This window comes from Bradyrhizobium sp. 6(2017), assembly GCF_011058295.2.
Lineage (GTDB): Bacteria > Pseudomonadota > Alphaproteobacteria > Rhizobiales > Xanthobacteraceae > Bradyrhizobium > Bradyrhizobium septentrionale.
Window position 1 is genome coordinate 3,191,539 of the sequence record NZ_CP049289.2, and the last position, 57,671, is coordinate 3,249,209.

Annotated in this window: 49 protein-coding genes (1 of these 49 running past the window's edge); 33 read left to right on the forward strand and 16 right to left on the reverse strand. The window is 64.8% G+C overall.

Features of this window, described 5'->3' with window-relative positions:
• Together G6P99_RS14945 and G6P99_RS14950 are read right to left on the reverse strand one after the other, a co-directional pair.
• Positions 1-422 carry the beginning of an ABC transporter substrate-binding protein gene (locus G6P99_RS14945; RefSeq protein ID WP_029078172.1) on the reverse strand. Its footprint begins 832 nt before the window's first position, so only the first 422 of its 1,254 coding nucleotides appear in the window; its start codon is at positions 420-422; its stop codon lies off the left edge, out of view.
• Between the two features lie 301 nt (positions 423-723).
• On the reverse strand, positions 724-1,791 hold the full coding sequence (locus tag G6P99_RS14950) for a glycosyltransferase family 4 protein (RefSeq protein WP_029078171.1): 1,068 nt from the start codon (positions 1,789-1,791) through the stop codon (positions 724-726).
• A gap of 316 nt (positions 1,792-2,107) precedes the next feature.
• On the opposite strand from G6P99_RS14950, the gene G6P99_RS14955 reads away from it, so the two are divergent.
• The 5 genes from G6P99_RS14955 to G6P99_RS14975 all read left to right on the forward strand — a co-directional run bounded on the left by G6P99_RS14955 (position 2,108) and on the right by G6P99_RS14975 (position 9,893).
• Positions 2,108-3,871 (forward strand): ABC transporter ATP-binding protein, encoded by a 1,764-nt coding sequence (locus G6P99_RS14955; RefSeq protein WP_165128645.1) that lies wholly within the window; start codon positions 2,108-2,110, stop codon positions 3,869-3,871.
• Positions 3,872-3,952: 81 nt separating this feature from the next.
• The gene (locus tag G6P99_RS14960; RefSeq protein WP_029078169.1) at positions 3,953-6,154 is read left to right on the forward strand and encodes an amylo-alpha-1,6-glucosidase; all 2,202 of its coding nucleotides are present in this window, start codon (positions 3,953-3,955) and stop codon (positions 6,152-6,154) included.
• 48 nt (positions 6,155-6,202) lie between these two features.
• The gene (locus G6P99_RS14965) at positions 6,203-6,715 is read left to right on the forward strand and encodes a PRC-barrel domain-containing protein (protein WP_029078168.1); all 513 of its coding nucleotides are present in this window, start codon (positions 6,203-6,205) and stop codon (positions 6,713-6,715) included.
• A gap of 88 nt (positions 6,716-6,803) precedes the next feature.
• A complete protein-coding gene (locus tag G6P99_RS14970; protein WP_165128647.1) occupies positions 6,804-8,042 on the forward strand; it encodes an MFS transporter in 1,239 nt (412 codons plus the stop codon).
• Between the two features lie 222 nt (positions 8,043-8,264).
• Positions 8,265-9,893: a L,D-transpeptidase gene (locus G6P99_RS14975; protein WP_165128649.1), complete on the forward strand. Its 1,629-nt coding sequence runs from the start codon at positions 8,265-8,267 to the stop codon at positions 9,891-9,893.
• A gap of 107 nt (positions 9,894-10,000) precedes the next feature.
• Here the strand turns inward: G6P99_RS14975 and G6P99_RS14980 are convergent, their stop codons facing one another.
• Complete coding sequence (locus tag G6P99_RS14980) at positions 10,001-11,059, reverse strand: class I SAM-dependent methyltransferase (RefSeq protein ID WP_035975996.1); 1,059 nt, start codon at positions 11,057-11,059, stop codon at positions 10,001-10,003.
• Between the two features lie 181 nt (positions 11,060-11,240).
• A complete protein-coding gene (gene glgA / locus G6P99_RS14985; protein WP_035976088.1) occupies positions 11,241-12,668 on the reverse strand; it encodes a glycogen synthase GlgA in 1,428 nt (475 codons plus the stop codon).
• Between the two features lie 208 nt (positions 12,669-12,876).
• Between glgA and G6P99_RS14990 the strand changes: the two genes are divergently transcribed.
• The 8 genes from G6P99_RS14990 to G6P99_RS15025 all read left to right on the forward strand — a co-directional run bounded on the left by G6P99_RS14990 (position 12,877) and on the right by G6P99_RS15025 (position 21,943).
• Positions 12,877-14,052 (forward strand): CaiB/BaiF CoA transferase family protein, encoded by a 1,176-nt coding sequence (locus tag G6P99_RS14990; protein ID WP_198031099.1) that lies wholly within the window; start codon positions 12,877-12,879, stop codon positions 14,050-14,052.
• A 236-nt stretch (positions 14,053-14,288) separates the two neighbouring features.
• Positions 14,289-15,830: an ABC transporter substrate-binding protein gene (locus tag G6P99_RS14995; protein ID WP_029078163.1), complete on the forward strand. Its 1,542-nt coding sequence runs from the start codon at positions 14,289-14,291 to the stop codon at positions 15,828-15,830.
• 6 nt (positions 15,831-15,836) lie between these two features.
• The gene (locus G6P99_RS15000; protein ID WP_165128651.1) at positions 15,837-16,787 is read left to right on the forward strand and encodes an ABC transporter permease; all 951 of its coding nucleotides are present in this window, start codon (positions 15,837-15,839) and stop codon (positions 16,785-16,787) included.
• Positions 16,774-17,643 carry an ABC transporter permease gene (locus G6P99_RS15005; protein WP_029078161.1) on the forward strand — a complete coding sequence of 290 codons (870 nt, stop codon included), beginning with the start codon at positions 16,774-16,776 and terminating at the stop codon, positions 17,641-17,643. The genes G6P99_RS15000 and G6P99_RS15005 overlap by 14 nt, the downstream gene beginning before the upstream one ends.
• Positions 17,640-18,626 (forward strand): ABC transporter ATP-binding protein, encoded by a 987-nt coding sequence (locus tag G6P99_RS15010; protein WP_029078160.1) that lies wholly within the window; start codon positions 17,640-17,642, stop codon positions 18,624-18,626. Before G6P99_RS15005 ends, G6P99_RS15010 begins: the two co-directional genes overlap by 4 nt.
• A complete protein-coding gene (locus G6P99_RS15015; protein ID WP_029078159.1) occupies positions 18,623-19,591 on the forward strand; it encodes an ABC transporter ATP-binding protein in 969 nt (322 codons plus the stop codon). Before G6P99_RS15010 ends, G6P99_RS15015 begins: the two co-directional genes overlap by 4 nt.
• Before the next feature lie 84 nt (positions 19,592-19,675).
• The gene (locus G6P99_RS15020) at positions 19,676-20,746 is read left to right on the forward strand and encodes an alcohol dehydrogenase (protein ID WP_029078158.1); all 1,071 of its coding nucleotides are present in this window, start codon (positions 19,676-19,678) and stop codon (positions 20,744-20,746) included.
• A 114-nt stretch (positions 20,747-20,860) separates the two neighbouring features.
• Complete coding sequence (locus G6P99_RS15025) at positions 20,861-21,943, forward strand: isocitrate/isopropylmalate dehydrogenase family protein (RefSeq protein WP_029078157.1); 1,083 nt, start codon at positions 20,861-20,863, stop codon at positions 21,941-21,943.
• A gap of 39 nt (positions 21,944-21,982) precedes the next feature.
• Here the strand turns inward: G6P99_RS15025 and G6P99_RS15030 are convergent, their stop codons facing one another.
• Complete coding sequence (locus G6P99_RS15030; RefSeq protein WP_051345964.1) at positions 21,983-22,315, reverse strand: hypothetical protein; 333 nt, start codon at positions 22,313-22,315, stop codon at positions 21,983-21,985.
• A 523-nt stretch (positions 22,316-22,838) separates the two neighbouring features.
• Positions 22,839-23,234, reverse strand: coding sequence for a helix-turn-helix domain-containing protein (locus G6P99_RS15035; protein ID WP_016844123.1), 396 nt, complete (start codon positions 23,232-23,234; stop codon positions 22,839-22,841).
• Positions 23,235-23,874: 640 nt separating this feature from the next.
• On the opposite strand from G6P99_RS15035, the gene G6P99_RS15040 reads away from it, so the two are divergent.
• Positions 23,875-24,129 (forward strand): hypothetical protein, encoded by a 255-nt coding sequence (locus tag G6P99_RS15040; RefSeq protein ID WP_084518272.1) that lies wholly within the window; start codon positions 23,875-23,877, stop codon positions 24,127-24,129.
• Positions 24,130-24,174: 45 nt separating this feature from the next.
• Here the strand turns inward: G6P99_RS15040 and G6P99_RS15045 are convergent, their stop codons facing one another.
• The 3 genes from G6P99_RS15045 to G6P99_RS15055 all read right to left on the reverse strand — a co-directional run bounded on the left by G6P99_RS15045 (position 24,175) and on the right by G6P99_RS15055 (position 28,543).
• The gene (locus tag G6P99_RS15045) at positions 24,175-25,494 is read right to left on the reverse strand and encodes a dicarboxylate/amino acid:cation symporter (protein ID WP_029078155.1); all 1,320 of its coding nucleotides are present in this window, start codon (positions 25,492-25,494) and stop codon (positions 24,175-24,177) included.
• An 88-nt stretch (positions 25,495-25,582) separates the two neighbouring features.
• Positions 25,583-27,091: a sensor histidine kinase gene (locus tag G6P99_RS15050; RefSeq protein WP_029078154.1), complete on the reverse strand. Its 1,509-nt coding sequence runs from the start codon at positions 27,089-27,091 to the stop codon at positions 25,583-25,585.
• 177 nt (positions 27,092-27,268) lie between these two features.
• Positions 27,269-28,543: a serine hydrolase domain-containing protein gene (locus G6P99_RS15055; protein ID WP_029078153.1), complete on the reverse strand. Its 1,275-nt coding sequence runs from the start codon at positions 28,541-28,543 to the stop codon at positions 27,269-27,271.
• Between the two features lie 144 nt (positions 28,544-28,687).
• Between G6P99_RS15055 and G6P99_RS15060 the strand changes: the two genes are divergently transcribed.
• The 6 genes from G6P99_RS15060 (at position 28,688) to G6P99_RS15085 (ending at position 34,664) form a co-directional block, all read left to right on the forward strand.
• Positions 28,688-29,602, forward strand: coding sequence for a dioxygenase (locus G6P99_RS15060; RefSeq protein WP_165128653.1), 915 nt, complete (start codon positions 28,688-28,690; stop codon positions 29,600-29,602).
• 345 nt (positions 29,603-29,947) lie between these two features.
• A complete protein-coding gene (locus tag G6P99_RS15065) occupies positions 29,948-31,264 on the forward strand; it encodes a CmpA/NrtA family ABC transporter substrate-binding protein (RefSeq protein WP_165128655.1) in 1,317 nt (438 codons plus the stop codon).
• 64 nt (positions 31,265-31,328) lie between these two features.
• Complete coding sequence (gene ntrB, locus G6P99_RS15070; protein WP_029078150.1) at positions 31,329-32,231, forward strand: nitrate ABC transporter permease; 903 nt, start codon at positions 31,329-31,331, stop codon at positions 32,229-32,231.
• Positions 32,232-32,242: 11 nt separating this feature from the next.
• Positions 32,243-33,037, forward strand: a complete 795-nt coding sequence (locus tag G6P99_RS15075; protein WP_029078149.1) for an ABC transporter ATP-binding protein — start codon at positions 32,243-32,245, stop codon at positions 33,035-33,037.
• A gap of 102 nt (positions 33,038-33,139) precedes the next feature.
• Entirely contained in the window at positions 33,140-33,562 is a 423-nt protein-coding gene (locus tag G6P99_RS15080) for a globin family protein (RefSeq protein ID WP_029078148.1), read from the forward strand.
• A 202-nt stretch (positions 33,563-33,764) separates the two neighbouring features.
• Entirely contained in the window at positions 33,765-34,664 is a 900-nt protein-coding gene (locus tag G6P99_RS15085) for an SMP-30/gluconolactonase/LRE family protein (protein WP_029078147.1), read from the forward strand.
• 14 nt (positions 34,665-34,678) lie between these two features.
• Here the strand turns inward: G6P99_RS15085 and G6P99_RS15090 are convergent, their stop codons facing one another.
• Positions 34,679-35,878: a 3-hydroxybenzoate 6-monooxygenase gene (locus G6P99_RS15090; RefSeq protein ID WP_165128657.1), complete on the reverse strand. Its 1,200-nt coding sequence runs from the start codon at positions 35,876-35,878 to the stop codon at positions 34,679-34,681.
• Between the two features lie 21 nt (positions 35,879-35,899).
• A complete protein-coding gene (locus G6P99_RS15095) occupies positions 35,900-36,451 on the reverse strand; it encodes a MarR family winged helix-turn-helix transcriptional regulator (protein WP_051345962.1) in 552 nt (183 codons plus the stop codon).
• A gap of 184 nt (positions 36,452-36,635) precedes the next feature.
• Here G6P99_RS15095 and G6P99_RS15100 point away from each other — a divergent pair, with 184 nt between their 5' ends.
• From G6P99_RS15100 to G6P99_RS15115, 4 genes are read left to right on the forward strand one after another with little or no spacing between them, the layout of a single operon-like run.
• Positions 36,636-37,610, forward strand: a complete 975-nt coding sequence (locus G6P99_RS15100) for an amidohydrolase family protein (protein WP_029078145.1) — start codon at positions 36,636-36,638, stop codon at positions 37,608-37,610.
• Between the two features lie 58 nt (positions 37,611-37,668).
• The gene (locus tag G6P99_RS15105) at positions 37,669-37,983 is read left to right on the forward strand and encodes an MFS transporter (RefSeq protein ID WP_051345961.1); all 315 of its coding nucleotides are present in this window, start codon (positions 37,669-37,671) and stop codon (positions 37,981-37,983) included.
• Positions 37,984-38,021: 38 nt separating this feature from the next.
• The gene (locus G6P99_RS15110) at positions 38,022-39,026 is read left to right on the forward strand and encodes an MFS transporter (RefSeq protein ID WP_245284514.1); all 1,005 of its coding nucleotides are present in this window, start codon (positions 38,022-38,024) and stop codon (positions 39,024-39,026) included.
• A gap of 56 nt (positions 39,027-39,082) precedes the next feature.
• A complete protein-coding gene (locus G6P99_RS15115) occupies positions 39,083-39,535 on the forward strand; it encodes a DoxX family protein (RefSeq protein ID WP_051345959.1) in 453 nt (150 codons plus the stop codon).
• Between the two features lie 60 nt (positions 39,536-39,595).
• On the opposite strand, the gene G6P99_RS15120 is transcribed toward G6P99_RS15115, so the two are convergent.
• Positions 39,596-40,681 carry a substrate-binding domain-containing protein gene (locus G6P99_RS15120; RefSeq protein WP_029078143.1) on the reverse strand — a complete coding sequence of 362 codons (1,086 nt, stop codon included), beginning with the start codon at positions 40,679-40,681 and terminating at the stop codon, positions 39,596-39,598.
• 117 nt (positions 40,682-40,798) lie between these two features.
• Here G6P99_RS15120 and G6P99_RS15125 point away from each other — a divergent pair, with 117 nt between their 5' ends.
• From G6P99_RS15125 to G6P99_RS15160, 8 genes are all read left to right on the forward strand, one after another.
• On the forward strand, positions 40,799-42,283 hold the full coding sequence (locus G6P99_RS15125; protein ID WP_029078142.1) for an aldehyde dehydrogenase family protein: 1,485 nt from the start codon (positions 40,799-40,801) through the stop codon (positions 42,281-42,283).
• Positions 42,284-42,556: 273 nt separating this feature from the next.
• A complete protein-coding gene (locus G6P99_RS15130; RefSeq protein WP_029078141.1) occupies positions 42,557-43,396 on the forward strand; it encodes an aldo/keto reductase in 840 nt (279 codons plus the stop codon).
• 255 nt (positions 43,397-43,651) lie between these two features.
• Positions 43,652-44,605: a DMT family transporter gene (locus tag G6P99_RS15135; protein WP_051345958.1), complete on the forward strand. Its 954-nt coding sequence runs from the start codon at positions 43,652-43,654 to the stop codon at positions 44,603-44,605.
• Between the two features lie 190 nt (positions 44,606-44,795).
• Positions 44,796-48,632 carry an autotransporter domain-containing protein gene (locus G6P99_RS15140; RefSeq protein ID WP_245284501.1) on the forward strand — a complete coding sequence of 1,279 codons (3,837 nt, stop codon included), beginning with the start codon at positions 44,796-44,798 and terminating at the stop codon, positions 48,630-48,632.
• A gap of 90 nt (positions 48,633-48,722) precedes the next feature.
• A complete protein-coding gene (locus G6P99_RS15145) occupies positions 48,723-49,805 on the forward strand; it encodes a zinc-binding dehydrogenase (RefSeq protein ID WP_029078138.1) in 1,083 nt (360 codons plus the stop codon).
• Between the two features lie 227 nt (positions 49,806-50,032).
• A complete protein-coding gene (locus G6P99_RS15150; RefSeq protein ID WP_165128659.1) occupies positions 50,033-50,791 on the forward strand; it encodes an SDR family NAD(P)-dependent oxidoreductase in 759 nt (252 codons plus the stop codon).
• Between the two features lie 4 nt (positions 50,792-50,795).
• Positions 50,796-52,055: an NAD(P)/FAD-dependent oxidoreductase gene (locus G6P99_RS15155; protein WP_165128661.1), complete on the forward strand. Its 1,260-nt coding sequence runs from the start codon at positions 50,796-50,798 to the stop codon at positions 52,053-52,055.
• A gap of 110 nt (positions 52,056-52,165) precedes the next feature.
• The gene (locus tag G6P99_RS15160) at positions 52,166-52,834 is read left to right on the forward strand and encodes an amino acid ABC transporter permease (protein ID WP_029078136.1); all 669 of its coding nucleotides are present in this window, start codon (positions 52,166-52,168) and stop codon (positions 52,832-52,834) included.
• Positions 52,835-53,026: 192 nt separating this feature from the next.
• On the opposite strand, the gene G6P99_RS15165 is transcribed toward G6P99_RS15160, so the two are convergent.
• The 3 genes from G6P99_RS15165 to ppk2 all read right to left on the reverse strand — a co-directional run bounded on the left by G6P99_RS15165 (position 53,027) and on the right by ppk2 (position 55,506).
• Complete coding sequence (locus G6P99_RS15165; protein WP_029078135.1) at positions 53,027-53,905, reverse strand: transporter substrate-binding domain-containing protein; 879 nt, start codon at positions 53,903-53,905, stop codon at positions 53,027-53,029.
• 173 nt (positions 53,906-54,078) lie between these two features.
• Positions 54,079-54,501, reverse strand: coding sequence for a DUF6294 family protein (locus G6P99_RS15170; protein ID WP_029078134.1), 423 nt, complete (start codon positions 54,499-54,501; stop codon positions 54,079-54,081).
• 141 nt (positions 54,502-54,642) lie between these two features.
• Positions 54,643-55,506, reverse strand: coding sequence for a polyphosphate kinase 2 (gene ppk2, locus G6P99_RS15175; RefSeq protein WP_051345996.1), 864 nt, complete (start codon positions 55,504-55,506; stop codon positions 54,643-54,645).
• A 241-nt stretch (positions 55,507-55,747) separates the two neighbouring features.
• Here ppk2 and G6P99_RS15180 point away from each other — a divergent pair, with 241 nt between their 5' ends.
• Positions 55,748-56,920, forward strand: coding sequence for a fumarylacetoacetate hydrolase family protein (locus G6P99_RS15180; protein ID WP_029078132.1), 1,173 nt, complete (start codon positions 55,748-55,750; stop codon positions 56,918-56,920).
• Between the two features lie 470 nt (positions 56,921-57,390).
• On the opposite strand, the gene G6P99_RS15185 is transcribed toward G6P99_RS15180, so the two are convergent.
• Positions 57,391-57,633, reverse strand: a complete 243-nt coding sequence (locus G6P99_RS15185; protein ID WP_165128663.1) for a hypothetical protein — start codon at positions 57,631-57,633, stop codon at positions 57,391-57,393.
• Positions 57,634-57,671 lie beyond the last annotated feature (38 nt).

Here is a 57,671-nt window from a genome sequence, read left to right on the forward strand (position 1 = left end):
CTCGCGATCAAGGTCAGCGCGCTGGCGTAGCAGCCATGGATCGCCGACAGCTTGTTGCCTGATATCAGGCGGTCGGTCTCGGTGCGCGTCACCGTGGTGTCGCTCTGCACGTCCGAGACGATCAGGTTGAGCTTGGCGCCGCCGAGCGACTTGATGCCGCCGGCCTCGTTGACCATGTCGACCGCAAGCTTGGCCGCGGCGACGCAGCCAGTGCCGATCTGCGCCATGCTGCCGGTGGTCGGATAGAGCGCGCCGATATTGATCGGGTCGGCGGCCCAGCCCCGCAGTGGAACGGCGCCGAACGCGCCGGCAGCGAGCACGCCGCCGGTTTTGACCAGGAATTTGCGGCGGTTCAGCTTGTTCTGCGAGGCTTTGGCCGGCGCGGCATTATTAATGGCCGACGGCTTGCGGTCCCCTGTCATGGCGTTCCCCCTGCGCGACCGCGGCACGGTTGCCCCGTCCGCTCGCTTATTATTTTTTGCTCAAGCAGGAAGCATAAGAGCACGTAATTCGGCAATCGCAAAGGCGATATCGGCCAAGCGCATGGGGAAAGCTGTCACGACTGGTGCGTTGCAGCAATCGCGCGGCGCGCGCAGTCGGATGGCGTCGCTGCGTGGGAGTTGCTGCCGGTTACGACGGTATTATTGACAATCGAATGACCCGACGGACCGGCACGGTGGTGCCGGCCGGCCCGCCGGATCATTCGATCGGCCGCTGCAACTCCTACTCCGCGCTCGACACCAGCTTGAAGCGCGGCTTGGCTTCCGTCAGGCCGCGATAGGCGGCGAGATAGTCCAGCGCCATCCGGCGCGCGGTGAAGCGGGTCTCGAACTGCTTGCGGATCGCGTCGCGATTGAGCGTCGCAAGGCGGCCGACGGAGGAGATAGCGCTGATCTCGTCCTCGACGATGAAGCCGGTCAGGCCATCCTCGATGATCTCGGGCACCGAGCCGCGGTTATAGGCGATGACCGGCGTGCCGCAGGCCATGGCTTCGATCATCACGAGGCCGAACGGCTCGGGCCAATCGATCGGAACCAGGAGCCCGATCGCGCCGCTGAGAAAATCCGGTTTCTCGCGGTCGCTGATCTCGCCGATGAACTCGACCAGCGGATTGCTCGTGATCAAAGGCTTGATCAGCTCGTCATAATATTCCTGGTCGGCGCGATCGACCTTGGCCGCGATCTTTAGCGGAATGCCGCAGCGGGTTGCGATCTTGATCGCGCGATCGACTCCTTTCTCCGGCGCGATGCGCCCGAGCACGGCGAGATAGGATGGCTTGACCGGTTGCGGCGTCAGCAAATTTTCGGGCAGGCCGTGATGGATGGTGCGCACCCAATGCGCCTGCGGCACCGGCCGCCGCTGCGCGTTGGAGATCGAGATCACCGGGATCTTGGAGAAGGTGTTGAAGACGGGCTGGTGTTCCGGCAGGTCGAGCCGGCCGTGCAGCGTGGTGACAAACGGCGTCGGCTGCCGCGCGAACAACGACCACGGGTAATAGTCGAGATGGAAGTGCAGGAAGTCGAATTCATCGTCGTCGGCTTTCTGCCGCACGCGTTCCAGCATCACCATGTGCAGCGCATTGGGATCGCGGACGGAGCCGTCGAGGCGCAGTGCCTTCGGCCAGGTCGCATCGAGCTTCGCGGAGGTCTGTGAATCGCCACTGGCGAACAACGTCACGTCATGTCCAAGTGTTACAAGTTCTTCGGTCAGCCAGTGCACGACCCGTTCGGTGCCGCCGTAGAGTTTCGGGGGAACAGCCTCCGTCAGCGGGGCAACCTGCGCGATGCGCATTTCTCCGTCTCCTGTTTTGTAGTGGGATGAACCAGACCCCTCAGCCCTGTGATGGCACTGACATGCCGAAGACGGGAACGTTCTCGCACGTGCGAGGTTCCTTATGGGTGGGTGAATTCCCGCTTCTTTCTTCCATCACACTGTGGTCTTGCTGATGCCATCACGCTCCAACACGTTTTTGCCGACGCCAGCGTTGCAAAATTGTCGCGCAGTGATGGCTGCATCAAGGAATCCCGCCGCTGCTCTTCACGTCATCGTGCACGAGAGTTTCGACTAAAAATTTCTCGTTCACCCTCAACAGGTTTTGCAGGACGTCATGGACCATCTGTCAGGCTATGCGCATCGCCCCTTTCCCTTCGTGCTGCGCTATCTGCGCCGAAGGCTCCCGTCGCATGTCGTCATTCTGTCGGCGGTCGTTGCGGCGGTTGCCTGCTCGGTAGGCACGCAATACGGCGTGAAGAATCTGGTCGACGCCTTGTCGGCGGGGCCGTCGGCCGCGAATGGCGTATGGCTGGCATTCGCTCTGCTCATGTCGCTGATCGCCGCCGACAACTTCATGTGGCGGATCGCGAGCTGGACCGCGAGCTACACCTTTGTCAGCGTCACCGGCGACCTTCGCCGCGACATGTTCCGCCATCTCACCGGCCACGCGCCGAGCTATTTCACGGACCGGCTGCCGGGCATGCTGACGAGCCGGATCACGGCGACGTCGAACGCGGTGTTCACGGTCGAGAACATGTTCGTATGGAACGTGTTGCCGCCTTGCATCGCGACCTTCGCGGCGATCACCCTGGTTGGAACCGTCAGCGTGACAATGTCAGCGGTGCTGATCCTGATCGCGGGAACCATGGTGGCGATCATGTTCCGCTTGGCGGCCGCCGGCAGGCCGCTACATGACGACTTCGCCAACAGGGCCGCCGCCGTCGACGGCGAAATGGTCGATGTCATCAACAATTTGCCGCTGGTGCGTGCGTTCTGCGGCCTCGGCTACGAGCACGACCGCTTCGACGCGACCGTCAATCGGGAACTCGTCGCGCGCGGCCGTTCCCTGCGCTATCTCGAGAAGCTTCGCCTTTTTCACGCCGGCGTGACCGTGATCCTGACGATCGCGATGCTGGCTTGGGCTCTCTCGCTCTGGCAGCAGGGCGCGGCGACCACCGGCGACGTCGTGCTGGTCTGTACGCTCGGCATCTCGATCCTCAGCGCCACCCGCGATCTCGCCGTTGCGCTGGTCGACGTCACCCAGCATGTCGCCCGTCTCACCGAGGCGCTGGCGACGCTGCTGCAGCCGCACGAGCTGAAGGACCATCCAGAAGCCGAGGCGCTGGTGAAGAGCGGCGCGGCGATCGCCTTCAACAACGTCGGGTTCCGCTATCCGGGCGGCCTTCAGGTGTTCGAGCGCTTCAGCCTGCGGATCCAGCCCGGCCAGCGCGTCGGCCTGGTCGGCCAGTCCGGCGGCGGCAAGTCAACATTGTTTACCCTTCTGCAGCGCTTCTACGACGTCGAGCAGGGCAACATCACGGTCGACGGCCAGGACATCTCCCGCGTCACCCAGCAGAGCCTGCGCGCGGCGATCTCGGTGGTGCCGCAGGACATCTCATTGTTCCATCGTTCCATCATGGAGAACATCCGCTATGGCCGGCCGGATGCCACAGACGACGAGGTGCTGCGGGCGGCGATCGCGGCGCGCTGCGATTTCATCGAAACCTTGCCCGAGGGCATGAACACCATCGTCGGCGATCGCGGCGTCAAGGTCTCCGGCGGCCAGCGCCAGCGGATCGCGATCGCGCGCGCCTTCCTGAAGGACGCGCCGATCCTGCTGCTCGACGAAGCCACCGCGGCGCTCGATGCGGATTCCGAGGAGGCGATCCGCGAGGCGTTGTCGCGGCTGATGCGCGGGCGTACGGTGGTGGCGATCGCGCACCGCCTCGCGACGCTGCGCAGCTTCGACCGCGTGCTCGTGCTGCAGGGCGGCCGCATCGTCGAGGACGGTCCGCCCGATATCCTCGTGAAGGGAAGGGGCCCCTACCGCGACCTGGTCGCGCGCGAAATGGGCCGCCTCTCCACCAGCGCGGCCTGACCCCGCGTCATCAGGCCTGTTGCGTTCCGGTGCGTTCGTTCGAGTCAGGAAAACGGCCAATCAAAGTCGCCAGAGGTTCAGATGGCAGCTGACGTCGTTACGCAGATCATCACTGCTCGCATCACTGAGCACGTCGCCGAATCGCCGTTCTACATTCCGATGACCGGGCCCGCGGCGCGGCCGCGGCGCTCGCTCAAGCATGACGACACCTTCATCGTGCTCGACAGCCATGGCGATATCGGCGCATCGGCCGGCGGGCCGGACGGCCTGTTCAACGCCGACACGCGCTACCTCGCGCGGCTGGAAATGGTGCTGGAGAACGTGCAGCCGCTGCTGCTCGGCTCCAACATGCGCGACGACAATTCGGCGCTGACGGTCGACCTCACCAATTCCGATGTCTATCGTGACGACCGTCTGACCCTGCAGAAGGACACGCTGCACATCGTGCGCTCGATCTTCCTGTGGCGCGGCACCGCCTATCAGCGCATCGGCTTGCAAAATCACGGCGAGCATGCCGCGAGCTTCGATCTCACGCTGCTGTTCGACAATGATTTCGCCGATCTGTTCGAGGTGCGTGGCGAGCGCCGGCCGCGGCGTGGCATCGGCTCGAGCAAGCTATTGGGCCCGACCGACGTCGTGCTCGAATATTGCGGCCTCGACGAACAGTCGCGGATCACCGCGCTGCATTTCGATCCGCGGCCGACGCGGCTGTCGGTCAATGCGGCAACCTACCATTTCGAGCTCGAGCCCGGGCACGTCACCTCGCTGTTCGTCGCGGTCTCCTGCAACAAGCCGATCATGCAGAAGCCGGTGCCGTTCTTCCGCGGGCTGCTGGCGCACCGCCGCGAGATGCGAATTTCGTCGGCCGGCGCGGCCAGCATCGAGACCTCGAACAACATCTTCAACGAGGTGCTGTGCCAGGCGATGGCCGACCTCAACATGCTGATGACAGAGACGCCGCAGGGCCGTTACCCCTATGCCGGCATTCCCTGGTATTCGACGACATTCGGCCGCGACGGGCTGATCACCGCGCTGCAGATGCTGTGGCTCGATCCGCGGATCGCCAAGGGCGTGCTGAAGCGGCTCGCGCTGTTTCAGGCCAAGACGGTCGATCCGCTGGCCGATGCCGCGCCGGGCAAGATCCTGCACGAGATGCGCGGCGGCGAGATGGCCGCGCTTCGCGAGGTGCCGTTCGCGCATTATTACGGCAGCGTCGATTCGACCCCGCTGTTCGTGCTGCTCGCCGGGCTCTACCTGGAGCGCACCGGCGATATGGAGACGCTGCGCGAGCTGTGGCCGGCGGTCGAGGCCGGCTTGCAATGGATCGACGGCCCGGGTGATCCCGACCGCGACGGTTTCGTCGAATACCAGCGCGCGACCGAGGATGGCTTGCGGAACCAGGGCTGGAAGGATTCCTTCGACGCCATCTTCCATGCCGACGGAACGCTCGCCGAAGGCAATATCGCGCTGGCGGAAGTGCAGGGCTATGTGTTCGCGGGCAAGCAGCTTGCCGCGCGCGCGGCGCGCAAGCTCGGCTTTGTGGACAAGGCCGCAAATCTGGAAGCCGAGGCCGAGCGGCTGCGCGAGCGCTTCGAAGAGGCGTTCTGGTGCGAGGAGCTCGGTACCTATGCGCTTGCGCTCGACGGCGCCAAGCGGCAATGCAAGGTGCGCACGTCCAATGCCGGACAAACCTTGTTTTCCGGCATGGTGCGCGAGGACCGCGCGCGACGGGTCGCGGCCGATTTGATGAGCCAGAAATTCTTCTCGGGCTGGGGCATCCGCACCGTTGCCGCGGGCGAAGCGCGCTACAATCCGATGTCCTATCACGACGGTTCGATCTGGCCGCATGACAATGCGCTGATCGCGCTCGGATTTGCCCGCTACGGCCTCAAGCATTCGGTCGCGCATCTGTTCAAGGGCCTGTTCGACGCCGCGAGCTATATGGAGCTGCGGCGGCTGCCGGAGCTGTTCTGCGGCTTCCGCCGCGAGCGCCGGCGCGGCCCGGTGCTTTATCCCGTCGCCTGCGCGCCGCAGGCCTGGGCGAGCGCGACGCCGTTCACGCTGCTGGAGGCGGCGCTAGGAATCGAGTTCGACACCACACGCGGCGAGATCCGCCTGCGCGATCCGCGACTGCCGGAATTCCTCAACGACGTGGTGCTGCGCAACCTCAGGCTTGGCGCTTCCAGCGTCGATCTGAGGCTGCGCCGCCACGGCGACGAAGTGTCACTCGAAGTGTTGCGCACGCGCGGCCAGATCCAGGTGTCGATCGTGCTGACGCATTGAGCGTCGTCGCACGGCACGCGCGCGCCAGGATATCGTGGGGAGAGCTACATGCGTCCGAGGTTCATGGTTATGCTGGTCGCAGCCGCGCTGCTGACATTCGCTGGTGTCCGCGCCGCCGACGATGAGACGCCGACGGCAGCCCAGGCGCCGCCAGCGGCTCCTGTCGTACCGAAGGAGCAGGCCAAAGAGCCGTCGAAGGAGCCTTCGCCGCCGCCATCGGTGACCGTGATCGGCGCGCGCGATGCGCACGGCATTCTCGGGCGCGATGTGCGCAGCTCCGCCAATGAGGACATGGGCCGCATCGTCGACGTCATCGTCGACCGCGACGGCAAGGTCCGCGCCGCCGTGATCGATTTCGGCGGGTTCCTCGGCGTCGGCAGCCGCAAGATCGTGGTCGATTGGAACGCCCTGCGTTTCGCCGGCGTTTCCAGCAAGAGCGACAGCATCACGCTGGACCTGAACAAGCAGCAGGTGAGCGCTGCGCCGGAATACAAGGAAGATACGCCGCTGATCGTGCTGGGCGCGGCCGGCAGTCTCCATCCATGGGATTACGAACATTAGGGGGCTCGAGCTGGTCGCGCGTCCGAACTCTTCCTTCGAGACGGTTGGCGACGGTCGTGGCGAGCGATCAGCCGGCGGCACCAAAATTGTGCCGCGTGTCCCCGATCAGCCCAGTCCTGAGGAATCGCGCACGCCGTCGCGCGAAAGCCAGCGCGGGCTCGACTGGTTCATCTTCTTTCTGGCCGACGTGCAGACCGGCTTCGGCCCGTTCATCGCCGTCTATCTGACGACGCAGAAATGGACCCAGGTCGAGATCGGCTTCGTGCTTTCGATCGGCGGTATCATCGGCCTGCTTGGCCAGATGCCCGGTGGAGCGATCGTCGATGCGGCGCGCTCGGAGCGGGTGGTGGCCGGCTGTGCGGTGGCCGCGATCGGCGCCAGCGCGCTCGCCTATGCGCTTTGGCCGATCTTTCCCGTGGTGACGCTCGCCGCGACATTGCACGCGCTCGCAAGCTGCGTGCTCGGTCCGGCGATCGCCGCGATCAGCCTCGGGCTGGTCGGACCGCTTGCGATCGGCGAGCGGCTCGGCCGCAACGCGCGCTTCGCCTCGCTCGGCAGCGGCTCGGCCGCGGCGCTGATGGGCGCCTGCGGCTATTTCCTGTCGAGCCGCTCGGTGTTCCTCGTCACCTTCATCCTGGTGATCCCGACCCTGTTGTCGCTGGTGCGGATCCGCGAGCGCGAGATCGACATCGCCCAGGCCCATGGTGAGGTGAAGCGCGAGGTTCCGGACAAGCGCGCCACCAGCGTCGTCGGCCTGGTGCGGCAGCGGTCGCTGCTGATCTTTGCCGGCGCGATGATGCTGTTCCAGCTCGCCAATGCCGCGATGCTGCCGCTGATGGCCGGCGTGGTCACCACGCGGTCGAGCCAATGGGCGCCGGTCCTGATCGCCGCCTGCATCATTGTGCCGCAGGCGATCGTCGCGTTGTGCTCGCCCTCGGTCGGCCGCAAGGCCCAGGCCTGGGGCCGCCGGCCGCTGCTCCTGATCGCGTTCGCCTCGCTGGTGATCCGCGGCCTGCTGTTCGCGACCGTGCGCGATCCCTATCTGCTGGTTGCGGTGCAGATCTTCGACGGCATCACCGCGGCGATCTTCAGCGTGATGGTGCCGCTGATCGTGGCCGACGTCGCGTTCGGCAGCGGCCATTTCAACCTGGCGCAGGGCATTGTCGGTACCGCGGTCGGCATCGGCGCCTCGCTCAGCACGGTGCTGGCGGGCTATGTCAGCGACAAGCTCGGCAGCAGCACGGCCTTCATGGGCCTCGCCGGCGTCGCCGCGCTCGGGCTGTTCGTGATCTGGCTGGTGATGCCGGAGACGCGGCGGACGGCATGACGGGTGCGCGGCCGCGGCGCCATGGGCCGCTACCTTCCAGACAAGGGATACCGGCGACGATGGGGCGGTTTGGCCGTGCCGCACCCTTCCTCATGCACGCGCTGTCATATATGAGTGATTTGCTGCTGGAACGAGCCGATGCTCCCCCGGATTAATCAATCCAAAATCGCGATCTGGTACGGATCGACGCAGCGCGAGCAGGCATTTCGACCGAGGAATGGCATGGTAAATCGAACGACGACGGCGCAGACCACCGGAGCGATGCGGCGTTGGGGGCATCCCGCCTTTGTGACCTTTGCGACGATGGTCACATTTGCGGCACTGACCGGCGGCGCCGCCGCGAAGCAGCAGCGTCCCGAGCCAACCGTCGAGGCGACGGCGCCACGCACCGCGGGCGAGCCGATCATGGCGATCGTGTCGATCAAGGCCCAGAAGGTCACGTTCTACGACGCCGACGGCTGGATCTACCGCGCGCCGGTGTCGAGCGGCGTCAAGGGACGCGAGACGCCGGCCGGCGTCTTTGCGCTTCTCGAGAAGGACAAGGACCACCACTCGACGCTCTATGACGACGCCTGGATGCCGAACATGCAGCGCATCACCTGGAACGGCGTCGCGCTGCATGGCGGGCCGCTGCCGGGATATGCGGCCTCGCATGGCTGCGTGCGGATGCCCTACGACTTTGCCGAGAAGCTGTTCGACAAGACGCGGATCGGGATGCGGGTGATCATCGCGCCGAACGATCCGGCGCCGGTCGATTTTACCCACCCGGCGCTGTTCGTGCCGAATGCGCAGGCCATCGCGGCTGCTCCGGCGCGCGCCCAGACGCTTGCTCGCGAGGCCGCGGATGCCGCCAAGGCGGCCGACGAAGCCAAGAAGGCCTCCACAGCCGCGACCAAGGAAGCCGCGCTGTTCACGCCTGCGTCACTGCGCAAGCTGGAAAAGGCCAAGACCCGTGCCGACGCCGAGCTGGCGTTCGCCGACAAGACGCTCGCCAATGCCAAGACCGACCAGACTAGGGCGCGCGCCGAGGATCTGAAGCAGAAGGCCGCCGTCAGGGCCGCGGAAGCGACCACGCAGTTCGAAGCGGCCCAGGGCGACGCCAAGCCGAAGCTCGACGCCGCGGCAGCCGCAAAGGACGCCGCCAAGGCGGCCGAGACCAAGAAGGCCGACACCGCGAAGGCGGCGACCGAGGCGAAGCTCGCGCTCGAGCCGGTCTCGGTCTACATCAGCCGCGCGACGCAGAAGCTCTACGTCCGCCGCAACACCCACAAGCCGTGGGCTGATGGCGGCGAGGTGTTCGATTCAAGCATCGAGGTTCCCGTCACGATCCGCGATCCGGACAAGCCGATCGGCACGCATATCTTCACGGCGATGGCGCGTAACGACACCGGCCTGCGTTGGACCGAGGTGACGATCGACGAGGGCGACAACGCCAAGGACGCGCTCGACCGCATCACCATCCCGCAGGACGTGCTGGATCGCATTGCGCCGACCGTGGTGGCACGCTCGTCCATCATCGTCTCGGACGAGCCGCTGAGCAGCGAGACCAACTACCGCACCGAATTCGTCGCCGTGCTGAGCAACCAGCCGCAGGGCGGTTTCATCACGCGCAAGCCTACCCGGCCCATGGCGCCCGACGACATGGTTGCGAGCAATGAGGACGGTTTCGGCTTCTTCTATCAGCGCAGCTGGAATCCCCAATCCGGCACCCAGTACGGCGTGCCCCAGTACGGCAGCCGCCAATACAGCAATCCGCAGTACAGCAATCCTCAGATTTATGGCAACCCTCAAGCCGCCAATCCGCGCCGGCGCGGCGGCCAGCCCTATTGGCAATCGCAGCAGGACTGGTAGCAGGGCGCTGCCGGCGTAGGACGCCAGCCGAGGAATCCGACTAACCCTGTGTGCATTGGACGGCGGCGTGATGCCGCCGTCCAACTGCGCAGTGCGGTTGCCTTGCGTTACGGGCGAGCTTCCAGGATCAGGTTGAACGGCGTTTCCGCCGCGCGGCGGAAGCGGGAGAAGCCGCCCTGGCGCGCCACCTCACGCAGTCTTGCCTCTCCGGCCTGTGCGCCGAGCGCAAGCCCGACTTCCTGATCGAGCGAGGCAGGAGTGCAGATCATCGTCGAGGCGGCATAGTAGACCCGTCCGATCGGATTGAGGTTGTCCTCCAGCCGGTCGTTGGCGAAGGGCTCGATCAGCAGGCAGGTGCCGTCATTTGCGAGGGTGGAGCGGGTGTGCTTGAGGGCGCCGACCGGATCACCCATGTCGTGCAGGCAGTCGAAGAAGCAGACCAGGTCATACCCCTTGGCCGGGAATGTCTTGGCGGAATGCGTTTCGAAATGGACGCGGTCCGACAATCCCGCCTCCTTCGCCGAGGCCCGTGCCGTCTGGATCGAGCCGTCGTGATAGTCGAAGCCGTAGAAGGTGGACTTCGGAAACGCCTCCGCCATCAACCGCGTCGAGACGCCGTGGCCGCAGCCGACGTCGGCGACGACGGCGCCTTTCTTCAGCTTGTCGACGACGCCCTCGAGCGCCGGCAGCCATTCCTGGACCAGATAGTGCTTGTAGCTGGTGCGGAAGAAGCGGGCGGTGCCGCAGAACAGGCACTCGCTGCGCTTGTTCCAGCCGACACCCTTGCCGGTCTTGAACGCGTCGGTAATTTTCGGCTCGTCGAGGAAGGTCGCGCCGACCAGGCTTCCGACGGCGCCGAGGAACACCGGGCTCTCCTCGTCGGCGAGCGCGAGCGCCTGCTCGGGCAGCATCGAGAATTTTCCGGACGCCTTGTCGTATTCGATGTAGCCCGAGGCGGCCTGCGCCGAGAGCCATTCCTGAACGTAGCGCTCGGCGGTTCCGGTTGCCTTGGCCAGCGCCGCGGCATTCATTGGTCCGCCCTGCGCAAGAGCCTTGTAGAGCCCGAGCTTGTCTCCCAGCAGCATCAGCGAGGCGTTCATCGCCGCGCCGACATCGCCGATCATCTTTCCCATGAATAAATTGAGGCGCTCCTCGTTGACGTCCATGATGTTCCTCCATCGCAATCGCGTTTGGCCAAAAGTCCATCATTCGCAATTTCACGCATGCGTCGTCGTACAGCCATGGGGCGACGCGATCGCATGAAAGGTTCGGCGCAATGAAGCGATTGTTACTGGGCTGCTGGGATCCCAGATGGGCTCGATGTCACAAGCCTGCGAGGCGGGCGGCCTACGCCGCCGCCCGCAGCATGACCAGCCTCTTGTATAGCGCGCTGTAGCAGGCGGCCGACAGGTCCCAGCTGTAGGACTTGGCCATCGCGCTGGAGCGCATGGCGTTGAGGCGGTCCTTGGCGCGGTAGGCGTCGAAGGCACGTCTGACCCCGCCGAGGAAGGATTCCGCCGACGGCTGCGGGAACAGGAAGCCAGTCTCGCCGTCGGCGATGGTTTCGGCAAGGCCGCCGGTCTGGTGGCCGATCGGCAGCGAGCCGAAGCGCTGCGCATACATCTGGCTGAGGCCGCAGGGCTCGAAGCGCGACGGCATCAGGGTGAAATCGCTGCCGGCGAAGATCCGGCGCGCCTGCGCGTCGTTGAAGCCGATGATGACGCCGATCGCGTCCGGCCGGCGCCGGTGTGCGGCGACCAGCGCGTCCTCGAGGGCGGGCTCTCCACTGCCGGTGACGACGATTTGACCGCCATCCCGGATGATCTGATCGGCGGCCGACAGCACGAGGTCGACACCCTTCTGATGCACGAGGCGCGCAACCAGGCCGAAGATCGGTCCGCGCGAGACCGCAAGCCCGAATTGCCGCCGCACATAGTCGGCGTTGGCCTGCTTGCCCTTCCAGTCGCCGGCGCCGAACGGCTGCGCGAGCTGCGCGCAATGACGCGGGTCCCAGCTCTCGTCGATGCCGTTCAGGATGCCGGTCAGCTGGTCGGCGTCGGAGCGGAGGCGCAGCACGCCCTCCAGCCCGCAGCCGAGCTCCGCGGTCGTGATCTCCTTCGCATAGGTCGCGCTGACGGTGGTCAAATGCGAGGCGTAGACGAGGCCGCCCTTGAGGAAAGACAGCTGGTCGTAGAATTCCAGCCCGTCGATGTGGAAGGAGCTTTCCGGTGCACCGATCCGCCGCAGCGAGTCCCTCGGAAACAGGCCCTGATAGGCGAGATTGTGGATGGTCAGGATCGACGGAATCCGCAGCTGACGCCATGCGAGGTAGGCCGGTGTGAGCGCGGCCTGCCAGTCGTTGGCGTGAACGAGGTCGGCTGCCCAATTCTTGTCCAGCGTTCCGGCCGCAAGTTCGGCAGCGGCGGAGGCAAAGCGGCCGAAGCGGATGTCGTTGTCCGGCCAGTCGCGGCCGGACTCATCGCCGTAGGGATTGCCCGGCCGGTCGTACAGTTGCGGGCACAGCAGCACATAGACCGGCATGCCGTCCTTGGTCGATGCGCGCCCGAGCGTGCAGGCGGGCATCTCGGCGAGCGCAGGGCATTGTCCAACGATTTCAATGTGAGTGAATTGCTCGACCACGTCCCGGTAGCCGGGAAGCATAATCCTGACGTCGCTCCATAGGCGGAGCGCCCGGGGAAGTGCAGCGGAAACGGCGGCAAGCCCGCCCACGCGGACGAAATCGTCCATCTCCGTCGTGACGAATAAGACCTTCAACAACGCCCTCGTTCCAGCCCGTGACAGGGCTATGCAAGATCGGGTCCAATCTGCCTTTGAGTAAAATGCAAGACGGCCCGCGGGTCCGGTCTGGACGAGACGCTTTCCTGTCAGGGCGGCTCACTTTAGGGTCGCGGCGCCGAACAATGAGAACCACGCGGTGGAGGAAGCCTTGGCCACAACAATAGCTGCTGACGATGAGGGGAATTTGACACGGAGCTTCGACGGCCTTCGGGTGCTGGATTTTTCGACCACGATCGCCGGACCTCATTGCACGCGGATGCTCGCCGACATGGGCGCGGAGGTGATCAAGATCGAGTCCGCCGAAGGCGAGACGATGCGGACGCGGCCGCCGCTGCGCAACAATTGCTCGACGGCGTTCGGCCAGCTCAATGTCGGCAAGAACAGTCTTGTGCTCGACCTGAAGTCGCCCTCCGGCGTCGAAACCGTGCGCCGGCTGATCGCGACCGCCGATGTGCTGGTGGAGAATTTCCGCCCCGGCGTGATGCGGCGGCTGAAACTCGACTATGCCTCGATCAGGGACATCAATCCGAAGCTGATCTACTGTTCGATCTCCGGCTACGGCCAGACCGGCCCGTCGGCGGAGTTGCCGGCCTATGCGCCGGTGATCCATGCCGCCTCGGGTTATGAGATGGCGCATCTCGCCTATCAGCCGGGCCGCAGCCGGCCGGACTATTGCGGCATCTATCACGCCGATGTGCTCACCGGCGTCTATGCCTTCGGTGCGATCTCGGCGGCGCTCTATCAGCGCAGCGCCAGCGGCAAGGGCCAGCATATCGACGTCTCGATGCTGGAATCGATGCTGAGCCTGACCTTGAACGAGTTGCAGTGGTCACAATTCGAGGTCAAGCAAACCCAGCGCCCGATGTTCGGCCCGATCGAAACCACCGACGGCTACGTCATGGTGGCGATCGCCAGCGAGAAGACGTTCCAGAACCTGATGCAGGTGATCGGCCATGGCGAATGGGTCTCCGATCCGCGCTTCGCCAAATATTCCGATCGGCGGGAGAACTGGGCGGGCCTGATGGAGGGCGTCGAGGCGTGGTCGCGCGCGGTGAGCACGCAGGCCTGCCTCGCCGCGCTCAATGAATATGGTGTGCCGTCGTCGGCCTATCGCACCGTGCGCGAAGCGCTCGCCGATCCGCAGATCGACCATCGCGGCGCGCTGGCCGAGGTCGAGGACGGCGGCGGCGCCTTCAAGGTGCTCAACCTGCCGTTCCGCATGTCGGGCGCTGCGGTCGGCGCCGCCAAGCGGATGTCGACGCTCGGCGAGCACACGCTGTCTTATTTGAAGGAGATCGGCCTCTCCGACGATCAGATCGCAGGCTTCGCAGCGCAACCGGCGAAAACTGCGCGCAGCTAGAGCATGATCCGGACCTGGCGGGTCGCGTTTGCTCAACGTGGACACCGGTTTTCCGAAAGATCATGCTCAAACAAGTCGATGAGATCATGATGCGATCTTGCGTGATCGCATCGTGATCTCCCTGCGGCTTTTCATCCGTATTACGGTCTTGTCGCGCGCGGCGATTCCGGACAAGCTGCCGCCCAACACACGACGATCCGGAACACCGGACGTCGCCCACCTGGGAGGGACCACCGATGAAGCTGGCCGGGCGCGCGCACGCGGTTGCGCGCATATTTCTTGTGGCGGGATTAGGTGCGGCAACATTCGTTGCACCCGCCAGCGCGCAGAAGCAGGGCGGCACGCTCAACGTCGGCCAGGAGCTGGACATTGCGGGCTTCGACCCGCTCAAGGTCGGCGTCTACGACACCTCGGCCAACACCGCGGCAGCCGCGATCTTCGACACGCTGACCACCCTCGACGACAAGGGCGAGCCGAAACCGAAGCTCGCACTGTCGTGGACGCATTCCGACGACTTCAAGACCTGGACCATCAAGCTGCGGCCCGGCGTCAAATTCCACGACGGCACGCCGTTCAATGCGCAGGCAGTGAAGGAGAACTTCGACCGCCAGAAGGACCCGGCCAACAAGTGCCGCTGCGCCTTCTACATCACGAGCACCATCAGCGTGAACACGGTCGATGACCTCACGGTGGTCTACAATTTCAGCGATCCGTCGGTGAACTTTCCGGCGACCCAGTCGATCCAGAGCTCCAACAACGTGATGCAGTCGCCGACCGCATGGAAAACCAAGGGCGACGACTACAACCGCAATCCGGTCGGCACCGGCCCCTACATTCTGAAATCCTGGGCCGCCGGCGATCGCATGGTGCTGGAGAAGAACCCGGACTATTGGGACAAGGGCAAGCCCTATCTCGACCGCATCATCCTGAAGCCGCTACCGGATGCGCAGTCGCGCTTTGCCTCGCTGCAATCGGGTGAGGCCGACATCATCTGGGACGACGAGGCCGACGCCGACAACATTATCAAGGCGCGCAAGGACGCGAGTCTAACCGTGCATACCTATCAAGGCTCGGGGGCTTCAGTCGCTGCCTTCAACACCAAGGTTCCGCCGTTTGACGACGTGCGCGTGCGCCAAGCGCTGGTGATGGCGCTCGACCGCAACAAGATGTCGCAAGCGATTACCAATGGCCTGGCGCGACCGGCCAGCAATCCCTACGGCGACGGTTCTTGGGTTAAGTGCAAGGATGACGGCGCGTTGCCCTTCGATGTCGAAAAGGCCAAGGCGCTCATCAAGGACTACGGCAAACCGGTCGAGTTCAAGATGCTGGTCACGGCGACGCCGCGCGGCCGCACCGGCGGTCAGGTCCTGCAGCAATTCTGGAAGCGCGTAGGCGCCAACATGGAGATCGAGCAGGTCGATCAGGCGACCATTCCGCCGCGCGCCTTCATGCGCCAGTTCCAGCTCACGCCGTGGCGCATCGTCGATCTCGCCGATCCCGATCCGCAGATGTACGCCAATTTCCACACTGGCAGCCCGGTGGCGCTGGCGAACTACTCCAATCCGGAACTCGACCGGTTGCTGGAGCATGCGCGAACCACGGCCGACGTCGCCCAGCGTACCGAAGACTATTGCGCAATCAGCCGCCTGATCAACAAGGAGGCGATCTGGTTCTGGACCTTCCAGAACACCTACTATGCGATATCGAGCGCGAAGGTGAAGGGCGTGCCGAAAATGTTCAACGGGGTGCTCGACGTTTCCTACGCCTGGAAGGAATAGCGCTGCATGCTGTTCTTCGTCGCGCGCCGGCTCCTGTACCTGGTGCCGGTGCTGATCGCGGTCTCGCTACTGACCTTCGTGATTGCGTCGCTGTTGCCGGGCGATCTCGCTTACGTGATCCTCGGCGACCAGGCGACGCCTGAGAACGTCGCGGCGCTGCGCCATGATATGGGGCTCGATCAGCCGATCTGGCTGCGCTATCTCGGCTGGCTCTGGCACATCCTGCAGGGTGATTTCGGGCGCTCGTTCCGCACCGGGCAGACCGTGCTGCAGGCGGTCAGCGAGCGGCTGCCGGTTTCCATCGAGCTGATGATCCTTGCCGAGTTGATAGGGCTTGCGATCGGCGTGCCGCTCGCGATCGCCTGCGCGGCCAAGGCCGGCAGCGCGTTCGACCGCCTGATGACCGGCTCGGCTTTCGGCATGCTGTCGGTGCCGACCTTCCTGTCCGCGATCCTGCTGATCTATTTGTTCGCGGTCGAGTTGCGCTGGCTGCCGGCGACCGGCTACGTGCCGTTCAGCGAGGATCCGCTCGCCAATCTGCGCTTCGTGGTGCTGCCGGCGCTGACGCTCGCGCTTGCGGAGTGGCCGGGCATCATGCGCGTGCTGCGCTCCGACATGATCGCGGCACTGCAGGAGGATTATATCGCGCTCGCCAAGGCGAAAGGCCTGAAGCCGTCGCGCATCCTGTTCGTGCACGCGCTGAAGCCGTCGTCGCTGACGCTCGTCACCATCACCGGCATCAATATCGGCCGCCTGATCGGCGGCGCCGTGATCGTCGAGACGATCTTTGCCTTGCCCGGCATCGGCCGCCTCTTGGTCGGCGCGATCTATACCCGCGACCTCATCATCCTGCAGGGCGTGGTGTTGCTGGTCGCCGCCGGCTTCGTGATCATGAACTTCATTGTCGACCTGCTCTACGCCGTGCTCGACCCGAGGATCCGCCATGGCCACGCTTGAGCTCAGCCTCGATGAGACCACCGCGGCCCCGGCACGGCGCAAGCGCCGGCTCGGCACGCTGTTCTGGATCGCGATCGGCTGGATGGTGCTGGTGTTTGCGGTCGCGATCCTTGCCGATGTGTTGCCGCTGCCGAGCCCGACCGACATGGACATGCTGGAGCGGCGGGCGCCGTTTTCCGCCGAGCATTGGCTCGGCACCGACGGTCTCGGCCGTGACGAGCTGTCGCGGCTGATCTATGGCGCGCGGATATCGCTGATCGTCGGGCTCTGCGCACCGGTGATCGGGGTCACCATCGGTGGCGCGCTCGGCATGCTCGCGGGCTATTTCCGCGGCCGTTTCGAATCCATCGTGGTGGGCAGCATGGACGTGCTGCTGGCGTTCCCGCCGCTGATCCTCGCGCTTGCGGTGACCGCCTATCTCGGCCAGTCGATCTTCAACCTGACCTGCATCCTCGGCGTGCTCGGCATTCCGGCCTTCATGCGGGTGGCGCGGGCATCGACCCTGACGCTGGCGCGGCGCGAATTCGTCATCGCGGCAGAGGCGCTCGGCGCCTCGCATGCTCGCATCCTGCTGCGCGAATTGCTGCCGAATGTGCTGCTGCCGCTGCTCGCCTTCTTCCTGCTCGGCGTCGCCGTCACCATCGTGGTCGAGGGCGCGCTGTCCTTCCTAGGCCTCGGCGTGCCGCCGCCGATCTCGAGCTGGGGCAGCATGATCGGGGAGGGCCGTGAAAGCCTCGACGTGGCGCCGCGGCTCGCCTTCATTCCGGCGATTGCGATGTTCCTGACCGTGCTCTCCTTCAACCTGATCGGCGACACCATTCGCGCGCTGACCGACCCCAGGCAGGGTGCGCTATGAGCGGCACGCTGCTTTCGGTCGAGAACGCGGTGGTCGACCTGCCGACGCCGCGCGGCAATCTGCGGGCGGTCGATCACGTCGATCTCGCCGTCGGTGCGGGCAGGACGCTCGGCATTGTCGGCGAGTCCGGCTGCGGCAAGACCATGCTGTCGCGCGCTGTCCTGCAACTCCTGCCCAAGAAGGCGAAACTATCCGGCCGGGTCATGTTCGACGGGCAGGACCTGACAAGGCTGTCGCCGGAGAAACTGCGCAAGCTGCGCGGCCGCTCGCTCGCAGTGGTGTTCCAGGATCCCATGACCTCGCTCAATCCGGTGCTGACCATCGGCACCCAGCTGATCGAGACCATTGTGGAACATCTCGAGCTCGATCTTGCCGAGGCGAGGCAGCGCAGCATCGAACTGCTGGCCGCCGTCGGCATTCCGGCACCCGAGCAACGCCTGACGCAATATCCGCATCAGCTCTCCGGTGGCATGCGCCAGCGCGTCGCGATCGCAGTGGCGCTGTCCTGCGAGCCAAAACTCCTGATCGCGGACGAGCCGACCACCGCGCTCGACGTCACGATCCAGGCGCAGATCCTCGATCTCCTGGCGCGCGAGCAGCAGCGCCGCCATATGGCGATGATCATCATCACGCATGACCTCGGCGTGGTCGCCGGCCGCACCGACGAGGTGGCGGTGATGTATGCCGGGCGCGTCGTCGAGCGCGCGCCAACGCCGGCATTGTTCAAGCAGATGCGGATGCCCTATACCGAGGCGCTGCTCGCCGCGCTGCCGAAGCTCGACGTCCCGCCACATACGCCGCTGCCGGCGATTTCGGGGCGGCCGCCCGATCCGACCCGGCCGCTGAAAGGTTGCTCGTTCTCGCCGCGCTGCCGCTATTCCGCCGGGCGCTGCGGCACTGAGAAGCCGCCGCTCTGCGCGGCGGAGACATCAGACCATCTCTATGCCTGCTTCCATCCGATCGCGGCGGGGGTCGGCGCATGATGCAGCAAGCCGCATCCGATCCGCTGATGAAGGTGGAGAACCTCGTCGTCGAGTATTCGGTGGGGGGCAAGACCATCCATGCCGTGTCCGACGTCAGCCTCGAAATCGCCCGTGGCGAGACGCTGGGGCTGGTCGGTGAATCCGGCTGCGGCAAGTCCACGCTCGGCCGCGCCGTGCTGCAATTGCGCCAGGCCGTTTCGGGCAAGGTGCTGTTCGACGGCCACGATCTCACCGCCCTGCGCGGCGAGGCGCTGCGCATGATGCGCCGGCGCGTGCAGCTGATCTTCCAGGACCCGATCGCTTCGCTCAATCCGCGGCGGCGGATCGGCGATATCGTCGCCGAGCCGCTGGTGATCGCGGGCGTCAAGGATCCCGAGGAACGAGGGCGCCGCGTCAACGAGGTGCTGTCGGCGGTCGGCCTTGATCCCGCGCTGGTGAGCGGACGGCTGCCGCATGAATTCTCCGGCGGACAGTGCCAGCGCATCTGCATTGCCCGCTCGCTGGTGCTCAATCCCGAATTCGTGATCTGCGACGAGCCGGTGTCCGCGCTCGACGTCTCGATCCGCGCGCAGATCCTCAATCTCCTGGAGGAGATGAAGGCGCGCTACGGCCTGACCCTGTTGTTCATCGCCCACGATCTCGCCGTGGTGAAGGCGGTCAGCGATCGCGTCGCGGTGATGTATCTCGGCCGGCTCTGCGAGGTCGGCCCGTCGGAACAGCTGTTTGCACAGCCGGCGCATCCCTATACCGCGCTGCTCATCGAAGCGATCCCGGTGCCCGATCCGGATGTCCGTCCGACCCGGAGCGTGCCGGTCGGCGAGCCGCCGTCGCCGATCGCGCCGCCGTCCGGCTGCCGATTCCGCACCCGCTGCCCGCGGGCCGATGCGCGCTGCGCCAGCGAGATGCCGGAACTGCGCGTGGTTGCACCAGGCCAGTTCGCGGCTTGCCATCATCCCTTGATCTAAATATGGGGAGACCAACACCGCGTTTGTCCCCGACGGGCAGGCGTGGCAAGGTCCGCCGCAAGAACAAGCTTCGGGAGAGCAGCGATGAAGAGTTTCCAGGTCGTCGATTTCAACGCCCCCTTGAAAGAGGTCGATCAGCCGACGCCGCAGCCGTCCGGCACCCAGGTGCTGATCAAGGTCAAGGCCGCCGGTGTCTGCCACAGCGATTTGCATATCTGGGAAGGCGGTTATGATCTCGGCCATGGCCGCAAGCCGCTGTCGCTGAAGGATCGCGGCGTCTCGTTGCCGCGCACGATGGGCCACGAGACGGTCGGCGAAATCGTCGCCTTCGGGCCCGATGTCAAGGATGCCGACAAGGGCGGTCTCAAGCTCGGCGATGTCGCGCTGGCCTATCCATGGCTCGGCTGCGGCAAATGCCCGACCTGCCTCGGTGGCGACGAGAACATGTGCGCGATCAAGCCGAATGCGCTCGGCGTCTACTGCGACGGCGGCTACGCCGATCACATGACGGTGCCGCATCCGAAATATCTGCTCAACCTCAACGGACTCGATCCGGTCACGGCGGCGCCTTACGCCTGCTCCGGCGTCACGACCTACAGCGCGCTGAAGAAGGTCGAGAAGGACCTCGACACGCCGATCGTGATCTTCGGCGCCGGCGGTCTTGGCCTGATGGCGCTCTCGCTGTTGAAAGCGATGGGCGGCAAGGGCGCGATCGTGGTCGATATCGACGCCAGGAAGCGCGAGGCGGCCGAGGCCGCCGGCGCGCTCGCCACCGTCGACGGCAAGGCGCCCGACGCGCTGGAGCAGCTCGTCAAGAAGGCCGGCCAGCCGATCCGCGCCGCGATCGATCTGGTCGGCAACGCCCAGACCTCGCAGCTCGGCTTCGACTGCCTGACCAAGGGCGGCAAGCTCGTGATCGTCGGCCTGTTCGGCGGCGGCGCGACCTGGGCGCTGCCGCTGATCCCGATCAAGGCGGTCACCATCCAGGGCAGCTATGTCGGCAATCTGCGCGAGACGCAGGAGCTGCTCGATCTGGTGCGGACCAAGAAGATTCCGGCGATCCCGGTCACGCCAATGCCGCTGGCGAAGGCGAACGAGGCGCTGACCAATCTGCAGAAGGGCCAGCTCGTCGGCCGCGCGGTGCTGACGCCGTAGTCCAAGTCACCGTCATTCCGGGATGGTGCGCCAGCACCAGATCCGGAATCTCGAGATTCCGGGTTCGATGCTGAGGCATCGCCCCGGAATGACGACCATCTTCCGGAGATTCTCATGTCCGCCAACGACGCACTTCACATCGCAGTCCTCGGTGGCGACGGCATCGGCCCCGAAGTGATGGCGCCGGCGCTCGAGGTGCTGCGCAGCATCGAGGCGTCGGCCGGCCTCAAATTCCGCTTCACCGAGGCGCCGGCCGGCGCCGGTTATTACAGGGAAACCGGCAAGTCGATGCCGGAGAGCACGATCCGGCTGTGCGAGGAGGCCGATGCGATCCTGCTCGGGGCCTGCGGCCTGCCGTCGGTGCGCTACCCCGACAACACCGAGATCGCGCCGCAGATCGAACTGCGCATGATCTTCGATCTCTATGCCGGCGTGCGGCCCGCGCGATTGATCCCGGGCGTGCCGAGCACGATCGTCGGCGCCGATCAGAAGGGCATCGACCTCGTCGTGATCAGGGAATCCACCGAGGGCCTGTTCGCCTCCATGGGCAAGGGCGTCGTCACCGACAGCGAGGCGCGCGAGACGATGGTGATCACGCGCCGCACCTCCGAGCGGCTGTTCGAGTTCTCGTTCCGGCTGGCCGAACGCCGCAAGGCGCGCGGCCGCGTCGGCGGCGGGCTGACCTGCGTCGACAAGGCAAACGTGTTCAAGGCGTTCGCATTCTTCCGCAACATCTTCGACGAGACGGCGAAGCGTCATCCCGACGTCAGGGCCGATCACCTCTACATCGACGCGACTACCGCCGCGCTGGTGAAGCGTCCCTGGGACTTCGACGTCATGGTGACCGAGAACATGTTCGGCGACATCCTGTCCGACCTCACCGCCGGCCTGATCGGCGGCATGGGCATGGCGCCGTCGGCCGATATCGGCGATCGCTACGCGGTGTTTCAGCCGTGCCATGGCACGGCGCCCGACATCATGGGGCAGGGCAAGGCCAATCCGACCGCGATGATCCTCTCGGTCGCGATGATGCTGGACTGGCTCGCCGACAAGCACGGTCTCGAAGGCGCTGCCGAAGCCGGGGAGCGGATCGAGCGCGCGGTCGACAGGGTCTATGCCGACGGCATCAAGCCGTTCGAGTTCGGCGGCAGCAACGGCACCTCTGATGTCGCGAAGGCAGTGCTGGCGGCGCTTTAGCACGGGAGGGTGAGGGGGCCGGAGCCCCCTCGTTGATGATCAGCGCCGGTGTCCACCATGATGCCCGCCGCCATGGTGTCCGCCGCCGTGATGGCCGCCATGATGCCGCGGCCCGTGATGATGGTGGCGATGGTGGTAGTGCGGACGATGATGCCATCCGTGATGGCGCGGTCCGTAGTAGCCGTAACCGCCCGGTTGCCAGGTGCAGCGGCCCCAGCGATCGCAGACCTGGCGGACCTTGTCGACATTGGACGTTTCGCCTGCGATGTGGCCGGCCTGCGGCAGCCCGTTCGGCATCGCTGACGCCGTGCCGGACATCAGCGCTGCGCTTCCGAGCGCGGCCAGTCCAACAACAGCAAGCTTGATATTCATCGAGATCTCCTTGGTTGAAGCCTGAAAACGTCCATGCGGCCACTTCGTTGCTGCGACAAAAAAGATGCGCCTGTGCACTTGGTTCTAAGGGACGCCGGTTCAACGCAGGAAATACGGGAGTTGTGAGGTCGCGCTGTGTGCGGGCGGCAATTGGCCGCGCGACAGAATGGCGGCGCGTCGCGCGTGCATGCGCCGCATGAGATGTGCAGTCAAAGCGTGAGCTGGAAAGGCCTGCGCTGATACGCAACGGTGTGCGCGAAGACCGTGCTCAAGTCGAGTTGTGATATCTTGACGCCGTGCTTGCCGTCGCTTCATGACCGCGCATTCGGACGCGAGACTGAGAATCTCGCCTCGATCACAAGTCCTTGAGTGACTGCCTCGGCAAAAGAAAAAGCGCCGCCATCGCCGATGGCAGCGCTTTGTTATGTCCCGGCCCGACCGGCGTATGGCGGTCGCGGTGACCGGCAACCGGCCGATGCGGCGTGGTGGATCGCGTTCGCGGCGTCGCGACCAGACCCGCGGCTCAGTCTTCGTTGGCGGCGATCGATTCCATCAGCGACACCAGCTGGCGCTGCACGGTCTGATCCTTGATCTTGCTGTAGGCGCGCAGCAACCGGAGGCTGAACGCGCTGTCGAGGAACAGCAGGCTCTCGACTTCGCGGGCCTTGTTGTCGCCGTCGTAGAAGAAGGTGACCGGCACGTCCAGCGCGGTCGCGATCTGCTGAAGGCGGGCGGCGCCGACGCGGTTCACGCCCTTCTCGTACTTCTGGACCTGCTGGAAGCTGACGCCGAGCTTGTCGCCGAGCTCGGCCTGCGAGATCTTCTGCTCGACACGGCGCAGGCGAATCCGCTTGCCCAACTCAATGTCCGGCTTGCCGGCACTGCGCTGCTTCATCTTCTTTGCTGCTGATCTGTTCATTCTTGTGACCCGTCCTTCAATCGGGAATCCCTGGCCCGGCCGGGTCAGGGACACGTTCATGATGTACCGCGTTAAGCTCGAGTGGATCGTCAGTTCGTCGTGAACCACGAAAATCCAAGAAGATCGCGGGATGGTATCCAAACGCACATCCTTGTTGGAAGCATACGTATTGGAAGCACCTTTTACCGACACAGCCAACTACCTGAAGTCGACCGCGCCTAGGTGTCTCTCGACACCCCGCCCTCTACATTTGGCAAAATATTGACCAAACCACAACTAGCGCGAGTTTGATCGCCACAGATTTTGCACGCATGCTTACCGGGCGGCCGTGCACTGCGCCCGTAGTTCTACGGGCAACTATATTGTACGGGCGTCTTTGCGTGGATGCAACCCCAGCTAGTGCATCCTGAGGTCGCGCAGACGGGTCGGCGGTTGCTTGACGGAACGGCCTGCTAGGCGAAAAGTTTGACCTAAGTCCAAGTCGGGCTTTCGGAATGTTGCTGGACAATTGCCTGAAAGTTCTCGATCATCGGGAACCAATGTGCGCCTACGACAAGCCGGCGAACTCTGGCGGGAGAGGCCAATGAAGCGGAAGAGGGGAACGCCTCGACTCTACCTCGCGGCTTCGGGAGTGGAAGATATGCCGGTCGCAAATACGGAAGAACGGTTGCTGGCGCTGCTCGCAACCCTGGAAGAGTGTCAGGCCTTCCTGACCGACCGGACCAATACGGAGACGGCGCGGCTATTGTCCCTTGCCATCCTCGAGCTCCGGATGGAGCTCCACAAGGTGACCGATTCCGAGCTGAAGGCCCTGTGTGACATGATCGCGTCGGACGAGCCGATGCCGGAACCGGCGACCCGGCAATTGCCGCCGTATCTGAGGCTGGTCAAGTAAGCCAGCGCCGCGCGCGGGACGCTGCCGGTCCTGTGCCGTGGCACTTCAGCCGGCGGTGACGTCGACTGCCTCTGCGCCTTCAAGCACGCGACGGGCCTTGTCACGGTCGAGGTCACCCTCCCATGCCGCGACCACGACGGTGGCGACGCAGTTGCCGATCAAATTGCCGACCGCGCGCGCCATGCCGATGAACCAGTCGACCGAGAGCACCAGCACGAGGCCGATCGCCGGGATGCTCGGCACCGCATTGAGCGTCGCCGCCAGGATGACGATCGCCGAGCCCGGCACGCCATGCGCGCCCTTCGAGGTGATCAGCGACACGCCGAGCACCAGCAGCAGGTCGCCGAACGACAGCGGCGTGTTGGTCGCTTGCGCGATGAACACGACCGCAAGCGTCAGATAAATCGAGAACGCATCGAGGTTGAAGGAATAGCCGGTCGGGATCACGAGGCCGACCACAGAGTCCTTGACGCCGAGGCGCTCCAGCTTGCGCATGATCTGCGGCAGCACGGCGTCGGAGGATGCGGTGGCGACCACGATCGTCAGCTCCTCGCGCAGGTAGCCGAGGAATTTGAGGATGTTGATGCCGGCGAGCGCCATGACGCCGCCGAGCACGCCGAGCACGAAGATCGCGACCGAGACGTAGAACAGCGCCACCAGCGACAGCAGCTGCTTCAGCGAGCCGACGCCGTATTTGCCGACCGTGTAGGCGACGGCGCCGAGCACGCCGATCGGCGCGATGCGCACGATCAGGCCCATGGCGCGGAACAGCACGGTCGAGACCGCGTCGATGAGAGAGGAGATCTTCTCGCCCTTTTCGCCGCCGACCAGCGCCAGGCTGACGCCGAAGATGATGGCGAAGAACAGGACCTGCAACACGTCATTGCGCGACAGCGCGTCGAACGAGGTGGTCGGGATGATGTTGAGCAGGAAGCTGCCGACGCCTTCGCCCTTCAGCTTCTGCGCGTTGCTGGCATAGTTGCCGAGCGCCTTGGGATCCAGCGTCGAGGTGTCGATGTTCATGCCGTGACCGGGCCCGAACAGGTAGGCCAGGATCAATCCGACCACCAAAGCGACCGTCGTCATCACCTCGAAATAGACCAGCGCCTTGACGCCGACGCGTCCGACCTTCTTGAGGTCGCCGGCGCCCGCGATGCCGTGCACCACCACGCAGAACACGATCGGCGCCACGATCATCGAGATCAGCTTCAGGAAGGCATCGCTGAAGATCTTCAACCCGATCGCGAAATCGGGCGCGACCATGCCGATGATGATGCCGAGCAACAGCGCGACGAGCACCTGCACGAACAGTGACGTGTAAAGCGGCTTTCGTGCCACACTGGCTTCCGCTGCGATGGTCGACATGAACTTCCCCCTGTTTCTGGCCGGCCGAACCCGCCTATCTTAGCAACTTGCGTGCCAAGATGTCGCAGGTTCGGCCGCCATTATCGGGTCAATCGCCCGGTTCGAGGGAGCTGGTCACGGTGTAGACGACGCCCTGGGGCAGGAAATCCACCGTGGCTTCGCCGCCGAGCTGGTCGCGGGCGCTGCGCTCGATCAGGCGGGAGCCAAAGCCGCGCTGCACCGGCGCGGTGACCGGCGGACCGCCGGCCTCGGTCCAGATCATCCGGAGCTTCGGTCCGGCGCCTTCGTCCAGGATCTCCCAGTCCAGCGTCACCGTGCCGGTGTCGTTGGACAGCGCGCCATATTTGGCGGCGTTGGTCGCCATTTCGTGCAGCAGCATCGACAGCACCAGGGCAAGCCGCGGCGACAGCGGCACGCGCGGTCCGAACATTTTGACCCGCTCGGAGGCGTTGATCAGATAGGGCCGCAACACCCGGCTGACCACGTCCTGCAGGTCGGAGCCCTGCCATTTGTCGGTGGAGAGCAGGTTGTGCGCCTCGGCAAGCGCGCCGAGCCGCCCCTCGAACTTGTCGCGCTCGGCGCGGCTCGCGGTGCGGAAGGTCTGCGTGGCGATCGATTGCAGGATCGCCAGCGTGTTCTTGACGCGGTGGTTGAGCTCCTCGATCAGCAGGTCGTGCAGCATCTCGGCGCGCGCGATCGTGGTCGCCATCCGTACCGCGAAGCCGAGGCCGACCAGCAACAGCAGGCCGCCGATCACGCTGGTGATCGCAAGCGAGCGCCACAGCGGCGCCACCAGCGAGTTCTCGGCGATTCCCGCGGCGACGGTCCAGCCGGTGACGCGCGACCGCGTGAAGCCGGTGATCAGCGCCACGCCTTCGAGCGAGACGGTCGGCAGCGTCGCCTCGCTGCGGCGGAACATCTCGGCGAACAGCGACGGCGCGGCGCGCTGCCCGATCGTCGCCTGCGGATTTGGCACGCGGGCCAGGTTGACGCCGTCGCTGTCGAAGATCGAGATGGTCCAGTCCTGGTTGAGGCGCTGCTTCTCGATGATGGTCTGGAACACCTCGATCGGCGGGCTGAACGAGATGTCGTAGAGCACCTCGCCGTCGCGCATCACCGGCACCTCGACGGTGATGATCAGGCGTTGCTTCACCGCGCCGAAGAACAGATTGGAATATTGCGGCTGCCTTGTCGCAAACACCTTCCCAAGGATCTCGAGATTGTTGCGCGGCAGCAGGCTCGCCGTATCCGCCGTCAGCGAGGAGAACACCTGGCGTCCGCTGCGGTCGGCCACCAGCACCACGCCGTCCTTGCCGTACTGGTCGATGAAGCCGACCGCAACGCGGCGGAAATTGTCGAAGTCGCTGTTGCGCAGCGAATTGGTCAGCGCCAGCACCTGCAGCCCGCCGGTCATGCGCTGCATTTCCGCATCGAGCAGCAGGCGGATGTTGCGCGCGGTCTCGAGCACACGCTGCGTGGCGGCCTGGCGGTCCTGCTGGTAATTGTGGAAGACTATGCCGACCGCGAAAACGATCAGCGGCAACATCGTTCCCGCGACCAGAAGCGCGAGACGGACTGGCAATGTCAGTTTCGGCACGAAGTCCCCGGGTCGGTGCTGCTCTGAGCTTAGGGGAAGCGGGAAAAGTCCGCCAAAGGAAATAGCTGGTGATTGGAAAGGTTCCGCGGCGCTTAGAGCATGATCCGGAAAAGTGTGAAGCGGTTTTCCGAAAGGATCATGCTTAAACGAGGGGTGTGCGCCGCGGAAAGGCGTCTGTCAGAGATTGCTCTCGGTGATCGCGGCGTAGACCATGGTGCGCAGCTCGCGCCGGAGCGGATAGGCGCTCGATGGCAGCACCTGGGTCATGAAAATCGTGATCAGCTCCTCGGCCGGGTCGATGAAGAACGACGTCGTCGCGGCGCCGCCCCAGTTGAATTCGCCCGGACTGCCCGCGATCAGGGTCTGCGCCGGATGCATCGTGACGGCGAAGCCAAGGCCGAAGCCGATGCCGTTATAGGCGGCTTCGGAGAACAGCGAGCGCGACATCGCCGGCAGGTCGACGCCGCCGGGCAGATGGTTGGAGGCCATCAGCTTCAGCGTCTTCGGGCCGAGCAGCCTGACGCCGCCGAGCTCGCCGCCGTTGAGCAGGGCGCGGCAGAAGGTGAGATAGTCTGAGGCGGTCGAGCACAGACCGCCGCCGCCCGAGATCAGCGAGGGCGGTGACAGGAACGAGCTGGTCGTCGGGTCGTCCTGCAGCGTCAGCGTGCCCTTGCGCTCGGTAGCGTGGAAGGTCATGCCGCCCTGCGGGTCGGCCGAGTAGCAGGCGGCGAAGCGATGCACCTTGTCGGCCGGCACGAAGAAGTCGGTGTCGTTCATGCCGAGCGGCTTGAAGATGCGCTCCTTCAGGAACTTCTCGAACGGCATCCCTGAGATATTGCCGATGAGGTAGCCGAGCACGTCGGTGGCGACCGAGTAGTTCCAGGCTTCACCCGGCGAGAACTCCAGCGGGATTTTCGCCAGATCCTCGATCATGCTGTCGAGCGTGCCGGCCTTGATGACTTCGCCGATCTTGTTCTCGCGATAGGCCGCGTCCACGTTGGAGCGCTGCTGGAAGCCGTAGGTGAGGCCCGAGGTGTGGCGCAACAGGTCGACGATCAGCATCGGCCGGCTCGGCGGGCGGGTGAGGAAGGCGGGCGCGGTGCCGGCGACGAACACGCTGAGGTTCTTCCACTCCGGAATGTATTTGGCGACCGGCTCGTCGAGCGCGACCTTGCCTTCCTCGACCAACATCATGAAGGCGACCGACGTGATCGGCTTGGTCATCGAATAGATGCGGAAGATGGTGTCGTCCTTGACCGGCACCTTGCGCTCGAGATCGGCAAAGCCCTGCACCGCGGAATGCACGATCTTGCCGCGCCGGTAGATCAGGAGCTGGGTGCCGGGAAAGCGGCCGCCGTCGATATAGCGGGTCTTCAGATGCGCTTCGAGGCGGTTGAGGGCAGTGGTCGACATTCCCGCGGATTCGGGCGAGGCAGGCGTGGGGGCTAACATCGGGCGTTTCTCCGGCTGGCAAGGCCGTCTTGATAGCCGAAAAGTGTCCGCTGCACCAAGTGGCTGGCGCTTACCGGCAACGGGCCGGTGGTGTACGGTCGCCGTTGCAATCGCGCCCTTCAGGGGCTCCAGGGAAACGCCGAGATGACCCAGTTCAACGAAACCGAGCTCACCACCGCCGTGATCCGCAGCTTCGACCAGACACCCGATCCGCGGGCCAAGTTCCTGCTGCAGGAATTGGTGAAGTCGCTGCACGATTATGTGCGCAGGACCGATCTCACCTTCGAGGAGTGGGACCACGCGATCGGCTTCCTGACCCGTACCGGACAGAAGTGCACCGATATCCGCCAGGAGTTCATCCTGCTCTCCGACGTGCTCGGCGTGTCGATGCTGGTCGATGCGGTCAACCACCGCGATCGCGACGGCGCGACCGAGACCACTGTGCTCGGCCCGTTCTATGTCGGCGAGCACAAGGTCACGCCGCACGGCACCGACATCTCGGCAAGCCTGCCCGGCGAGCGCATGTTCGTGCAGAGCCGCGTCACCGACCTCACGGGCAAGCCGTTGGCCAATGTGCCGGTCGATGTCTGGCACGCGGACGACGACGGATTCTACGACTCGCAGAAGCCGAGCTATGCCACCGAAGGCCCGTCGTCGCGGGCGCGCTTCGTCACCGATGCCGACGGCCGCTTCTTCTTCCGCACCATCGTGCCGTGCACCTATCCGATTCCAACCGACGGTCCGGTCGGGCAGATGATCACGCAGACCAACCGTCACCCGATGCGGCCAGCGCATGTGCACTTCCTGGTCAATGCCAAGGGCCATGAGCCGCTGATCACGCACGTTTTCATGGAAGGCGACAAATATATCGACTCCGATGTCGTGTTCGGCGTGAAGGACGAGCTGATCGCCAAGGTTGAACGGCGCACCGATCCGGCGATGCCCGATGGCCAGCGCTCGGATGGTCCGTGGCACCTGATGAACTACGAATTCCATGTGAAACCCGGTGGCGGAATGGCGCCCGCGCCGCTCGGCACCAAGGTCGCCGAGGACGCCTGATCGCTATCGTTGAAGCCAGCTGCTCAATTCTTGTGCGCCGCACAAGAATTGAGCGAATCGCAAATTTTGGGAGCGCGCGGAAAGTTTGCGCGCGCTGCGACATGTTGCGCAAGACTTTGCAATAAAATCAATTTTTGCACTGCGGTAGCTTGGCACAAGGCTTGAATAGTCAATAGCCGACGCCATTGAAGCCGTCCCTCGAGGCCACCCCATCGGATTTCTGACGCCGCCAGACCGGGGCCTCCCCGGTGCATGCCCTTTTGCGCCCTGCGAGCGTCGCCACCCGAAGGAGGGCGCTCGACGCAAAGACGCAATACCGCAACGCAACGACGCAAAGGACGACCGATGACCAAGCCCACCAACAAGCCCTCAGGCCGTGGCCTCAGCCGCCGTCAGCTCCTGAAGGCAAGCAGTGGCGCCGCCGCGCTGCTCGCCGCAGCCAGGCTCAACTTTCCCGCCGGTGCATTCGCGCAAGGTGCAGGCCCCGAGGTGAAGGGCGCCAAGCTCGGATTCATTGCGCTGAGCGACGCCGGTCCGCTGTTCGTCGCCAAGGACAAGGGCTTGTTCGCCAAGTATGGCGTGCCCGATGTCGATGTGCAGAAGCAGGCCTCGTGGGGCACCACGCGCGACAATCTCGTGCTCGGCTCCGAAGGCAACGGAATCGACGGCGCGCACATCCTGACCCCGATGCCGTATCTGATCTCGGCCGGCAAGGTGACGCAGAACAACCAGCCGACGCCGATGTACATCATGGCGCGGCTCAATCTCGATGCGCAGTGTATCTCGGTCGCAAAGGAATATGCTGACCTCAAGCTCTCGACCGACGCATCGCCGTTCAAGACGGCGCTGGAAAAGAAGAAAGCGTCGGGCAAGGCGGTGAAGGCCGCGATGACCTTCCCGGGCGGCACCCACGATCTCTGGATTCGCTATTGGCTCGCCGCCGGCGGCATCGATCCCGACAAGGATATCGAGACCATCGTGGTGCCTCCGCCGCAGATGGTCGCCAACATGAAGGTCGGCACCATGGACTGCTTCTGTGTCGGCGAGCCCTGGAATCTGCAGCTGATCCATCAGGACATCGGCTACACCGCGGTCAACACCGGCGAGATCTGGAACAAGCATCCGGAGAAGTCGTTCGCGATGCGCGCCGCCTGGGTCGACAAATATCCGAACGCGGCGAAGGCCATCCTGATGGCGGTGATGGAAGCCCAGCAATGGGCCGACAAGGCCGAGAACAAGCAGGAGCTCGCGGCAATCATGGCCAAGCGGCAGTGGATCAACTGCCCGGTCGAGGACGTCTATGACCGCACCGCGGGCAAGTTCGACTACGGCACCGGCAAGGTGGTCGAGAATTCGCCGCACATCATGAAGTACTGGCGCGACTTCGCGTCTTATCCGTTCCAGAGCCACGAGCTCTGGTTCCTCACCGAAGACATCCGCTGGGGCAAGTTTGAAGCGGGATTCGATACCAAGGGCCTGATCGGCAAAGTCAACCGCGAGGACATCTGGCGTGCGGCCGCCAAGGATCTCGGCGTGCCCGCATCCGAAATTCCAACCTCGACCTCGCGCGGCAAGGAGACCTTCTTCGACGGCAAGGTGTTCGATCCGGAAAATCCGGCCGCATACCTGAAGTCGCTGTCGATCAAGCGCGTGGACGTCTGATTTGAGCAGGGCTGCGCGCTCCTCGCGCGCGGCCCACCCATTTGACCACGGAGATACTTTGTCGATGTCAATGCCTGCCATGAAGACCGAACTCACCGCAGCGATCGTTCCGGCTGCTGCAACCGCGGCGCCGGTCGTGACGATGACGCCCAAGCGGCCGCCGCGTGCCGAGACATATGCCAAGATGGCGAAGGAGGCGGCAGTGCGCGTCGTGCCGCCGCTGATCGTCCTCGCGCTGCTGCTGCTCGTCTGGGAGCTGGTGTGCCGGCGCGCGGGCTCGGCCCTGCCGCCGCCTTCGCGCGTGTTCAAGGATACCAAGGAGCTGATCCTCGATCCGTTCTTCGATCACGGCGGCATCGACAAAGGCCTGTTCTGGCACCTGTCGGCGAGCCTGCAGCGCGTCGCGCTGGGCTATTCGCTGGCGGCGATCGCGGGCATTGCGCTCGGCACGCTGGTCGGCCAGTCGGTCTGGGCGATGCGCGGTCTCGACCCGCTGTTCCAGGTGCTGCGCACGATTCCGCCGCTCGCCTGGCTGCCGCTGTCGCTCGCCGCATTCCGCGACGGCCAGCCATCGGCGATCTTCGTCATCTTCATCACCTCGGTGTGGCCGATCATCATCAACACCGCGGTCGGCATCCGCAACATCCCGCAGGACTACCGCAACGTCGCCGCCGTGGTGCAGCTCAATCCGCTGGAGTTCTTCGCCAAGATCATGATCCCGGCGGCCGCGCCCTACATGTTCACCGGCCTGCGTATCGGCATCGGCCTGTCCTGGCTCGCGATCGTCGCGGCTGAGATGCTGATCGGCGGCGTCGGCATCGGCTTCTTCATCTGGGATGCGTGGAATTCCTCGCACATCAGCGAAATCATCCTGGCGCTGTTCTATGTCGGCATCATCGGCTTCGTGCTCGACCGCCTGATCGCGGGATTGGGCAAGATCGTGACCCGCGGCACGGCTGCGAACTGAGGGGACAAGTCATGCAGGCCTATCTGAAGCTCGACCACATCGACAAGATTTTTACCCGCGGCAACGCCACCACGGAGGTTCTGAAGGACATCAACCTGACGATCCAGAAGGGTGAATACGTCTCGATCATCGGCCATTCCGGCTGCGGCAAGTCGACCTTGCTCAACATCGTCGCGGGCCTCACCGGCACGACCAATGGCTGCGTGCTCTTGGAGAACCGCGAGGTCAATTCGCCGGGGCCCGACCGGGCCGTGGTGTTCCAGAACCACAGCCTGCTGCCGTGGCTGACCGTCTACGAAAACGTCAAGCTCGGCGTCGACAAGGTGTTTGCCAAAACCAAGAGCAGGGCCGAGCGCGACGCCTGGGTGATGCACAATCTCAGCCTGGTGCAGATGGCGCACGCCAAGGACAAGCGGCCGAGCGAGATTTCCGGCGGCATGAAGCAGCGCGTCGGCATCGCGCGTGCGCTCGCGATGGAGCCGAAGGTGCTGCTGCTCGACGAGCCGTTCGGCGCGCTCGACGCGCTGACCCGGGCGCATCTGCAGGATTCGGTGATGGCGCTGCATCAGAAGCTCGGCAACACCATCCTGATGATCACCCACGACGTCGACGAAGCCGTGCTGCTGTCGGACCGCATCGTCATGATGACCAATGGTCCGAGCGCACGGATCGGCGAGGTGCTCGAGGTGCCCTTGGCGCGTCCGCGCAAGCGGCTCGAACTCGCGAACAACCCCGGCTATCTGAAGTGCCGGCAGCGCGTGCTCGAATTCCTCTATGAGCGCCACAGCTTCGTCGAGGCGGCTTGAAGATAATGTCGACATCAGGCGTTTCGGCCTTGAACCGAAACGCCGTGGTCCACGACCAATGCTCGGATTTTGCAAAGTCATTCAGAACCACGGAGAGTTGAAATGAATCCGGCCCAAATCAAGCTGGTTCAGGATAGCTTTGGCAAGGTCGCGCCGATTGCGGAGCAAGCCGCGGTTATTTTCTACGATCGCTTGTTCGAAGTCGCGCCCGCCGTGAAGGCGATGTTTCCGGCAGACATGAAAGAGCAGCGCAAGAAGTTGATGACGACGCTCGCCGTCGTCGTCAACGGGCTGAGCAATCTCGACGCGATTCTGCCCGCTGCGAGTGCACTCGCCAAGCGCCATGTCGGCTATGGCGCCAGGCCCGAACATTATCCGGTGGTCGGCGGCGCATTGTTGTGGACGCTGGAGAAGGGCCTCGGTGATGCCTGGACGCCTGACGTCGCCGCCGCGTGGACCGCGGCCTACGGCACGCTGTCCGGTTACATGATTTCGGAAGCCTACGGTGCGCAGGCGGCAGAGTAGGGGAATCGTGGAGGGGCCGGCCGCTACTGCCAAATCGCAGCTGGCGGCAAACTAGAACTCTCTCGCCCGTCATTGCGAGCGTAGCGAAGCAATCCATACCTCCGCTTGCCGAGAGATGGATTGCTTCGTCGCTATCGCTCCTCGCAATGACGAACGGAACGATCTAAGGTTCACTCGCTCCGCCAACGGGTGAACCAAAAAAATGATGTTCCTGGAAACGCCGCCGAAACTGATTCCGACCGAGATATTCTCCACAGTTCCCGCCGAGTTTCGCCGCAAGGTGGCGAGCGAATGGGCCGACGCCAACCGGCCGGGCGCGGTGACCGACTGCTTCATCGAGGGCCCGTCATTCGATGCGTCGGGCAATCTCTATATCGTCGACATTCCTTTCGGCCGTATCTTCAGGATCGCGCCGGACAAGTCATGGTCGCAGGTCGCCGAATATGACGGTTGGCCGAACGGGCTGAAGATCGACGCCAAGGGCCGCATCCTGATCGCCGATTATCGGCACGGCCTGATGGAGTTCGATGCCGGATCGGGCAAGGTCACGCCGCTGTTGCGTTCGCGCAATTCGGAATCGTTCCGCGGCTGCAATGACCTTCATATCGCCTCGAACGGCGACATCTATTTCACCGACCAGGGCCAGACCGGCCTGCACGATCCGACCGGCCGCGTCTATCGCCTGCGCGCGAGCGGGCAGCTCGATTGCCTGATCGATACCGGGATCAGCCCGAACGGCCTGGTGCTCGATCCGCACGAAGCGGTGTTGTTCGTCGCGATGACCCGCGACAATGCGGTCTGGCGCGCGCCGTTCATGAAAGACGGCAGCGTGTCCAAGGTCGGACGCTTCTGCTCGCTGTTCGGTCCGAGCGGGCCCGACGGCATGACGATGGACAAAGCAGGGCGGCTTTTCGTCGCGCACGCCTCGCTCGGCCATGTCTTCGTGTTTGCGCCGAACGGCGAGTGCGTCGCCCGGATCAAGTCATGCGCCGGGCAGAGCTGCACCAATGTCGCGATCGGCGGCGCCAACCGTGACCGGCTCTACATCACGGAATCGGTGACGGGGTCGGTGCTGGTCGCCGACATCAGCGAGCTCGGCTGATCCGTCTATCCGGCTTATGCAGCGAGGTTCGGGCGTTCGGGAAAAGGCGACTCGTACAACCACGCCAGGTTATCGCAGAACTGCTCGAGGCTGGTGTCGCGGATCAGCTGGTTGCGCAGCAGCGCGTGCACGCCGGCCGGATGATAGACATGGGTGCCGAGTTCGCGCGCCTGTAGCTGAACCCGCGCCGTTCGCATCAGCCGAACCTGCCGATACTTTTCCAGCGCGTGTTCGAAGGCGTCAGGCGTTGCGCCGAGCAGCTCCGCAAGCCAGACCGCGTCCTCCAGCGCCATGCAGGCGCCTTGCGCGAAATATTGCAGCATCGGATGCGCGGCGTCGCCGAGCAGGACCACGCGGCCGTCGACCCAGCGTTCGGTTTGATCACGATCGCAGGTCACCCACGCCTTCCAATCCTTGCCGTGGTGTATGATCGCCTTGGCGCGTGGATGGACGTCGCGAAAGCCCTCCAGCACCTCCTCATGGGTGACCGGCCTCGCGGCAAAGGCTTCCGGCGGGTCGTTGTGGCAGGTGATGGCGAGATTGAAGACCTTCCAGCCCGAGAGCGGATAGTGCACCAGATGGCACTTGGCGCCGGCCCATAGGGTCGCGGCGTTCCAGCGCAGATCCTCCGGCATCTGCTCGGTCGGAATCACCGATCGATAGGTGGTGTGGCCGGCGATCCGCGGCGGGCCGTCATCGACCATCTGCTGGCGGATCCGGGACCTCAGCCCGTCGGCGCCGATCAAGAGACGGCCTTTGACACGCTCGCCGGATTTCAGCTGCGCGACGACGGCCTCGCCGTCCTGGTCATATCCGACGACATCGCAATCGCTGCGCAACGTGATGCCGGGATGCGCCTCGCAGGCGCGCAGGAAGATGCCGTGCAGATCGCCGCGATGGACCACCGCATAGGGATTGCCAAAGCGCCGGCGGAAATAGCTGGTCAGATCGATGCTGGTGATCTCATCGGCCGAGATCGCGTCCATCAGCCGCAACTGGTCGATGAACACCGCGATTGCGCGGGCGGCATCGCCGAGATCGAGATGGTCGAAGGCATGGAAGGCGTTCGGGCCGAGCTGGATGCCGGCGCCGATTTCCTGATAGCGCGGCGCGCGTTCCAGGACGGTGACCTGAAATCCCTTGCGGGCCAGCGCGACCGCCGCGGCCAGTCCGCCGATGCCGCCGCCTGCAATGATGATCGGATCCCTGCGCATGTCCTCTCCCTGACGTTGGTGCTATTTCCTCGGTATCTTGCGCCGGCGGCCGGCCGTGCCTTTGGCGTCGAACTTCGCCTCGCGAACGTCTTTCGGCGCCGCCGGCGGGGGCACCTCGATCAGGCCGGCCTCGACCTCGCGCTCGAGCCGATCGAGATTCTTGTAGAGCTCGACCAGCACCTGCTTGAGCTCGGCGGCTTCCTTCGCCGACATCGCACCGGTTGCGACCTCTTCATAGTGTTGCGCGATCGGCATCAGCCGGCCTGCGAGCTCGGCGCCCTTCGGCGTCAGCGCGACCTGCAGGCTGCGCTGGTCGTTCTCCGGCCGGTCGCGCGTCAGGAGGCCGGCGCGGCTCATCTCGGCAACGATGCGCGACAAGGTCGAGACGTCGGCCGATGTCAGTTCGGCGATTTCGCCGAGCCGCAGCGGCTGTCCCTGCTCCGAGAGTGCGGCGAGCACGCGGTACATCGGCAGCGTCAACTTCTCGTGACGGATGACGCGGACGAACAGATCGCCCATCCGCACGCCGAGCCGGGCGAGCAGATAGGGCAGCGAATTCGAAAATCGGTACATGGGCTTAGGTCCGGGCTTGGTTCCTGGCGGGAGGCGTCCGCCCGGAATAGCCGCCGGTCCTCGCATCGACAACAGTTGCGTCTCAATCATTTGCATTTGCAACCTTCTCATTGACAAATAATTGGACCGGATGTTTTGCTCTGTCAACACGGAAACGCGCCGCGGGCCGGAAAGGGACGACGCCATGCAGGGAAAGATCGCGCTGGAGGAGCACTTCGCCATCGAGGAGACGGTTCGCGACAGCGCGGGCTTCTCGCCGGCCGACGACTGGGTCGAGCTCAAGGCCCGGCTGCTCGACATTCAGGACCGCCGCCTTGCCGAGATGGATGCGCACGGCATCGAGCTGATGCTGCTGTCGCTCAATGCGCCGGCGATCCAGGCTATCCCCGACCGCAGCCGCGCGCTGGAGCTGTCGCGCCGCGCCAATGATTTCCTGGCCGAGCAGGTCGCGCGGCGGCCGCAGCGCTTCCAGGGCCTGGCCGCGCTGCCGATGCAGGATCCGGAAGCCGCCGCGCGCGAGCTCGATCGCTGCGTGAGCGCGTTGAAATTCCGCGGCGCGCTCGTCAATGGCTTCAGCGAGGTCGAAGGCCACGACGGCGCGGTCTACTACGATCGCAAGGAGTTCTGGCCGTTCTGGTCCGAGGTCGAGCGCCTCGACGTGCCGTTCTATCTGCACCCGCGCAACCCGCTGGCGAAGGATGCCGCGATCTATGAGGGCCATCGCTGGCTGATGGGGCCGACCTGGGCCTTCGGCCAGGAAACCGCGGTGCATGCGCTGCGCCTGATGGGCTCGGGCCTGTTCGATGCTCATCCGCGGCTGCAGATCATCCTCGGCCATATGGGCGAGGGGCTGCCGTATTCGATGTGGCGCGTCGACAACCACAACAAGTGGATGCGCGCGCAGAACGTCTATCCCGCCAGGCGCAAGATCGCCGATTACTTCCGGGAGAATTTCTACATCACGACATCAGGCAATTTCCGCACCCAGGCGCTGATCGACGCGATGCTCGAGATCGGCGCCGACCGCATCCTGTTCTCGGCCGATTGGCCGTTCGAGAACATCGACCACGCCGCCGAATGGTTCGACACCGCGACCATCGCCGAAGGTGACCGCCTCAAGATCGGCCGCGACAACGCGCGCGGGCTGTTCAAGCTCTAACGACACGCCGTGCCAACCTGCCGCAGAGCAGGGCGCATCATCAGCAAGGGAGGAAACCGTGAGCACTTCGCCCGACATCGACGTGCACGAGGAATTGTCCGGTGCGGCCATCGGCCGGCTGCACATCGTGCTCGGCATCCTGATCACGCTGATTACGCTGTTCGATGGCTATGACACGTTCAATCCGGCCTATGTCATCCACTACGTGGCAAAACCCTGGGGATTGTCGCCGAGCCAGGCGGGCTTCCTCGTGAGCTCGGGCCTCGTCGGATTCCTGTTTGGCGCGGTCGGACACGGCACGGTCGCCGACCGGCTCGGCCGGCGCGGCACGCTGCTGGCCGGGCTCTGGGTGTCAACCTCTTCACACTGCTGACCGCAACGGTCGCGAGCGACTTCTGGAGCTTCTGCGCGCTGCGCTTCGCGACCGGCCTCGGTCTCGGCGTGTTGTTGCCGCTGGGCACGACCTTCGTCAACGAACTGGCGCCGCGCCGTGTCAGCAACGCATTCTCGTTGTGGGGCGTGACGCTGGGCTGGTCGCTCGGCGGCGTCTGTGCCGGGCTCGTCGGCGTCTATCTGACGCCGCATTACGGCTGGCAGATCCTGTACTATCTCGGCGCGCTGTCGATCCCGCTGACATTTGTGGCGCACGCCGTGCTGCCCGAAAGCCCGCAATTCCTGGCGGCGCGGCGCCGCACCGAGGAGTTGCGCACTTTGCTCGCGCGGCTGCGCCCGGAACGGGCCGCCGCCTATCGCAACGCGACCTTTGCATCAGTCGGCGCCGGCGGCGTGTCGAACCCGATCGCGGCGCTGCTGAGCCCGCGCTATCGCCGCGTCTCGCTGACGATCTGGATCACCGCGTTCCTCAGCCTGTTCGCGATCTTCGGCCTGACCGGCTGGATCCCGACGGTGATGCAGAAGCGCGGCGAGACCTTTGCAGCGTCGTTCGGCTTCGGCGCGCTGATGCAGGCGATGTCGTTCGTCGGCGGGCTGACGCTCGCGATGCTGGCCGACCGCAATCTGTCGCTGACGCCGCGCTACCTCGCCACATGGTGGCTGAGCGGCGGCATTGCCGTGCTGGCGCTTGTGTTCGTCAGCGGTCACGGCGTCAATCTCGCGATCGTCGCTATCGCCGGCTTCTGCATCATCGGCGCGCAGCATGTGCTCAACAACTTCACCGCAGGCTCGTACGAGACGCTGTTGCGCGCCAGCGGCGTCGGCATGGAATTGGGCGTCGGCCGGGTCGGCGCGATCCTGGGTCCCTACGTGATCGGACTGCTGCAACAGATGACCGGCGGCCCCGACATCGTGTTCTGGGTGATCGGCGGTGCCGCGATCGTCGGCGCGTTTGCGATCGGCTCGCTTGGCCTCGCCGCCGCGCCGCGGCCCGCGGCCATCGATACGGCGCCCGCGGAGTGACGACGGATCCATATCAAACGCCGCATAGGCAAGTATAGAACCAACGGAGACAACGCATGTCCACGACAACTCACATTGCGGCCGATGACAAAGCCGCGCGGCTTTCCCCATCCTGGGTCCTGCTGTTTGCGCGGCTCGCGATCGCGCCGCTGTTTCTCTACAGCGGCATCGGCAAGCTGATGGCGTTCTCGGCGACCGCCGGACGCCTCGGCGGCGCCGACGGCATCGGCGCGATCCTTGCGGCCGGTGCGACCGCGGTCGAGCTCGGCTGCGGCATCGCGCTCGTGCTCGGCCTGTTCGCACGTCAGGCGGCCATCGTCCTGTTCCTGTTCACGATCGCCGCGACACTGATGTTTCACAATTTCTGGGCCGCGCCGGAGGCGCAGGTCGTGACCCAGACCATCAACTTCCTGAAGAATCTCGGCCTGCTCGGCGCGCTCGCGTTGATCGCGGTCTACGGGCCCGGGAGCTATGCGGTTGGTGCGGGAGCCGGCGTGAAGCGCACCTAGCTTCGCCCGACGATCCGCTTTCGAGGCGCGCCGAGTCCAGCCGCCACCGCGCGTGGCTGATCAGCGGTCGGAATGCATCTTCTCGAGAAACTCCTTCACGCCGCTGACCGCGCCGGTATTCGAGGCGACATAGCCGGGCAGGGCGCCCACTGCCTTGTGAAACTCGCTGCTCTTCATGATGTCGAGCACCCGCTGCATCGGCTCGGTCTCGAGGAACGCACGCTTGCAGACGAAGAAGTAATCTTCCGTGAGCAGGCGGATGAAATCGAGGCCGAACTGCCGGGCAGCGGCTTCGACACCAAAACTCGCATCCGCCATGCCGCTCGCGACATAGGCGGCGACCGCGGCATGGGTGAACTCCATGTGCTGGGCGCCGTTGATCTTGCTTTCCGGGATCTTGTGCTGCGCCAGCAACTGATCGAACAGCATCCTGGTGCCGGAATCATGGTCGCGGTTGACGAAGCGGGCCTTGCGGTCGACCAGGTCCTTCAGCGACGTGATCTTCAAGGGATTGTCGCGCTTGAGCATCAGGCCCATCTCGCGCGTGACGAAATTGATCACGCGATCCTCGCGCGGATCGAGCCATTCCCGGCAGGCCTTGATGCCCTGCGCGCGCAACTCGCCGCGCGGCAGATGCACGCCGGAGAGATCGCAGGCGCCCTGCGCCAGCGAGACCAGCGAATTCTGGTTGCTGACGTAACGCAGATCGACACCGACGCCGCCCTCGCGATCGAGGAACTCGCGCAGCTTGGACACCGCGAAGCCATGGCTGGCATGGACCCGGATCACCGACGGCCGCTGCTCCAGGAACGGCTTGATCTCGGTGACCAGTTCCTGCGCAAGGTTCTCGAGCTGCAGCCCGAGCCGCGCCTGCATGCGCTCGCCGGCCCACACCAGCTTCTCGCCGAACGGCGTCAGCTTCGAGCCCTTGCCGCGCTGCGTCTCCACCAGCGGCACGCCGAAGAATTCGGTCCACTGCTCGATCAGGTTCCAGACATGGCGATAGGACAGATGCGCGTCGCTGGCGGCGCTGGTGATCTTCCCGGTCTTCCGGATCTCGTTGAGGATGCCGAGCATCACGACCGCGGTCTGCGGTGAGTTCTCTTTGCGAAAGCGCCAGACGGTCTCGATCTCGATCTGCAGCATCGTGGTCACCACTTATGAAGTTGACTTCATATCCTGGTACACCAATAGGCACAAGATATCATATTTACTGCTGATCAAAGCCTCCTACGTTGAAGCACAACACCAGGAGGAAATATGATGTCGGTTGCATATGACTATGAGCGCGACGCCCGCCACGCCCCGACCGTCCGGGAAGAGTTGCTGCTAATCGACGGCGCCCGAATCCGCTCCCTCTCGGGAAAAACCTTCAAATCGCTCAATCCCGCCACCGAGCAGGTGATCGCAACGATTGCCGAAGGCAATGAGGCGGATGTCGACCGCGCCGTCGCCGCCGCCCGCCGCGCCTTCGAAGGGCCCTGGCGCACCATGCGCGCCGCCGAACGCGGCCACATTCTCCTGCGCTGGGCCGAGCTCTTGAAGCAGCACGCCGACGAGATCGCAGCGCTCGAGAGCGCCGATGCCGGCAAGCCGATCGCAGCCGTGCTGCGGCAGGATCTTCCGGCCGCCATCGACACGCTGACCTATTACGCAGGCTGGGCCGACAAGATCAGCGGTGATGTCGTCTCGACGCGCGACGACGCGCTGACCTATACGGTGCGTGAGCCGGTCGGCGTGGTCGCCGCGATCGTGCCGTGGAATTTCCCGCTGATGATCGGCATGTGGAAGCTGGCGCCGGCGCTGGCCTGCGGCTGCACGGTCGTGATGAAGCCGGCCGAGCTGACCTCGCTGTCGGCGCTTAGGATCGGCGAGCTCGCGCTCGAGGCCGGGTTGCCGAAGGGCGTGCTCAACATCGTGACCGGCCCCGGCCGCGTCGTCGGCGACGCGCTGGTCAACCATCCCGACGTCGACAAGGTGACGTTCACCGGCTCGCCCGGTGTCGGCCGCGGCATCATGAAGGGTGCGGCCGGCAATTTCAAACGCGTCTCGCTCGAGCTCGGCGGCAAGTCCGCCAATGTGATCTTCGACGATGCCAATCTCGAAGCCGCCGCCAAGGCCGCCGCCGCCGGCATCTTCTTCAACGCCGGGCAGGTCTGCTCGGCCGGCTCGCGCGTGCTGGTGCAGGAGAAGGCCTATGACGAGGTGGTGGAACGCCTGGTGGCCCGTGCCGAAAGCCTGCGCATCGGCGATCCCGCGGATCGCGCCACCGTGCTCGGGCCCGTGATCTCAGAGAAGCAGATGCGCTCGATCCTCGACTATGTCGAGATCGGAAAGAATGAAGGTGCGCAGCTCGCCACCGGCGGCGAACGGGTCGGCGACCGTGGCTATTTCATCAGCCCCGCGGTGTTCGCCAATGTCGCGCACGAAATGCGCATCTCGCAGGAGGAGATTTTTGGCCCCGTCGTCAGTGTGATCAAGTTCAAGGACGAGGCCGATGCGCTGCGCATCGCCAACGGCACCGCCTACAGCCTCGCCGCCGGGGTCTGGAGCGCGGATATGGGCCGCGTGCAGCGCTTCGCCAAAAAGGCCCGCGCCGGCACGGTGTGGATCAACACCTACGGCTACACCGACGTGCGGCTGCCGTGGGGCGGCGAGCGCGACTCCGGCCTCGGCCGCGAGCACGGCACCGCCGCGCTCGACAATTTCACCGAGCCGAAGGCGGTGTGGATGAATCTCAACGTGTGACCGCGCGTAACGCGGGCATCACGGGCGCGGATCGGAGGATCCGCGCTGATGGGGTTGTGCGAGAGCGCGCCACATATTCCGCTGTCGTCCCGGGCTTGACCCGGGACCCATAACCACGAATGCGAGTTGTGGTGCGATGCTGGGGCCGCAGCGTGGTCCGCATCGAACAGCGGTGGTAATGGGTCCCGGCCTTCGCCGGGACGACGGCGTGGCGACATTATCGTTCGCATGGTCTATGGTCCACCCGCGGTTCCAAAGACAGACGAGGCGATCGTGCAGACAAAAAAATTCGGCAACAACGGCCCGCAGGTCTCGGTGATCGGGCAGGGCACCTGGTATCTCGATCGCGGTGACCGCAAGACAGCCGTCGCTGCGTTGAAGCGCGGCATCGATGCCGGCATGACCCATATCGACACCGCCGAGATGTATGGTGACGCCGAGCTCGTGATCGCGGACGCGATTGCTGGCCGGCGCGACGAGCTGTTCCTGGTCTCGAAGGTCTTGCCGAGCAACGCCTCGCGGCGCGGCACCATGACCGCCTGCGAGCGCTCGCTGAAGCGGCTGAAGACCGATCGGCTCGATTGCTATCTGCTGCACTGGCGCGGAACCACTCCATTTGCCGAGACGATCGCCGCCTTCGACGAATTGATCGCCGCCGGTAAGATCCGTTCCTGGGGCGTCAGCAATTTCGACGCAGACGATCTCGATGAACTGCGCGATGTCGCGGGCGAGGGCAAGATCGCCTGCAACCAGGTGCTCTACCATCTGCGGGAACGCGCCATCGAGCACGCCGTGATCCCGTGGTGCGAGCAGCACGGTGTGGCCGTGGTCGCCTACTCGCCGTTCGGCCACAATGATTTTCCCGCGCCGTCGAGCAAGGGCGGCGCGGTGCTGCAATTGATCGCTGAGGCGCATCAGGCGACGCCGCGCCAGGTCGCACTGAGCTTCCTGACGCGGTTGCCGTCGGTGCTCACGATCCCGAAGGCGTCGAACGCCGAGCATGCCGCGGAGAACGCAGCGGCAGGAGCGCTCAAGCTCAGTGATGGCGAGATATCAGCGCTTGACAAGGCGTTCCCGCGCGGGCCAAAGCCGCGCTCGCTGCCGATGCTCTGAACGGGATGCGCAAAATCAGGGGTTTGCGCCGCTTCGCTCCACACAGTTCTTAACAAACTGTTGCAGTTGCGGCCGCGCACCGGCTGCGGCAGGCCGTCGCGCACCCCGATGCATATCGGAGTCCCGTTTTCGGGCATTGTCCTTGCGGCGGAATTGGCGTTTTGTGACAGCAGCAGATTCCCCCTTGTTGCTTTCGAGATTGCCGTGACTCCGCCTCCCGCAGCAGCCGCCAGGCTGGACAGCGTTTCATTTCCATTGTCCGAGAAGACGGCGCCCGCAACGATAAGCATTGCGCGCAAGGCGCTTGCGCGCACCGACCGGCCGTTCAAGGGCATTGCGCTGATCCTGTTGTCGACGGTGTTTCTCGGCACCTCCGACGTGACAGCAAAATACCTGTCGAAGACGCTGCCCCCGATCGAGATCACCTGGATCCGCTTCGTGGTGTTCGCACTGATCATGGTGCCGGCGATGCTGCCGGGCTCGCCGTTGTTCGCGCTGCGCAGCAACCGTCCCGGGCTGCATGTGCTGCGCGGCGCCGCGCTGCTCGGCTCGTCCCTGATCTTCATCACCGGCTTGAGCTTCCTGCCGATCGCCGAAGCCTCCGCCACCAGCTTCGTCTCGCCGCTGTTCGTCACCGCGCTGTCGATCGCATTCCTCGGCGAGCGGGTCGGCATGCGCCGCTGGATCGCGACCGCGGTCGGGCTCGTCGGCGTGTTCATCATCCTGCGGCCGGGCACCAGCGCCTTCCATCCCGCCGCTATCTTCCCGCTCGTCTCGGCGCTGGCCTGGGCCGGCACGCTGATCCTGACGCGCATGATGAGCGGCAGCGAACGCCCGCTCACCGTGATGACCTATTCGTCGATTGTCGGCGTCGCCATCGTCAGCGCGCTGGTGCCGTTCGTCTGGGTCACGCCGAGCTGGCACGACATCATGTTCGGCATCCTGATCGGCGTCGCGTCCACCGTCGGACAGTGGATCGTGGTGCTGGCGTTCCGCTACGGCGATGCCTCGGTGCTCGCGCCGTTCTCTTACACGCAGCTGCTGTGGGTCAGCATCCTCGGCTTCCTGATCTTCGGCGAACTGCCGGACAGCTGGACTATCCTCGGCGCCGGCTTCATCGTCGCCTCGGGCCTCTACACCGCGCATCGCGAGCGAATCCGCCGCTCGCAATTGTTAACCGTGGCGAGCGAGCCGTCGCCCAACGCCTGACCGCGGTACCGAAAATCGTGCGCTGGTTGCGAACGCTGCCTCCGCTAACGTTGCGCGGGTACAACAGTCGGGCCGAAACTTCGATCTCCGCAAGCTGAATCGAAGGGTTTCGGAAACGATCGGCAATCTCGCAGTTCGCCGCATGCTAACCTGACCCCAACAGCGCCGCAGAGCGCTTGGGGGCGGTGCAGTGCATTTTGGTTTGTTCTTTGTCTTGTTGGGTCGGTCGTCTCGTCGTGCGATAGCCTCGGCGGCCTTTGTCTCGGCGGCCGTCAGCCTGTTTCCGGTCAACCCGGCACAGGCCCAGAGCTTTACCTGGGGCGGAAGCGGCAGTACGACGAGCAGTGCCGACTACCAGCTCCCGACCAACTGGTCGACAACGTCGGCCGGTGCGCCGCCGATCCTCCCGACCCAATCCGCGATTTTCGATTCGACGGGATCGGCGACGGTCACCATCGGCCCAGGTCCGATGCTGCCGGACTCCTGGACCTTCACCGCCAATTCGCAGTCGTACACAATCAGCGGCAACCCGGTTAACTTCGCTCTGACGGGGCCAACCGGCGGTCTGATCAACCGGGCCAACAGCGGCCAGACCATCACCATCAGCGCCAACATCAACGACGGCCTTGCGCCCGGGGTGATGGTGCAACAGCTCGGCAACAGCACGCTGGTGCTCGCGGGCAGCAACGGCTACTCCGGCGGCACGCTGATCTCGGCCGGCACCGTGCAGGTGACCAATGCGGATTCGGTCGGCACCGGCACCATCACGCTCAACGGCGGCACCTTCCAGATGCAGTCGCCGACCGTCTCGAGCGTCGCGTTCTCCAACAACATTGCGGTCAACGCGACCGGCGGCACGGTCGATGCGAACGGCGCGCAGGTCAATCTGCTGGGCGTCATCGCCGACGGTGCCGGCGGCGGCGTGCTGCGACTGATCGACTCCTCCGCGTCAGGATTCTCCAACATTCAGCTCTCCGGTGTGAACACCTACAGCGGAGGCACGCTGGTGGTCGATACGACCGTCGTCGTCACCAACAACAAGTCGGTCGGGTCAGGCACGGTCACGCTGGACAGTGCGGCGTTCCAGGCCGACGGCCTGAGCAACCTGACCTTCAGCAACAATTTCAAGATCAACACGTCGCCGATCGGCAGCGCGATCGACGCCAACGGCGCGATCCTTACGATCGCCGGCAACATCGCCGACGGCAACGGCCCCGGCAAGCTGACGGTGCTGGACAGCTCGGGCGGCCTCGGCCGTGTGGTGCTATCAGGCACCAACACTTATACTGGCGACACCACGATCTGCGATTGCGCGACGCTGCAGCTTGGCGACGCCACCCACACCGCCTCGATCGTCGGCGAGGTTACCGTCGACGGCAAGTTCGACATCGTCAACGCGAACACGTCTGGAATCACCAAGATCGTCAACGACGGCTTCAATGGAATTGCCACCACGACGTTCTACAATGCGACGTCGGCGTCGACAGCGACGATCGTCAACCAGAATTTCGGCATCACGGAGTTTCGCGACAGCAGCACCGCGGGCAATGCCACCGTGAGCAACACCAACGGTGCGCTCACGATCTTCCGCGACACGAGCTCCGCCGGCAGTGCCACGTTCACCAACAGCACTGGCGGCGCCGTGGTGTTCGGCGACGCGCTTGGTCCTCCTGGTGGCACCGACACCAGCACGGCCGCCAAGGCCGTGATCGACAACCATAGCGGTGGCAGCGCCGTGTTCCTGGGCCACACCAATGCGGGACAGGCGACCATCATTAATCGCGATAGCGGTTTGACCGAGTTCTTCGAGTTCTCGTCGGCTGCATCGGCAACGATTATTGTCGAAGCCAATGGCGGTCTCGGCTTTGTCCAACACAGCACTGCGGCGAACGCCACGATCGACAATAGCGGCACTACCATTTTCGGTGGGTTTAGCGGTGTTGACACGCCGACCGCGGGCAATGCCAATATCACCAACCGTTCCGGCGGCGCGCTGTACTTTGAGCACTATGCGACGGCCGACAACGCCACCATCACGACCGAGAGCGGCGGCACGGTCACCTTCCTCGGCAATTCGACAGGCGGTACCGCGCAGTTCATCACCCAGGGAACCGGCTCTGTGGACTTCGGCGGCACAGTTGGTCCGAATGGCGACGGCCGCATCGCGGCAGGTTCGATCGCAGGGTCGGGCACCTACTACATCGGCGGTGGCAACACGCTGACCGTCGGCGGCAACAATCTGTCGACCACTGTCAGCGGCGTGATCGCCGATCACAGTTTTTGTTGCTTCCCGGTCGGGGATGGCAATCTGGAGAAGACCGGCAGCGGCACGCTGACCCTGTCGGGCTTCAACACCTATTCGGGCACCACCACGGTCAATGGCGGCATACTGCAAGTCGACGGCGGGATCGCTTCGTCGTACCTGACCACCGTGAATGCCGGCGGCACGCTCTCGGGCATCGGCACCGTCAACAATACGACGATCGCAAGCGGCGGCATCCTGCTGCCCGGCAATGCGACGCCAGGCACCTACCTGACCGTGGGAGGCAATCTCGCGTTCCAGTCCGGTGCGCTGTACCTGGTGAGCATCGGCTCGACCGCATCGACCTTCGCGAAGGTGACCGGCACCGCGACGCTTGCCGGTTCAGTCGGCGTCAGCGCCGCCGCCGGCAGTACGGTTGCCAAGCAATACACCATCCTTTCGGCGGCCGGCGGTCGCAGCGGAGCGTTTGCAGGCGTCGATTCAACCGGGCTGCCGTCCAATCTCGTGGCGACGCTCGGCTACGACGCGAACAATGCCTATCTCAATTTCGCGCTCGATTACGGCGCGGCATCGAAGCTCAACATCAATCAGCAGAACGTTGCCACCACGCTGCAGAACTTCTTCAATGCCAATGGCGGCATCAGCGCAGTGTTTGCAGGGCTCTCGCCGAACGGCCTGACCCAGGCCTCGGGCGAGGGCGCGACCGGATCGCAGCAGACGACGTTTAATGCGATGAACCAGTTCCTCGGCCTGTTGACCGATCCGTTCGTCGCCGGACGCGACGGCGGCTTCGGTGGTGGCGCGGGTGCGACGCCGTTTGCCGAGGAGAGCGCGTCGCTGGCTTATGCGGCGCGCAAGAACGATTCGCGCGACGCGCTGGCCGCGATTTATGCCAAGGCGCCGCCGCAGCAGGTCGACTTCGCGCAGCGCTGGAGCGTCTGGGCGGCCGGCTATGGCGGCTCGCAGACCACCAGCGGCAATGCCGTGCTCGGCTCCAACAACACCACGAGCAGCCTCTCAGGCACCGCGGTCGGCGCCGACTATCGTTTGTCGCCGAACACCATTGCCGGCTTCGCGCTCGCCGGCGGCGGCACCAGCTTCAGCGTCAACGGTCTCGGCTGGGGCCGCTCGGATCTGTTCCAGGCCGGCGCCTTCGTGCGCCACAGCGTCGGCGCGGCGTATTTAAGTGCGGCGCTCGCCTATGGCTGGCAGGACATCACCACCGATCGCATCGTTACCGCCGCAGGCGCCGATCACCTGCGCGCCAACTTCAATGCCAATGCGTGGTCGGGCCGGCTCGAGGGCGGCTATCGATATGCGACGCCATGGATCGGGCTGACGCCTTACGCCGCCGCGCAGTTCACCAGCTTCGAGCTGCCGAACTATGCCGAGACCGTGGTCTCCGGCGGCGGCGCCTTCGCGCTCAACTATGCCGCAAAGAGCGTCACCGACACCCGCAGCGAGCTCGGCCTGCGCTCCGACAAATCCTTCGCGGTCGACAGCGGCATCGTGACGCTGCGCGGCCGCGTTGCCTGGGCGCATGACTTCAACCCGGACCGCAATGTGGGCGCCGTGTTCCAGACGCTGCCGGGCGCGGCCTTCGTGGTCAACGGTGCGGCGCAGGCGAGCGACTCCGCGCTGACCACGGCCTCGGCCGAGCTGAAGTGGCGCAACGGCTGGTCGGCGGCGGCGACCTTCGAAGGCGAATTCTCCAGCGTTACCCAGTCCTACGCCGGCAAGGGCGTGGTGCGTTACGCCTGGTAAGACTCCTGCACTTGCGTTTTCGCCTGAAGCGGCTATCCCTTCAGTAAGAAAACGCAACAATGAGTGGGCCAAACCCACGCGGGAGGACCGATGCGCGCAGCGATCTTCAGGAACGGCGAGATTGTCGTAGGCACGATGCCGGAACCGAAGCCGGGCGCAGGCCAAGTGCTGGTCAAATCGCTCGCCTGCGGCATCTGCGGTTCCGATCTGCACGCGCGCAAGCACGCCCACCGCATGGTGGAGCTGAGCAAGTTCCTTCCGGGACGTACGCCGATGGATCTGTCGCGCGACGTCGTGTTCGGCCACGAGTTCTGCTGCGAGATCCTCGATTACGGCCCTGATACCACGCGCAAGCTGAAGCCCGGCACGCGCGTGTGCTCGCTGCCGGCGGTGCTGACGCCGGAGGGCCCCAAGGGCATCGGCTATTCCAACGACTATGTCGGCGCCTATGCCGAGCAGATGCTGCTCAGCGAGCCGTTACTGCTCGAAGTGCCGAACGGGCTTGCCGCCGAGCACGCGGCGCTGACCGAGCCGCTTGCCGTCGGCGTGCATGCGGTGGCGATGGCCAACATCAGAGGCGGCGAGGTGCCGCTGGTGATCGGCTGCGGGCCGGTCGGCCTTGCGGTGATCGCAGCGCTGAAGATCAGGGGGATCGGCCCGATCGTTGCGGCCGATTATTCGCCGGCGCGGCGCCTGCTCGCCGAGAAGATGGGCGCCGATGTCGTGGTCGATCCGGCCAGGACGCAGCCCTATGCGAGCTGGGCCGAGCACGCCCAGATGACGGAAGCGGAGAAGGCCGCGCGGCCGCCGATGCAGGCGCTATTGCCGCCGCTGAAGCCGGCGCTGATCTTCGAATGCGTCGGCGTGCCCGGCGTGCTGCAACAGCTGTTCGAAGGCGCGCCACGCAGCGCCCGCATCGTCGTGGTCGGCGTCTGCATGGAGACCGACAAGTCCGAGCCGATGCTCGGCATCATCAAGGAGCTCAACGTCCAGTATGTGCTCGGCTATACGCCGGAGGAGTTTGCTTATTCGCTGCGCCTGATCGCGGAAGGCCAGGTCGATGCCGCCTCGCTGGTCACCGGCCGCGTCGGCATCGACGGCGTCGCGCAGGCCTTTGCCGATCTCGCCAATCCCGAGGCGCACACCAAGATCCTGGTCGAGCCGTGGCGGTAAGCTTTGGCGGTGAGCCCGATTTTGTAGGGTGGGTTAGCCAACGGGTCCGCGCAAGGCGCGGCCCGATGACAGGCTCCGCGTAACCCACCATCTTTTCGCGGCACGAAGTCGGTGGGTTACGCCTTCGGCTAACCCACCCTACACACCGTTGCTCAGGCACGCGGTTTGCATTTCATGACACCGAACCTATAGTTCGTTGTCCTTGGAAGTCTGACAGTACGCACCGCATGCGCGTTTCAATCATCACGGGAGGCGGCTCCGGCATCGGCGCCGCGATTGCACGCCGACTCGCCGGCCCCGATCAGGGTCTGATGCTGCACGGACAGGGCGCCGAGGCGGCCGGGCTGGCGCGGCTGAATTTGGTTGCGGAGGAATGCCGCAGCAAGGGCGCCAAGGTCGAGGTCGGCACAGGCGATCTCGCCAGGGCCGGCGCGGGCGCGGCACTGGTCGCGGCAGCGCGCACAGCGTTCGGGCCGATTGATGCGATCGTGCACGCTGCAGGCTTTGCCGACCGGCGCGACTTCGCCAGCCTGCCGCGCGAGGCGCTGGAGCGCGCCTTTGCGGTGATGGCGGCCGCATTCCACGAGATCGCAGCGGCCGCGCTGCCCGACCTCGCGCGCAGCGCAAAGGGCCGCGTCGTCGCGGTCTCGAGCTTCGGGCCGCATCGTTTCGTGCCCGGCGCCACCTATCCGGGATCGGCCGCCGCCAAGGCCGCGCTCGAGGTGCTGGTGAAGTCGCTCGCCATCGAGCTCGCTGCATCCGGCGCCACCGCCAACGCCGTGATGCCCGGCTATACCCGCAAGGATCCCGGCCTGTTCGGCGCGCTTGACAGCGCGACCTGGGAGCGCGTGGCAAAAGCCAATCCGATGCAGCGCCTCGCCGAGCCGGACGAGGTCGCCGCCGTCGTCGCATTCCTGCTGTCGCCGGAAGCAGGCCACGTCACCGGCGCCACGCTGCCGGTCGATGGCGGCCTGACCTTGATGTGACGGGATGAGCGAGGGCGTTGCTGCGCAACAAGCTGACGTCGTCGTGCTCGGCGCCGGCATGGTCGGCGTCTCGGCAGGCCTCGCCGCGCGGCAACGCGGGCTCTCCGTCATCGTCGTCGACCGCCGCGAGCCGGGCAGTGAAACCTCCTATGGCAATGCCGGCATCATCTCGTCGGGCTCGATCCTGCCACTCAACACGCCCTCGCTGCTGAAGAACCTGCCGAAATATCTCACCAACACGCATCCGGCGCTGCGCTGGAATCTGCCGTGGGCGCTCGCCAATGCCGGCTGGGTGATCCGCTTCCTCGCCGCCGCCGTGCCGTCGAAGACCAGGCCGCGCGCCGCCGCGCTGCACGGCCTGATCGGCACCTCGCTGCAACTGCATCGCGACTGGATCCTGCAGGCCGGCGCCGGGCATCGCATCCGCGAGACCGGCTGGCTCAAGGCCTGGCGCAACGATGGGCTCGCGGCCGCCAGGGCCGAGCAGGCGGCGCTCGCCGAATTCGGCATCCGGAGCGAGGTGCTCGACCGCCAGGCGATCTCCGCGCTCGAGCCTGGCATCATCCCTGCCTACAGCACCGGCCTGCTGCACACCCAGACGGCATCGGTGGATTCACCAGGCGCGGTGGTGAAGGCTTATGCGCAGATGCTCGCCGGTCACGGCGGCACATTCAGGCAATCCGAGATCCGGCGGATCGAGCAACACAACGACGGCTGGCGCGTGCAGCTTGCCGACGGCGAGATCGCCGCGCGCCATGTCGTGGTCGCGCTCGGCCCATGGTCGGCCGAATTGCTGCGGCCGCTCGGCTATCGTGTGCCGCTGGCGTTCGAGCGCGGCTATCACCAGCATTTCGTGCCGAACCCGGAACGCAAATTGCTGCGGCCGATCCATGATGCGGAGGGCGGTTTTCTGATGACGCCGATGGAGCAGGGCATTCGCGTCACCAGCGGCGTCGAGCTCACCGCGCGCGACGCGCCGTCGAATTATGCGCAGCTCGAGGCCGTGGTGCCGATGGCGCGCAGCGTGGCCGAATTCGGCGATGCCATCGGCGAGCGCTGGCGCGGCGCGCGGCCGACATTGCCCGACAGCCTGCCGATGATGGGCGAGGCGCCGCGGCATCGCGGCCTCTGGCTCGCCTTCGGCAACCAGCATATCGGCTTCACCACCGGCCCCGGAACGGGCGCCGCGGTTGCGGCGATGATCGCGGGCGATGCGCCGCCATTCGAGGTGAAGGCGTTCTCGCCGGACCGGTATATCGCGTGACTCGCGCGAGGCCGCCTGCGATGCTGAGGCGTCCAAAGCGTTTTCGAGCGAAGTGGGCACCGGTTCGCGTGAAGAAAACGCATCAAAACTAGAGTCAACCGAGGGGCAGGATGAACTACGTTTGGGATTTCGCGATCCTTGGCAAGTACAGCCATCTGTTCTGGCTCGGGCTCGGCTGGACCATGGCCTATACGATCGGCACGATCATCCTGGGGACATTGATCGGCCTGATCGTCGGCATGCTGCGGCTGCGGCGGATTCCCGTGATCGACTGGCTGCTGATCGCCTATATCGAATTGTTTCGCTGCACGCCGCTGCTGGTGCAGATCATCTGGTTCTACTACGCGTTTCCGGTCGTGATTGGCGTCAACATCCCGGCGCATGTCGCGGCCGTCAGCGTGCTGTCGCTCTATGGCGGCGCATTCTATGCCGAGATCGTGCGCGGCTCGATCGAGAGCGTGCCGGCCGGACAGTGGGACGCCGCGAAGGCGCTCGGCTTCCGCGGCTGGCGCTTGATGCGGCTCGTGATCCTGCCGCAGGCGCTGAAGCCGATGATGGCGCCTTACGTCAACCAGTCGGTGACGCAGCTGAAGAACACCTCGCTGGTCTCGATCATCGCGGTGCCCGACCTCGTCTACAACGCGACCCTGATCAACGCCGACACCTACCGGCCGCTCGAGGTCTACACCATCGTGGCGCTGATCTATTTTGCGATCCTGTTCCCGTCGACGCTGGTGGCGCGGCGGCTGGAGCGCGGGCTGACGTACGACAAGGTGTGAGTAGCATCTTAGTTGCTGCGGCATCGGCGGTTCACCTCTCCCGCTTGCGGGGGAGGTCGCTGTGCATCGAAGATGCACTGCGGGTGGGGGCTCTCTCCAAGGAAAGAGCGCCGCTTGTGGCGATACCCCCACCCCGACCCTCCCCGGCAAGCGGGAGAGGGAGCGCAGTGCCGATGTTGGCGCAGCCTTACCTCAAATACTCAACTCCACCGGCACGTCCTCCGGCTTGACGCCGGCGAGGCCGAGGCCCTTGACGAACCATTCGCGCATCTGGCCGATGCCGCGGTTATAGTCGACCCACACCGACAGGAAGTCGCGCCAGCGCTTGTCGCCCTCGCGGCGCACCGCCATGCCGCTCGCGATCGTCACCGAGGGCGAGGCCAGGATCTTGTAGCTGCCGAGATTGGGGTTCTTGGCGATCGCGGTCAGGCCGAGCACCAGCGCGTTGACTACGCAATCGACGCGGCCCGACGACATTTCCAGCATCACCTCGTCGCGCGACTTCAGCGATTTGATGGTGGCGTTCGGCGCAAAGCGCCGCGCCACCGCCTCGTTGGCCGAGCCGACGTCGACCGCGATCCTGACCTCCGGCTTGTTGATGTCGGCCCAGGTCTTGGCCTCCAGCCCCTTCTTCAGCATCGCGCCGAACGGATGCGGGAACACCAGATTGGTGAAATCGACCACCAGTGCCCGCTGCGGCGTCGGGTTGAGCGCGAAGCCGAGATCGATCTTGTTGGCCTGCAGATCGAGAATTGAATTGCCATAGGTCGATTCGACATACTCCAGCTTGACGTCGAGCAGCTTTGCCAGGTCGTTGGCCATCTCGATCGAGAAGCCGGACCAGGTGCCGGAGGCGAGATCCTTGTTGAAATAGGGCAGCTCGCCCGGCAGTACGGCGATCCGCAGCACCTTGTTGGCGCGGATACGGTCCAGCGTGTTGTCGGCAGGTGTCTGCGCCGCGGCCGGGGTTGCCAACGCGGCGACCAGCGCGGCGCCACTGCCGATCCCGAGCGCATAGCGCAGCGCGTCACGGCGATCTTCGGAAATTGTGATGTCGTCGGATTGAGTCAAGCGGGCCTCCCTGCACCAGATCGGGGAAGCCTAGCGTCGGGATTTGGCCACAGCAATAGTGCGGGCCTGCGCCAATAGTAGGCGAGGCGAGGGCGCGGTTGCCTATGTTCTGAACTTCACCTCTCCCGCTTGTGGGGGAGGTCGAATAAGGCCTCGAACCGCGCCCTTTGGGCTTAGCAACGATAGGTCATGTTCGCCCCTGTGACCGAAGAAAAGAAAACGGCGGGGAAGCTTAGTTCGGCGACCCAATCGAGCACTTGGTTGTCGGTCTGGGTTTCGGGGCTTGAAAGGTGTGGAAACTGAAAAAGGACCGTCCCGTGAATATCCAAAAGAACGAGACGATCGATGACCCAAACATCACCGTCGTCAGTTGAGAAAAATTTCGCCAACAATTCTGCTGTTCCGTCAGAACGAAGCCTGAGCGTTGGGCCGTTGTTCAGGGTGCCGTTCAAGAAGCCGGACAGCTTGCAATCGCCATAACGGATAGGCGCGCTCCAACTGAGGTCAAGGGTTTGGACAGCATGTGTCGCAACACCCTTATGAGTTTCCGGCTGGTCGGTCGATGAACTCTTGCTTTCGCGATGTTCCTTCAACATTGCCTACGCCTCCTTTTAGCCCGCGAATTGCGGACAACCTCTGGTTTAAGGTGGGCGTGCAAGAAGACCAGTGAGCTGCCTCACAATCTACGATCGCGATTTAGTGATCTTCCCCGGGGGGCGGGCGCGCATGTGGTTAGATCAATACCGTCCCGGCACATACATCTCCGGCGGGATCGGGCCGCGGTGATAGTCGGGGTTGCGCACCCGCGGCGGCAGCACGACCGGCTGGTGTACGACCTGCTGATACGGGATCTGGTCGAGCAGATGCGAGATGCAGTTGAGCCGGGCGCGCTTCTTGTCGACGGCGTCGACGATCCACCACGGCGAGTCCTGCAGATGGGTGCGCTCCAGCATCGTCTCCTTGGCCTTGGTGTAGAGCTCCCAGCGGGTCCGCGCCTCGACGTCCATCGGGCTCAGCTTCCACTGCTTCAGCGGGTCATGGATACGCATCGAGAAGCGGAACGCCTGTTCCTCGTCGGTGATTGAGAACCAGTATTTCAACAGGATGGTGCCGGAGCGGATCAGCATGCGCTCGAATTCCGGCACCGAATTGAAGAATTCCTCATACTGCTCGTCGGTGCAGAACCCCATCACCTTCTCGACGCCGGCGCGGTTGTACCAGCTGCGGTCGAACAGCACCATTTCGCCGCCGGCCGGCAGATGCGACACGTAGCGCTGAAAATACCATTGCGTACGTTCGCGCTCGTTCGGCGCCGGCAGCGCGGCGACACGGCAAATGCGCGGGTTGAGCCGCTGGGTGATGCGCTTGATGACGCCGCCCTTGCCGGCGGAATCGCGACCCTCGAACAGCACCACGACCTTCTTCTTCTCGTGCTGCACCCAGTCCTGCAGCTTCACCAGCTCGCCCTGCAGCCGCAGCAATTCGCGGAAATAGATCTTGCGGTCGATCGACGGATGTCCAGCGGCCCCGTCATGGTCGAGCCCGTTGAGCCTGTCGTCGTCGAGCTCAAGCTCGAGTTCCTCATCGAGGCTGTCGGCCATCTCCTGGTGGATGCGGGCGCGCAAGGCTTCGTCGTGCAAGGCCTCGTCACGCAAGGCTTCATCTCGGGAGGCTTCGTCGGTGAGGTGGGGGGCGGTCATGCAGGTCCGTCTTTCAGTGTGTTAGATGGATCGACGGAAGCATTGACGGGCGATGTTACCCCTCTATGACAATGGCATGACCGCTGTTTCACGCAGGCGGCGGGACTGTGCTAACAAGCGCCGACAACAATGGGAGACGCCGATGATTTCGCTCACGCCAAAAGACGTCCTGCCGGAGGACGCGACCGCCGGCACGCTGGTCGGACGGGTCTGGCTGCCGCAGGCCGGCGGCCCGGCCGTAGTCGCGGTGCGGACGGACGGCGTGTTCGATGTCACGGCACGGTTCCCGACGGTGAGTGCGCTGTGCGAGGAGAGCGATCCCGCCGCGGCGCTGCGCGCGACCAAAGGCGAGCGGCTCGGCGATTTCGACGCGATCCTCGCCAACACGCCGCCGGATCGCCGCGACGGCGCAAAACCGCATCTGCTCGCGCCGATCGATCTGCAGGTGCTGAAGGCCGCCGGCGTCACTTTCGCGATCTCGATGCTGGAGCGCGTGATCGAGGAGCGGGCGCGCGGCAATCCGTCCTCGGCGGAAGCGATCCGCACCGAGGTGGTGCGGCTGGTCGGCGACGATCTCTCCAAGCTGAAGCCCGGCTCCGAGCAGGCGATGAAGCTGAAGCAGGTGCTGATCGACCAGAACGCCTGGAGCCAGTATCTGGAGGTCGGCATCGGCCCGGACGCGGAAGTGTTCACCAAGGCGCCGACGCTGTCCTCGGTCGGCACCGGCATGGATGCCGGGCTGCATCCGAAGTCGACCTGGAACAATCCGGAGCCGGAGGTCGTGCTGATCGTGTCCGGCGCCGGCAAGATCGTCGGCGCCGCGCTCGGCAACGACGTCAATCTGCGCGATTTCGAAGGCCGCTCGGCGCTGCTATTGTCGAAGGCCAAGGACAACAACGCGTCCTGCGCGATCGGCCCGCTGCTCAGGTTGTTCGACCAGACCTTCTCGCTCGACGACGTCAGGAAGATGGATGTCGGCCTGACCGTGAAGGGCGCGGACGGTTTCGTGCTCGAAGGCCATTCCTCGATCTCAAAGATCAGCCGCGACCCGACCGATCTGGTCGCCCAGACCATCGGCCCCGTGCACCAATATCCCGACGGCTTTGCGCTGTTCCTCGGCACGATGTTCGCGCCGGTCAAGGACCGCGACGCCAAGGGTGAGGGCTTCACCCACAAGCGCGACGACATCGTCACCATTGCCGCGCCCCAGCTCGGCAAGCTCGTCAACCGCATGCGCGGCAGCGACGAATGCGAGCCCTGGACCTTCGGCGTCGGTGCGCTGATGAAGAATTTGGCACAGCGCAAGGTGCTGTAGGGCGCGGGCAGAGCGTAGGGTGGGTTAGCCGACCACGTCCGCCGTAGCTCAACGAGCGAAGGCGGAAGGCGTAACCCACCATCTTCGCCGCGAGCGGCACGGTGGGTTGCGTCTCCGGAGACGCGCAGCGCAAGCGCACTCAGCCCGAACATGTTCAGAAACCTGCGCGGCAGGTCGATCGTGTGCTGCAACTTGAGCGCGCTGCGCGCAGCGAAATTTGGATTGCCACTTTTTCCCGATTTGTGTGATCTGCTTCACGCTCGCCGGCGCATGATCCGTGTCAGCATATCGGCTCGGACGCGAACAGAAGGAGTCGCGGACATGCGCGAATGGTCAAAGGGACTGCCCGATTGGCTTGCAACGGATATGCTGGTGATTGCCGTCGCATTGGCCATCATCGTGACCGGCGTGTGGATCGCGCCGTAGCTGGGCTGTTGCGCCGTGTCGGTCTCGGCGCTGGCGTGCCCCGGTCACGGACAGACTTCCTCGTTGAAGCCGCCGGACTGCTGCTCAAGATGGCAGCCTTTCCTCACCGGGCGACAAGGGACGCCGTTCTTGCAAAAGATCTGGCCCGAGGGCTGGTCCTTCGCCTGCTGCTTGCGCTGTGCGACAGGCTTCTTGTTGTCTGGTGGATCTCCGGCATTTTGTGCGGTTGCCGCCGCGGTTGAGGCGAGGGCGACGACAATCATTGCGGCCATTGACGAGGCTTTCACGGCGGTTTCCTCCAGGTGTCCGGGAGACCAATGCGGGG

Excerpts from the sequence above, each read along its gene's own strand:
- G6P99_RS14950 (WP_029078171.1), bottom strand. The coding sequence starts at position 1,791 with ATGCGCATCGCGCAGGTTGCCCCGCTGACGGAGGCTGTTCCCCCGAAA.
- G6P99_RS14955 (WP_165128645.1), top strand. The coding sequence starts at position 2,108 with ATGGACCATCTGTCAGGCTATGCGCATCGCCCCTTTCCCTTCGTGCTG.
- G6P99_RS14960 (WP_029078169.1), top strand. The coding sequence starts at position 3,953 with ATGGCAGCTGACGTCGTTACGCAGATCATCACTGCTCGCATCACTGAG.
- G6P99_RS14965 (WP_029078168.1), top strand. The coding sequence starts at position 6,203 with ATGCGTCCGAGGTTCATGGTTATGCTGGTCGCAGCCGCGCTGCTGACA.
- G6P99_RS14975 (WP_165128649.1), top strand. The coding sequence starts at position 8,265 with ATGGTAAATCGAACGACGACGGCGCAGACCACCGGAGCGATGCGGCGT.
- G6P99_RS14980 (WP_035975996.1), bottom strand. The coding sequence starts at position 11,059 with ATGGACGTCAACGAGGAGCGCCTCAATTTATTCATGGGAAAGATGATC.
- G6P99_RS14995 (WP_029078163.1), top strand. The coding sequence starts at position 14,289 with ATGAAGCTGGCCGGGCGCGCGCACGCGGTTGCGCGCATATTTCTTGTG.
- G6P99_RS15000 (WP_165128651.1), top strand. The coding sequence starts at position 15,837 with ATGCTGTTCTTCGTCGCGCGCCGGCTCCTGTACCTGGTGCCGGTGCTG.
- G6P99_RS15005 (WP_029078161.1), top strand. The coding sequence starts at position 16,774 with ATGGCCACGCTTGAGCTCAGCCTCGATGAGACCACCGCGGCCCCGGCA.
- G6P99_RS15010 (WP_029078160.1), top strand. The coding sequence starts at position 17,640 with ATGAGCGGCACGCTGCTTTCGGTCGAGAACGCGGTGGTCGACCTGCCG.
- G6P99_RS15015 (WP_029078159.1), top strand. The coding sequence starts at position 18,623 with ATGATGCAGCAAGCCGCATCCGATCCGCTGATGAAGGTGGAGAACCTC.
- G6P99_RS15020 (WP_029078158.1), top strand. The coding sequence starts at position 19,676 with ATGAAGAGTTTCCAGGTCGTCGATTTCAACGCCCCCTTGAAAGAGGTC.
- G6P99_RS15025 (WP_029078157.1), top strand. The coding sequence starts at position 20,861 with ATGTCCGCCAACGACGCACTTCACATCGCAGTCCTCGGTGGCGACGGC.
- G6P99_RS15030 (WP_051345964.1), bottom strand. The coding sequence starts at position 22,315 with ATGAATATCAAGCTTGCTGTTGTTGGACTGGCCGCGCTCGGAAGCGCA.
- G6P99_RS15035 (WP_016844123.1), bottom strand. The coding sequence starts at position 23,234 with ATGAACAGATCAGCAGCAAAGAAGATGAAGCAGCGCAGTGCCGGCAAG.
- G6P99_RS15040 (WP_084518272.1), top strand. The coding sequence starts at position 23,875 with ATGCCGGTCGCAAATACGGAAGAACGGTTGCTGGCGCTGCTCGCAACC.
- G6P99_RS15045 (WP_029078155.1), bottom strand. The coding sequence starts at position 25,494 with ATGTCGACCATCGCAGCGGAAGCCAGTGTGGCACGAAAGCCGCTTTAC.
- G6P99_RS15055 (WP_029078153.1), bottom strand. The coding sequence starts at position 28,543 with ATGTTAGCCCCCACGCCTGCCTCGCCCGAATCCGCGGGAATGTCGACC.
- G6P99_RS15060 (WP_165128653.1), top strand. The coding sequence starts at position 28,688 with ATGACCCAGTTCAACGAAACCGAGCTCACCACCGCCGTGATCCGCAGC.
- G6P99_RS15065 (WP_165128655.1), top strand. The coding sequence starts at position 29,948 with ATGACCAAGCCCACCAACAAGCCCTCAGGCCGTGGCCTCAGCCGCCGT.
- ntrB (WP_029078150.1), top strand. The coding sequence starts at position 31,329 with ATGTCAATGCCTGCCATGAAGACCGAACTCACCGCAGCGATCGTTCCG.
- G6P99_RS15075 (WP_029078149.1), top strand. The coding sequence starts at position 32,243 with ATGCAGGCCTATCTGAAGCTCGACCACATCGACAAGATTTTTACCCGC.
- G6P99_RS15080 (WP_029078148.1), top strand. The coding sequence starts at position 33,140 with ATGAATCCGGCCCAAATCAAGCTGGTTCAGGATAGCTTTGGCAAGGTC.
- G6P99_RS15085 (WP_029078147.1), top strand. The coding sequence starts at position 33,765 with ATGATGTTCCTGGAAACGCCGCCGAAACTGATTCCGACCGAGATATTC.
- G6P99_RS15090 (WP_165128657.1), bottom strand. The coding sequence starts at position 35,878 with ATGCGCAGGGATCCGATCATCATTGCAGGCGGCGGCATCGGCGGACTG.
- G6P99_RS15095 (WP_051345962.1), bottom strand. The coding sequence starts at position 36,451 with ATGTACCGATTTTCGAATTCGCTGCCCTATCTGCTCGCCCGGCTCGGC.
- G6P99_RS15100 (WP_029078145.1), top strand. The coding sequence starts at position 36,636 with ATGCAGGGAAAGATCGCGCTGGAGGAGCACTTCGCCATCGAGGAGACG.
- G6P99_RS15115 (WP_051345959.1), top strand. The coding sequence starts at position 39,083 with ATGTCCACGACAACTCACATTGCGGCCGATGACAAAGCCGCGCGGCTT.
- G6P99_RS15120 (WP_029078143.1), bottom strand. The coding sequence starts at position 40,681 with ATGCTGCAGATCGAGATCGAGACCGTCTGGCGCTTTCGCAAAGAGAAC.
- G6P99_RS15125 (WP_029078142.1), top strand. The coding sequence starts at position 40,799 with ATGTCGGTTGCATATGACTATGAGCGCGACGCCCGCCACGCCCCGACC.
- G6P99_RS15145 (WP_029078138.1), top strand. The coding sequence starts at position 48,723 with ATGCGCGCAGCGATCTTCAGGAACGGCGAGATTGTCGTAGGCACGATG.
- G6P99_RS15150 (WP_165128659.1), top strand. The coding sequence starts at position 50,033 with ATGCGCGTTTCAATCATCACGGGAGGCGGCTCCGGCATCGGCGCCGCG.
- G6P99_RS15155 (WP_165128661.1), top strand. The coding sequence starts at position 50,796 with ATGAGCGAGGGCGTTGCTGCGCAACAAGCTGACGTCGTCGTGCTCGGC.
- G6P99_RS15160 (WP_029078136.1), top strand. The coding sequence starts at position 52,166 with ATGAACTACGTTTGGGATTTCGCGATCCTTGGCAAGTACAGCCATCTG.
- G6P99_RS15170 (WP_029078134.1), bottom strand. The coding sequence starts at position 54,501 with ATGTTGAAGGAACATCGCGAAAGCAAGAGTTCATCGACCGACCAGCCG.
- ppk2 (WP_051345996.1), bottom strand. The coding sequence starts at position 55,506 with ATGGCCGACAGCCTCGATGAGGAACTCGAGCTTGAGCTCGACGACGAC.
- G6P99_RS15180 (WP_029078132.1), top strand. The coding sequence starts at position 55,748 with ATGATTTCGCTCACGCCAAAAGACGTCCTGCCGGAGGACGCGACCGCC.